The following is a 57671-nucleotide window of genomic DNA, read 5'->3' on the forward strand; positions in this document are numbered from 1 at the left end:
ATTTTTAACTCGCTATCCCAAACTAATCGGGATTACAGCTAGGCGACCAGCGAGAAAAGCCTCTGAGCATAGTCATACTATGTGATGAGGTTTTCGAGCGCCCGTCAACAACGCTGTAATACTGAGTAGGCAGGGATCAGCAGTAACCGTAATTCATAAGACGTTGATAACGGCGCGCCATCAGCGCTTCATCATCAAACTGCTCAAGCTCATCAAGCTGACGAAGCAGTGTTTGCTTCATGTTTGCTGCCATTTGCTTGTGGTTACGATGCGCGCCACCTAGTGGCTCTTCGATGATCTCATCGATTAGCTCTAGCTCTTTTAGACGCGGAGCGATTAGACCCATTGCTTCTGCGGCTTGCGGCGCTTTATCTGAATCACGCCATAGGATTGATGCACAACCTTCTGGTGAAATAACTGAGTAGGTTGAGTATTGCAGCATGTTTACGTAGTCACCGACACCAATCGCTAGTGCACCACCTGAACCACCTTCACCAACCACGTTACAGATCACTGGCACTTTAAGACCAGCCATCACTTTAAGGTTTGTTGCGATTGCTTCAGATTGACCACGCTCTTCGGCACCAACACCTGGGTATGCACCGGCCGTGTCGATAAAGGTAATGATAGGCATGTTAAAACGCTCTGCCATTTGCATTAGACGCAGCGCTTTGCGGTAACCTTCTGGCTTTGGCATACCAAAGTTACGTTTCACTTTCTCTTTGGTTTCACGACCTTTTTGGTGACCAATGATCATCACTGGACGACCTTCTAGACGCGCCATACCGCCCACGATCGCTTTGTCGTCTGCGTAGTGACGGTCACCGGCTAATTCATCAAACTCTGTAAAAATATGGTCGATGTAATCTAGTGTGTAAGGACGCTGTGGGTGACGAGCTAATTGAGCCGTTTCCCAAGCACCTAAATCACTGAACGTTTTCTTTTTAAGTTCTAGGCTTTTCTTCTCTAGTTGCTCAATCTCTTTGTCGAGATCGACACCAGCCTCGCCACCATGACGTGATACGTCGCGTAGAGCTTCAATCTTAGCTTCAAGTTCTGCGATAGGCTTTTCAAATTCTAGAAAGTTTAGGCTCATCTATCGATCCTTTTTGATTCGGCAACGTGTACCAAATTTAGTTAAATTCGAGTTCTACTTGGTCAGAACCAAGCAACTGTTTTAAATCATCTAATAGAGCATCACTTGGCGTTACTCGCCACTCTGTACCCATAGTCAAACGCGCTCTGGCATCTTGACGTTGGTAATAAACGTGAACAGGAATTGTTCCTGCTCGATGAGGCTCTAGTATCGAACTAAAGCGCTCAAAAAATTGGCTGTCGATTTGCGATTCGCTTATCGAAACAGAGAGACCGCGTGCGTATTTTTCACGCGCAGCGCCAAGGTCCATTACCTCGCGCGCGGTCATTTTAAGGCCACCATTAAAATCATCAAAGCTGACCTGTCCAGAAACTACCAGAATTTTATCGTTTTCAAGCAGTTCTGCATACCTTTCTAGCGCATCCGAGAACAACATCACTTCCATGCGACCACTACGATCATCAAGCGTCATAATACCGATACGTGTACCACGTTTGGTCGTCATCACTCGCGAAGCGATTACCAGCCCCGAAATCGTCACCGACTGATCACGTCGGGTTGGAGTCGCATCTTTTAGTCGACAACTGGTGTACTTGCCCAGTTCCTTGATATAGGCGTTAATTGGGTGACCCGTCAGATAAAGACCAAGCGTTTCTCGCTCACCCTCTAGCCATACTTTTTCTGGCCATGGTGGCACTTTGGTGTATTTGTGCTCAACCTCTTCTGGCGCTTCGGTCAACACGCCAAACAAATCAGACTGACCAAATGCTTCAGCTTGGTGATGTTGGCTCGCCGCTTTAACTGCATCATTAAGTGATGCCATTAAAGCCGCTCTATGTGGACCTAGTCTATCGAGTGCACCGGCATAAATCAGCTTTTCGATTACGCGTTTATTGACCTTCTTAAGATCGATACGCGCACAGAAATCGAATAAGTCTTTAAAATGTCCGTCTTTATTACGTGCCGCTAAGATCGCTTCAATCGGACCTTCACCGACGCCTTTTATCGCCCCAATACCGTATACAATTGCACCGTCATCATCAACGTTAAAACGGTATAGACCTGAGTTAATATCCGGTGGCAATACTTTGAGCTTCATGCGAAGGCATTCGTCGACCAGACCAACGACTTTCTCGGTGTTATCCATATCGGCAGTCATTACTGCCGCCATAAATTCTGCTGGATAATGGGTCTTAAGCCATAACGTTTGGTAAGACACCAGCGCGTAAGCGGCTGAGTGCGATTTGTTAAAGCCGTAGCCAGCGAACTTCTCTACCAAGTCGAAGATCTTCATCGCCAACTCGCCGTCGACGCCATTTTTCACCGCACCCTCTTCAAAGGTGGCACGTTGTTTGGCCATTTCTTCCGGCTTTTTCTTACCCATTGCACGACGCAGCATATCTGCCCCACCTAGGGTGTAGCCAGACAGTACCTGGGCGATCTGCATTACCTGTTCTTGGTATAGAATGATGCCATAGGTTGGATCGAGGATCTCTTTCAATGACTCGTGTTGCCACTTTTCATCAGGATAAGAGATCGCTTCGCGTCCGTGCTTACGGTCGATAAAGTTATCCACCATGCCCGATTGTAGTGGGCCCGGACGGAAAAGCGCTACCAGTGCGATAATATCTTCAAAACAGTCTGGTTGCAGACGTTTGATCAGCTCCTTCATGCCGCGCGATTCAAGCTGGAATACCGCAGTAGTTTCCGAGTTTTGCAGCACGCGGAATGAAGCTTCATCTTGCAACGGAATCGACTCAATACGTACGGGGGCTTCACCGTTACGCTCAAGACGCGGGTTAATCAAACCCAATGCCCAGTCAATGATGGTTAAGGTACGCAGACCTAAGAAGTCAAACTTAACCAGACCCGCCGTTTCGACGTCATTTTTATCAAACTGAGTAACAGGGAAATGGCCTTCTGCATCGGCATAAATAGGCGCAAAATCTGTAATGGTCGTTGGCGAGATAACCACACCACCAGCGTGTTTACCCGCGTTTCGCGTACAGCCTTCAAGGATACGACACATGTCGATCAGCTCTTTGACTTCCTCATCAGCGGCATAAAGATCCGGAAGAGCAGGCTCGGCTGCAAACGCTTTCTCTAGCGTCATACCAGGATCAGGCGGCACGAGTTTTGAAATTCGGTCAACGAAGCCAAATGGGTGACCTAGTACACGACCCACATCACGAATAACCGCTTTAGCCGCCATGGTACCAAAAGTAATGATCTGCGATACCGCATCACGACCGTACATTTCAGCGACGTGATCAATCACTTTGTCACGTTTATCCATACAGAAGTCGACGTCGAAATCGGGCATGGATACACGTTCTGGGTTCAAGAAACGTTCGAATAGTAAGTCGTATTCAAGTGGATCCAAATCTGTGATTTTAAGGGCATACGCCACCAACGAACCCGCACCCGAACCACGACCAGGGCCAACCGGAATGTCATTATCTTTTGACCACTGGATAAATTCCATTACGATCAAGAAGTAACCCGGGAAGCCCATGTTATTGATTACTTCCAGTTCAATTTCGAGACGCTCATCGTACTCGGGGCGACGCTGTAGGCGCACTTCTTCATCAGGAAACAAAAATTCAAGACGATCTTCCAGACCCTCTCGTGATTTCATCACCAAGAATTCGGTCTCTTCCATGCCTTCAGTAGGGAAGGCAGGAAGGAAGTATTCGCCAAGGCGAACCGTGACATTACAACGCTTAGCAATCTCAACACTGTTTTCTAATGCTTCTGGAATGTCGGCAAACAGCTCACACATTTCCTCTTCACTACGCAGATATTGCTGAGGGCTGTAGTTCTTCGGACGACGGGGGTCTTCCAGTGTGTAACCATCGTGAATTGCCACACGGATTTCATGGGCATCAAACAGCTCTTCATTGAGAAAAACCACATCGTTTGTCGCCACGACAGGGAGATCTTTTTCCAGAGCCAGTTCCAACGCAAAGTGCAGATAACTCTCTTCGTCAGCACGTCCCGTGCGGGTCAGTTCAAGGTAGTAGCGATCAGCAAAATGTTGCTGATAGAAATCGACACATTGATCCACCAACTTTTTGTTGCCTTTCAACAAGGCTTTGCCCACATCACCGCTCTTACCACCGGAGATCAAGATCAAGCCTTCAGCCAGATCGACCAACCACTCGCGGTCGATAACCGGTTGATGTTGCACGTGGCCACGCAGATAAGCTTTAGAGATCAGTAAAGTAAGATTCTTATAGCCGACATTATCAGCCGCCAATACCGTCAGTTTGACCAACTCATCGCCAAACTCAGGAATTTGCATAGCAAAGTCAGCGCCAATAATTGGCTTTACGCCGCAACCATGGGCTGTGCCATAGAACTTCACCAAGCCACACAAGTTAGTGAAATCGGTTAATGCCATGGCAGGCATGCCCATTTCGGCAACTTTCTTCACAAGCGGTGGCACTTTGGATAGGCCATCCACCATGGAGAAATCACTGTGAACACGAAGGTGAATAAACTTTGGATCTGACATTAATACTTTCCGGCTTTGACGCTTAACTGACTATTCTACGCGATTACTCTTCGAGTCCGAGTGCTTTTTTTACTGGTTTAAAGCTTTTACGATGCTGTTCTATCACACCATGTTGCTCAATGGCTTCAAAGTGCGCTTTGGTTGGATAACCTTTATGCTTGGCAAAGCCAAACTGAGGATATTGCTTATCCAATTCTTCCATCTCTTGGTCACGCACAACCTTGGCAATAATCGAGGCAGCACTGATTTCAGCCACGCGTAAATCGCCTTTCACGACCGCAAGAGAATCCATTGGCAACTGTGGGCAGCGATTGCCATCAATCAGGGCCAAATCCGGTTGCACGTGCAGACCTGCAATCGCGCGCTGCATCGCCACCATAGTGGCTTGTAAAATATTCAGCTCGTCGATCTCTTCTGGAGAACAGCGACCAACAGACCAAGCCAGCGCCTTGTCTTTAATTTCAGGCAATAGTGCTAAACGCTTTTTCTCGCTGAGCTTCTTAGAGTCGTTCAACCCTTCAATTGGGTTATTAGGGTCAAGGATTACTGCGGCAGTCACCACATCGCCGACCAGAGGCCCACGGCCCACTTCATCAACACCAGCAATCAATTGATAGCCCTGCGGGTACTCAAATGGTGGTAATTCTTTTTTTTCTTTCGTCATACTGCTTTATTCATTTCAATTAGGTTTAATACCGCTTTGGCCGCTTGCTGATCCGCATCTTTACGGATCCAATGGTGCATCTCGGTAAATTTACTCACCATAGCTTCGCCATGTGCGCCGAGTAAACGCTCCACCTCTGCCGCTAAATTGTCTGGGGTGCACTCTTCCAGCAAGTACTCTTTAACCAACTCTTGATCGGCCAGAATATTAGGCAAAGAGACGTATTTGGTTTTGACAAGGCGACGAGCAATAAAGGCAGTGATCGCATTGACGCGATAGCCAACCACCATTGGTCGCTTAATTAACATACATTCTAACGCGACAGTGCCAGAGGCCAGCATAACCGCATCAGAAGCAGTAATGACATTCTTAGCCGTATCGTCAATCAGCTTAAACTCCAGCTCTGGAGCAAACTCTTGCCACGCAGCTTCAAACTGCTCACGACGCTTTTGATTGACTAATGCAACGACAAAACCAAGCTCTGGATCTTTAGCGTGCAATAATTTACACGCTTGAATAAATGGCTCAGCCAACATTTTAAGCTCACCACCCCGACTGCCGGGCAGCACTGCTAACCAACGTTTATCTTGCTCTAAGCCAAGCAGTTCACGGGCGGGGGCTTTAGCGGATTCCAAAGGAATCGCATCAGCCAAGGTGTGACCTATAAACTCACACGGTACATCGAACTTATCGTAGAACGCTTTTTCAAATGGCAAAAACGCCAAAACTAAGTTGGTTGCCTTGGCAATACCAAAAATGCGCTTTTGACGCCATGCCCATACTGATGGACTCACGTAATGAACGGTTTTAATACCCGCATTTTTTAGATCGAGCTCTAGGCGAAGATTAAAATCTGGAGCGTCAATTCCGACAAAGACATCTGGTGGATTGGTGGTGAAGTATTTGACCAATTCAGCTTTGACTTTTAGTAAGCGTGGTAAGCGACCAAGCACTTCCACCAAGCCCATTACAGACAACTCTTCCATATCGAACAGAGATTCGCAGCCTTGAGCAATCATTTTTGGACCACCGATGCCAACAAATTCTGCGTCAGGGTATTGCTGTTTAATGGCTTTGATAAACCCTTCACCTAAGGTATCACCGGATAATTCACCAGCGACGATACCAATTCTCAGCGGTCTTTCCATCGTAAATTTTCCCCAGCTTAAAAACACAAAAAGATCGCAGTTCATCACTGCGATCTTTTGATACTAATTAGAGCTCAATCGCTTAGCGAATAATGCCACGTTCTGTGGATTCAAGCATCTTCAACATTGGCTCGATTGATGCCCATTCTTGCGCCATCTCCGCCAAAACTGGTTTTACTTCTTCTAGAGTCTTACCTGAACGGTAAATCTCTTTGTACACTTTTTGCAGTGCACGCAACTCTGGTTTCTCAAAACCGTTACGTTTTAGCCCCACTAGGTTTAGACCAAATGGTGAAGCGTGGTTACCTTGAGCCAGTACATACGGTAATACATCTTGCACAACTGCAGAGCAACCACCAATGTAGGCATAAGCACCAACAGTACAGAATGGGTGAATTGCAGACAGTGCCATAACACCCGCGTAATCACCGACTGTCACGTGACCACCAAGAATCGCATTGTTACCAATGTGAGTATGGTTACCAACAATAACATCGTGCGCAACGTGTGCGTTCACACACAGCAGGTTATCATTGCCAATCACAGTGGTCGCTTTGTCTTGTACCGTACCACGGTGGATCTGTACCGCTTCACGAATCACATTACGATCGCCAATCACAACCGTGGTGTCTTCACCGCCGTATTTCTTGTCTTGGTTCTCTTCGCCAATCACTGCGTGTGGGAAGATACGATTATCTTTACCAATCGTCGTGTGACCTTTGATCACAACGTGCGACATGATTTCAGTGCCTTCACCAATTTCTACATTAGAAGTGATGTAAGTGAATGGGCCAACGGTAACGTTAGCACCGATTTTTGCACCTTCTTCAACCACCGCCATCGGGTGGATTTGAGCAGTTTCATGAATCATAAATTAAAACTCTCGACGAGCACACTTAAGGTCAGCAGAACATACTACGTCGCCATCCACTTTCGCTGAGCATGAGAACGCAGCGATACCACGACGCTCCTTCACAAACTCAACTTCAATCACTAACTGATCGCCAGGCGTGACTGGCTTGCGGAATTTTGCGTTATCTACGCTAGCAAAGTAGTAAAGCTCGTTACCTGACGGTGCACCAAATGATTTGAATGCCAACAAACCTGTTGCTTGAGCCATCGCTTCAAGGATCAATACACCAGGAAATACAGGAAGTTGTGGGAAATGACCAGTAAATTGAGGTTCATTTACAGAAACGTTCTTGATCGCGGTTAAGTATTTCGCTTCTTGGAAATCTGTTACGCGATCAATTAATAAGAATGGGTAGCGATGAGGTAGCAATTCCTGAATCTCAGTAATATTCATCGTTTTCTTTTCTGTATTCAAAGTCATATTCCTATTTTGAATGCTAAATTCATTTTTCTGGCAGGCATTATACCCAAGTATGCGACTGTTGCTATGTAGATCAAGCCGCATAGAAGTATATAGACAAAAAAGACCCGCCCTTTGCGAGTCTTTTTTTAGAAACGGAATTAAGATTCCGTTTTCTCTTCTAACTGTTTTTCAACAGCCTTGAGACGTTTGTTCATTTCATCAATGCGGTGTACGCGTGTTGCAGTTTTGCGCCACTCTTTATTTGTTTGAAGTGGGATACCTGATGAGTACATACCTTTTTCGTCGATACCACGCATCACCATACCCATACCAGTAATGGTTACACCATCAACGATTTCAATATGGCCATTAATTACGCTCGCGCCACCGATAATGCAGTACTTACCTATTTTGGTACTACCAGCGACAATTGTACCACCAGCCATCGCTGTACCATATCCGATCTCTACGTTATGAGCGATTTGGATTTGGTTATCAATAATCACGTTATCCGCAATCACAGTGTCATCTAACGCACCACGGTCAATTGTGGTACACGCACCAATTTCGACACGGTTACCAATGCGAACAGTGCCAAGCTGAGGGATTTTAATCCACTCGCCTTTTTCATTCGCGTAGCCAAAGCCATCACTGCCGATCACTGTGTTAGATTGAACTAGACAGTCGCTGCCCATCTCAACCTGATGATAAATACTAACATTGGCCCAAAGCTGAGTATTGTTGCCGATCTTAGCATGTTTGCCAATAAAACAACCCGCGCCAATCACAACATTGTCACCAAGCTCGACACCCTCTTCGATTACCGCATTCGCACCAACCGACACATTAGCACCAATTGTCGCTGTTACAGCGATGACCGCTGAAGGCGCAATAGTTGATGCCGCTTTCGGTGTCGAGTCTAACGCTTGCGCCACTTTAGCAAAAGCGACATATGGGTCATCGACAACCAAAGCATTGCCTTGACACTGCTCTAATTGAGCGCCTTTCACCATAACTATTGTTGCTTGACACTCAGCTAAGTGCTTTGCGTACTTTGGATTAGACAGGAAGGTTACGTGACCTTGCTGTGCTTTATCCATTGGCGCAACCATGGTTACAGTCGCTGCGGCGTCACCATGTAGCTCGCCCCCGGTAATTGTTGCCAATTCGGCTAATGTCAGTGTCTTCATAAACGTCTATTTTAGTGATTTGATTACGTCTTCAGAGATGTTGTACTCAGGTTTTGAGTATTGAAGAGCTGTGATATCGATAACTATATCGTAGCCTTTCTTCTCTGCTACTTCTTTTACTGCTTTTTGAATCAGTTGGAAAAGCTTCGCTTTTTCTTGTGCTTCACGACGAGCAGACGCTTGCTCTAGGGCTTGCGCTTTTACTTTGTATTTGCTGTCAAGTTGACCAATCTCAATACGGATTTTTTCAACTTCATCTTGACCAAGTAGCTCGCCATCACGCTTCAGCTTTTCAATCTTAGTTCTTGCTTCCGCTTGAATCGCTTTTAATTCATCGGCTTTGTCTTTGAACTCTTTCTGCATTTGTTGCAGCACCGCTTCACGTTGAGGAAGCTCTTGGAATACTTGTGCTGTATTAACGTACGCAATTTTCTGTGCAGCTTCTGCCGCGTGAGCGAACAGAGAAGATGTCATTACCAAAAGGCCAAGACCAGCCGCTTTAATTGTTTTATTCACTTTAAAGTCCTTTAATTAGAAGGTTCTACCGATAGTGAAAGTGAAGAATTCTTCGTCGTCACCTTCATAAATTTCAATTGGTTTCGCAACCGAGAATACCAGTGGTCCCATTGGCGACATCCACTGCAGTGCTACACCGTAAGAGGCGCGATAGTTCATTGGATCAGAATAGTCATAGTAGTACTTTTCATCCACACCATCACGGAATACGAATTCCGTATCCCAAACACTCGCAGCATCAACAAAGGCACTGGTTCGAATTTGACTACGAACCTCTTCAGAAGCGAATGGCGTTGGGAAAATCAACTCTAGGCTCGCAAGCGCCACCGCGTTACCACCTACTGAGTCATCTGTTGCAGTCGTACAACCATTGTTACCACAACTGCCACTGCGATCGGTGTATACCGCACGAGGGCCTACACTATTCGAGCCAAAACCACGCAATGAGGTAAAGCCACCCGCATAGTAGTTTTCGTAGAATGGGAACAAGTTATCGTTGCCATCCGTCTTACCATAACCGTTACCATACCCCAAACGACCACGCATCAACAACGAGAAGTCATGCTTCTTAGTCAGCGGAATGTAATTTCTTACATCATACTGAAGCTTAAAGTACTTCGCGTCAGAGCCTGGTACGGTCATCATGTAAGAGGCACGTTGGTAGTTACCTGCCGTTGGGAAGTAACCACGGTTTAGGTTATTGCGTGTCCATGATAGATTGATATCAAAATCATTGGTTACAATATCGCCTTCCGCCTGACCAATACTCTCTGCGAATAATGCAGCTTGATCGTAGGTCGGTACATTACCAATCTTGTTATGAGTATAGCCAATACCAAATTCGAAACGATTTAACTCATCAAATGGGAAACCCCAAGTTAAGTTGGCGCCATAACTTTCGTTGGTGTAGTCGACAATACCCGCTTCAGACGCTTCAAAGGTGTTGTAGAAAACTTTACCGCCAAGGCTTACACCATCAAGGTTCCAATATGGGTCGCGATACTCTAACGTTAGGTTTTTCGAGTAATCGTTCATCATCGCACTGATACCAACGCGATTACCAGTACCAGCAAAGTTATCTTGTTGCAGACCAACTTGGAAACTGATTCCCGACTCTGTACCGTAGCCAACACCAAAGTTAATGCTGCCAGAGTTCGCCTCTTTCACCTTGTAAACAAGATCAACTTGATCGTCACTACCAGGCACACGAACCGTTTGTACATCAACAGTTTCAAAGAAGCCAAGACGATTTAAGCGCCCTTTACTGGTTTCGATCGCTTTAGAGTTAAGCCAGCTGCCTTCCATTTGGCGCATTTCACGGCGCAATACTTCATCTTTGGTTGCATTGTTGCCAACAAAGCGGATATCACGCACGTAAACACGTTGGCCAGGGTCAACGTTAACAACTAATGAAACTTGCTTGGTTTCTTCATTAAACTCAGGAATAGTGCGAACTTGAGGATAGGCATACCCCGCCTCGCCTAAGACGCGTTTCACACCTTCTTCTAATGAAGTAACCGCTGAACCTTTATAAACCTCACCAGGTTCAAATGTTACCAAGCGTTCAAATTCAGCTTCTTTACCAATAAGGTCACCGCGGAACTTAACGCCCTCAACCGTGTACTGTTCACCTTCGTCGATAATCAAAGTGATATAAACACCTTTTTTATCTGGTGAAATAGAAACTTGCGTTGAAACAACTTGGAATTTTAAATAACCACGCTCAAGGTAGTAGGTACGCAACGCTTCAATATCGCCGGCCAATACTTGTTTTTGGTATTTATCATCTGAAAGGAAATTCCACCAAGATACGTTCGCATTAAGATTGAAGCGCGACATCAGCTCATCATCAGTAAATACCTTATTACCGATAAAGTTGATTTGTTGAATCTTAGCCGATACACCTTCAGTAAAAACAAACTTCAAGTCAGTACGGTTGCGTGGTAAAGGCGTAATTACGGCCTGTACTGTTGCATTGTATTTACCCACACTGTAGTAAAAGTCTTCTAAGCCTTTCTCGATGTTTGACAAGGTCGTACGATCGAGCGCTTCACCAACTCGAATACCTGACGCATCCAAGTTCTGTTGTAACTGCTCATCTTTTATCGCACTGTTGCCTGAGAACGAAATCGTCGAGATTGTTGGTCGTTCAGTGACTTGAACCATTAAAACGTTGTTATCTCGAGACACCTTAATGTCTTCAAAGTTACCGGTTGAATAAAGAGCTCGGATAATTTCCGCCACGTCTTGATTACTAACGGTGTCACCGATACGAATAGGCATTTTCAATAGTGCCGCACCAAGCGTTACACGTTGTAAGCCATCGATTTGGATATCTTGCACTACAAAACTTTCTGCTGCGTTTGCTGAAACGCTGGTTGCCAAAAGTGTTGCCAACAGAATTTTTTTCATCGCCATATTTGTTTTAGTTATTCCTTACTACAACCTTCATCCACGTTATAAGCGCGCAAAGTCGTTAAAAATCGCCACGGCCATTAGGGCAAATACAATTGCACCACCGAATCGGTAGCCCATCTCCTGCACTTTTTCTGGTACAGGACGTCGAATAATTGCTTCAATCGCAAAGAACAATAAGTGTCCGCCATCTAGCATCGGTAATGGAACCAAGTTAATGATGCCTAAATTGACACTGATTAAAGCTAAAAAGCCCAAAAAGTACACTAACCCATAATCAGCAGTCGTACCGGCGCCCTTAGCAATCGTAATCGGTCCACTTAAGTTATTTAATCCCACATCGCCCACTACTAGTTTTTTCAACATAGTAATGGTCAGTTCAATCACTTGCCCCGTTTTATCTATCGCTTTGCCGATAGACTCAAATACACCAAATTGTAAGTCGAAGCGATAATTTTCAGGCCATTCTGCGACTTCAGGAGCGATTCCAGCAAAGCCAATCGTTGTGCCATCTTTGAGTGCTTTACTTTGGGGAACTAAGTTCAGACTCAATCGTTGCTCGCCACGCATCACTTCAACATCGAGCGGATTATTCGGATTACCTCTAACGACTTCAACCAACTGTTGCCACTGATTGATTGCTTGTCCATTAATCGCAACGATTTTATCACCAGACATTAAACCCGCAGTCTCACCTGCACCGCCCTCAGAAATACTTGCGAGTGTGGTTGAGATTTCTGGGGTATAAGGCCTAAAACCAAGGGCAGACATTGCCGACTGACTGTCTGGATCAAATTTCCAACCGTCAAGCGCTAAAGTAACCTGCTGTTCCATGCCGATACTGTCGCTTGGGACAACGGTCATCGTCAGTGTCTCTTCACCAATGTGCGACACTAACTGCATGTTCACCGATTCCCAATCCGCGGTTTTGACGCCGGAAATCGCTTTTAGTTCCATTCCAGACTCTAAACCTGCCTGAGCGGCTATCGATTGAGGTTGAATGTCACCCACAACCGGCTTAACGGCTGGCACGCCAATAAGAAAAACCAACCAATAAGCAAAAATCGCAAACAAGAAGTTAAATACTGGACCTGCCGCGACAATCGCGGAACGTTTCCATAGAGACTTTTTATCAAACGCAAATTGCTGCATCTCTTGTGGTACGTCGTCAACACGGCTATCCAGCATCTTAACGTAGCCACCAAGTGGGATCATCGAGATGGTGTACTCCGTTCCGTCTTTACCCACTTTACGCCAAATTGATTTACCAAAACCAATCGAGAAACGCTCAACCTTCACGCCACAGCGTCGTGCAACCCAGAAGTGCCCAAACTCATGTACCGCAACCAAAATACCTAGGGCAACGATAAACGAGATAAAGTTCCATAAGATGCCAGTCATGCTCTGCGTCCACTAATAAAGTTCGTTGCAAGAGATCGCGCTATTCTATCAACCTCTAAGATGCTCTCCAAGCTATCACAATTTAGCTGAGCATTCATCGAACAAATCCTTTCGGTTACCCAATTATTGACGCGCGCAATATGGGTAAACGGGATCTTGCAATTTAAAAAGGCCTCGACCGCGATTTCATTTGCGGCATTTAGCGCCGTCGTTGCATGCTGGCCAATGTAACAAGCATCAATCGCCAACTTCAAACAAGGGTAGCGCTTAAAGTCAGGCTCAAGGAAGGTCAACTCACCCACTTTGGTAAAATCGAGAGGTTTCACGCCAGCTGTAACACGCTCAGGGTATGACAGAGTTAGCGCGATAGGCGTCGCCATATCGGGTTCCCCCAACTGCGCTAATGTGGAACCATCTTTGTACTGCACCATTGAATGAATGACTGATTGAGGATGAATCACCACCTTCATCTGCTCACGGCTGGCGTTAAACAACCACTTCGCTTCGATGTATTCCAAACCTTTGTTCATCATGGTGGCCGAATCTACCGAGATTTTTGGCCCCATCGACCAGTTGGGATGGGCTATCGCCTGCTCTGGAGTCACATGCTCAAGATCATCAAGATTAGAGTAACGGAAAGGGCCACCTGAACCCGTCAACAAAATATGCTCAATGCCGTATTCGGCAAGATCACAATGGCCAAGGTTAGTTTGAATCTCGCTTGGTAAGCACTGGAAAATCGCATTATGCTCGCTATCAACAGGAAGCAGCTCAGCCCCACTTTGCTTAACCGCATCAACAAAAAGCTGGCCAGACATCACCAAGGCTTCTTTGTTTGCCAACAATACACGTTTCCCCGCTTGAACCGCAGCCATGGTTGGCATGAGGCCAGCAGCACCGACAATCGCGGCCATTACCGTATCAATCTCACTCATCGACGACACATGACACATCGCCTCAACGCCCGCAGAAACCTCGATCTTTAAACCCGAAGAGCTAAGGATGTTGGCCAATGCCTTAGCGGATTGCTCATCAGCCATCACCGCATATTTAGGCTGCCATTTAACACACAGCTGAGCCATTTTTTCGACGTTTTGACCAGCAACTAAGGCTACGAGTCGAAAGTGTTCAGGATTGTTTTCAATAACCTTCAATGTGCTAGCACCAATGGAGCCGGTTGCACCAAGAATTGTTAAATTACGCATAGCGAAGAACCGATAGTTAAGAGAGCGAGACAAGCCTCGCCCTTCTTAAGAGAATAAGAAATAAAGGAGCGCAAATACAGGGAATGCAGCGGTTAAGCTGTCTACGCGGTCGAGCACGCCACCATGCCCTGGAATAATATTGCTGCTGTCTTTAATGCCAGATACGCGTTTAAACATACTTTCGACTAAATCGCCCAATACAGAAATAACCACAGTAACTAATGTAATTCCGATAAAAGCAGCAACACTTGCAAACTCGATATCAAACCATTCAGCAGTAGCCCAACCGACCAGCAGTGAAGTAATTAAACCGCCAATCAGACCTTCAATGGTTTTATTTGGACTTACGTGAGGCGCCATCTTACGTTTACCTAGACTCTTCCCTGCAAAGTAAGCACCGCTATCTGCAGCCCAAACAATAAAGCAAACATAGAGCACTAATTTTGCGCCATGATATGGGTCGGTAAGTACCCCTTCAGCGCGCAACATCACGATACTCCATAAAAATGGCAGCATAGTAAGGATGCCAAATAGATGACGAAGTAGTTTAGAGCCTTGCCATAGAGAGGCAGATTTAGGGTAAGTAACTGCTAGAGCACTTGAGAATAGCCACCAGATAAAGCCCGCGCTAAGCACGGCATAATGACTAATAGAGAGATGATTCAAACTGTATGCATCAAAAGGAATTAATGCGAAGCTCAACCCCGTCACCACCAAACTAGGCAATAGAGCGAGAATACGGTTATTGGTTTCGACAAACTGGGTCCATTCCCAAAAACCAATCAGAGTAACACCAGCAATTAGAGCGATAAAAAGAGGTAGAGAAAGCTTAAAAATCGCCAAAATCACTAATGGAGCCAGGATAAGCGCGGTGATAATTCGTTGTTTCAAACTTGAGTCCTTATTGGCATTCCATCAGTGCTCTAACTTGCTCGCCAGTGCACCCGAAACGACGTTCACGTTCGATAAACCAAGTAACAGCTTCAATTAAGCTATCCTCGTTAAATTCAGGCCAATAAATAGGGGTGAAATACATTTCAGCGTAAGCAAGTTGCCAAAGCATGAAATTACTAATGCGACATTCGCCACTGGTGCGAATAAGTAAGTCAACTTCTGGCAGATCTGACATCGTCAGATGCTGAGTAATAAGAGATTCGTTAATTTGGTCTACGTTTAGCTCACCTTGCTGCACTTGTCGTGCAATCTGTTTGGTCGCTTCAGTAATATCCCATTTACCGCCATAGTTGGCAGCAATATTAATGACCATACCGCTATTGCCAGCGGTTAACTCTTCAGCCTGAGCAATTTTTTGCTGTAAACGTTGATTAAAACGGCTGGTATCGCCAATAACGCGAAGACGAAGACCATTTTTATGCAGTCGTTTTACTTCGGTAGATAGAACGGTAATAAACAGTTCCATCAATACACCCACCTCTTCTTCTGGGCGACGCCAGTTTTCGCTGCTGAATGCGAATAAGGTAACGGCTTTAATACCCAATCGAGCGGCAGTAGAAATGGTTTTGCGTACCGCAGAAACACCATTTTTATGACCAAATACGCGAGGTTTGCCTTGCGCTTTAGCCCAGCGGCCATTGCCATCCATAATGATAGCGATATGTTTGGGAAGCAGTTCAGGTGAGAGTTGTGAATTTTGCATAGAGATATCTAGGTAACTAGCAGGGGTCAAAGAGTAGCATAAAAAAGCACTGCGCGCAGAGCGCAGTGCTTTTTTTTGAAGGAGGTTGAAGAATTAAACTTCCATCAACTCTTTTTCTTTTGCCGCTAGTACGTCATCCACATTCTTAACAGCAACGTCTGTTAGTTTTTGGATTTCGTCTTGGCCTTTACGCTCTTCGTCTTCAGAGATTTCTTTATCTTTTAGAAGCGCTTTAAGATCGCTGTTTGCATCACGACGAATGTTACGTACTGCAACACGCGCGCCTTCTGCTTCACCACGTACGATCTTAACTAGATCTTTACGGCGTTCTTCCGTTAGTGGTGGAAGTGGAACGCGGATGATAGTACCTGCAGACATAGGGTTTAAGCCTAGGTCTGATTGCATGATCGCTTTTTCAACTTTTTGCGTTAGTTCGCGGTCGAAAACAGTGATTGCTAGAGTACGAGCATCTTCCGCTACTACGTTAGCCACTTGGTTAAGAGGCGTTGGTGCACCGTAATACTCTACAGATAGACCAGATAGTAGGCTTGGGTGTGCGCGACCCGTACGAACTTTAGAAAGGTTGTTCTTTAGAGCTTCAACACTCTTTTCCATGCGCTCTTGCGCGTCTTTTTTGATTTCGTTAATCACGGTTTCACCTTAATAATTCTTCTTTCTCAAAGAAATTTTAACAGGGCTATTCGATAAGTCGCTACCTTTCTAAATAGCGACTTTACAGATTAAGCTTTATCGGTAATCAAAGTACCTTCAGCCTCACCCATAACCACGCGACGTAGCGCACCTGGTTTGTTCATATTGAATACGCGGATTGGCATTTTGTGGTCGCGAGCAAGTGTAAATGCTGCTAAATCCATCACTTTTAGTTCTTTATCAAGAATTTCAGCGTAGCTAAGCGTATCATACAGCTCTGCGTCTGGGTTTGCTACTGGGTCAGCAGTAAATACGCCATCAACTTTCGTCGCTTTTAGAACTACGTCAGCTTCGATTTCGATACCGCGTAGGCACGCAGCTGAGTCAGTTGTAAAGAATGGGTTACCAGTACCTGCTGAGAAGATAACAACGCGACCTTGACGTAGTTCGCGAATTGCATCAGCCCAGTTGTAATCGTCACACACACCTTTTAGTGGAATCGCAGACATTACACGTGCATTTACGTAAGCGCGGTGTAGCGCGTCACGCATTGCTAGGCCATTCATTACAGTAGCTAGCATACCCATGTGGTCACCCACTACACGGTTCATGCCTGCTTCAGCAAGACCTGCACCACGGAATAGGTTACCGCCGCCAATTACCACACCAACTTGAACACCTAGTTCTACCAGCTCTTTTACTTCCTGCGCCATACGGTCAAGAATTGCAGGATCAATACCAAAACCTTCTGAGCCTTGAAGTGCTTCACCACTCAGTTTTAATAAGATACGTTGATATGCTGGTTTAGGGTTCGTAGTCATGGATTTTACCTTCCAAAAAGAGAGTTATTAATTAACAGTCATGAATGAATACTAAATAAATGATTTGCCATCTATCAATACCAATTCATCACGATTAAAAATCGCTGGCTGATCATAAAAAGACCGCAGCCATGGCTACGGTCTAGATATCTCAGCGTCTCTAAGGATTAACCTTTTTGAGCTAGAGCTACTTCTTCAGCGAAGCTTAGGCCTTCAGCTTTCTCGATACCTTCACCTACTTCTAGGCGAACGAAGTTAGAAACTGATGCACCGCGCTCTTTTAGGATTTCGCCAACAGACTTCTTAGGTTCCATAACGAAAGGCTGACCAGTTAGTGAAACTTCGCCAGTGAATTTCTTCATGCGACCTTCAACCATCTTCTCAGCGATTTCTTTAGGCTTACCTTCGTTCATCGCGATTTCAACTTGAACTTCACGCTCTTTAGCAACTACGTCAGCTGGTACGTCAGTTGGGTTAACGTATTCTGGACGTGATGCAGCAACGTGCATTGCAACGTGCTTAAGAGTTTCTGCGTCGCCTTCACCAGCAACAACTACACCGATTTTCTCACCGTGACGGTAAGTAGCGATAGCAGCGCCTTCAAGGTACTGTACGCGACGGATAGCAACGTTTTCGCCGATCTTAGCAACTAGAGCTACACGCTCTTCTTCAAACTTAGCAATTAGCTCTTCAACTGAAGCTTTAGAAGCTAGTGCTTCTTCTGCTACTTTCTCTGCGAATGCAGTGAAGTTGCCGTCTTTAGCAACGAAGTCAGTTTGACAGTTAACTTCAAGAAGAACAGCTACGCCGTCTGCGTCTTTGATGATGATCGCGCCTTCAGCAGCTACGTTACCTGCTTTCTTAGCAGCTTTAGCAGCACCTGATTTACGCATGTTTTCGATTGCTAGTTCGATGTCGCCGTTAGTTTCAACAAGCGCCTTCTTACATTCCATCATACCTGCGCCAGTACGTTCGCGCAGTTCTTTTACTTGAGCAGCAGTAACAGCCATTCTGTATTCCTCGGTTGATTCTCGATAGGGTAAAAATCAGGGGCCTACATTGTCGGCCCCTGATGATAACTATAACTCAGCGAATGCAACAATTAAGTTACACATGAGCTAAGTAAGACTCGGAGCCGCTATTATTCAGCTTCTACGAAACCGTCTTTTTCAGCTACAACAGCAACGTCTTTGTTGCGACCTTCAGTTACTGCAGAAGCTACAGCATTTAGGTATAGTTGTACTGCGCGGATTGCGTCGTCGTTACCTGGGATGATGTAGTCTACGCCGTCTGGGTTAGAGTTAGTATCTACTACAGCGTATACTGGAATACCTAGGTTGTTAGCTTCTTTAATCGCAATGTGCTCGTGGTCAGCGTCGATTACGAATAGAGCGTCAGGTAGACCACCCATATCTTTGATACCACCAAGAGATTTCTCTAGCTTCTCCATTTCACGAGTGCGCATTAGAGCTTCTTTCTTAGTTAGTTTATCAAAAGTACCGTCTTGAGACTGTGCTTCAAGATCTTTTAGACGCTTGATAGACTGACGAACAGTTTTGTAGTTCGTTAGCATACCGCCTAACCAGCGGTTGTTAACGTAGTACTGGTTGCTTGCGATAGCAGCTTCTTTAACAGCTTCAGATGCAGCGCGTTTAGTACCTACGAATAGAACTTTACCTTTCTTCTCGCCAACTTTAGCTAGTTCAGCTAGAGCTTCGTTGAACATTGGTACAGTTTTTTCTAGGTTGATGATGTGAACGCGGTTACGAGCACCAAAGATGAATGGCTTCATTTTTGGGTTCCAGTAACGAGTTTGGTGACCGAAGTGAACACCAGCTTTCAGCATATCGCGCATTGATACAGTTGCCATTTTAAAATCCTCTATGGGGTTAGGCCTCCACATCCCCCATGATTCCGACTAAGCTTTTGCTCAGCACCCCGGAATATGTGTCGGAATGTGTGTGATTTAAAGATAAATGTTTAGTGGAATTTGTCAGCTTCGCCGAACATCTAATTGAGTCGAAGAGAACAGACAATGTTTCCGGCGCGCTTTATATCACATTTAGCCCCTAATTGGCTAGTAAAAAATCCCAACGCCACTATTGCTATTTCGCATGATTCTCGCCCTGAAGAGCCTGACTTCATTACTTAATGGTTTAGAAATTGAGTTAAACCCTCGCCATAATAGCAAAGTCAATTCACCGATAGAGCCATCCCCGCGCAAGCTACTTGGGTATAACGCCTCTTCCTGTTAAAATGCGTTAATTCGCACATTTATGTGCTGTAGAGAAAGTAGAGAAAAGCCAATGTCAATCAAGATTAAAACGGCTGAAGAAGTCGAACGTATGCGCCTAGCAGGTAGCTTAGCTGCCGAAGTTCTAGAAATGATCGAACCTCACATTAAAGCTGGGGTAACGACAGATGAACTAAACCAAATTTGTCACGATTTTGCTCTAGAGAAAGGCGCTTACTCAGCTCCACTCGATTACCATGGTTTTCCTAAATCAATTTGTACTTCGATCAACCATATCGTTTGTCACGGCATTCCTGCGACACAAGATGAAATGGGCGCTAATGGTCAAATGAAGCCAGCGGTACTGAAAGACGGTGACATTATCAACGTAGATATCACTGTAATTGTCCCTGACGATGAAAACGCAGACCTAAGTGTTCGACCTGCTGGTTATCACGGCGATACATCTAAAATGTTCTTTGTTGGCGATGTTTCACCAGAAGACAAACGCCTATGCATGGTCACGCAAGAAGCCCTATACGTAGGTATGCGTCAAGTTAAGCCAGGCGCAACAGTCGGTGATATCGGTACAGCAATAGAGAAATACATCAAGACCAATAACAAGAACAACCCTCGCAATAAGTTTTCAATTGTGAAGGACTTCTGTGGTCACGGTATTGGTAACGAGTTCCACGAGGAACCACAAGTGGTTCATTACCGTAACAGCGACCGCCGCCAATTCAAAGAAGGCATGTGCTTCACTATCGAACCAATGATCAACGCAGGTAAGTTTGGTTGTACAGTCGACGCTGAAGATGACTGGACGGTCTACACTGGTGACGGTAAGAAGTCAGCGCAATACGAGCACACCATTGTTGTCACTAAAGATGGCTGTGAAGTGTTAACACTGCGTAGCGATGACACGATTCCTCGTTTTATGAAAAACGCCTAATTATCTTATCCCCGCTTCTGCGGGGATATTTTTATGTGCCATATGATTTGATAAAGTGGAACCAGTCAATCTTTTATCTAGCGGTTAAAATTAACTAGCCCCACAAAGCACGGATAGCCCTATGCCTTTTCAATCGCCACTCACCTTCAGTGACGAGCAAATTAATGTTAGCGAACTCAAATCGCAGTTAGAACAATTTGCCGACTATCAAAAGCAAGAGTTTAAGAACCATCATCCAGTCAGTGACTTAGTACTCGGCCGCTCTGATTACACCGACCTACTGCTCACCCGACTATGGCAATACTATGGATTTTCGCAACTGCCGCACATTAGCTTAGTGGCAGTCGGTGGTTATGGCCGAGGGGAACTTCACCCTCTTTCAGACATTGATATCTTAGTGCTATCGAAAAAGACACTGCCTGATGCACTGGGCGCCAAAGTGAGTGAGTTCATCACTTTACTGTGGGACTTGCGCTTAGAAATCGGTCATGCGGTGCGCACCGTCGATGAGTGTGGGGAGATTGGTAGTAAAGATCTGACCGTTGCGACTAACCTGCAAGAGTCGCGATTGCTCACAGGGTGTGAAGAGACCTTCCACCAACTCAAAATGATTGTACATTCCGAGTCGTTCTGGCCTAGTGAGGTCTTTTACAAAGCCAAAGTTCAAGAGCAAACTCAGCGCCACGCGCGTTATCACGATACCACCTACAATCTAGAACCAGACATCAAATCTACCCCTGGAGGTCTACGCGATATTCATACCTTGAGCTGGGTCGCTCGTCGTCACTTTGGTGCCACGTCGTTGTTCGAGATGAGCCGCTACGGTTTTTTAACGGATGCCGAATATCGAGAGCTCGTTGAGTGCCAAGAGTTTCTTTGGCGAGTACGATTTGCTTTGCACATTGAACTGCGTCGCTATGACAACCGTCTCACCTTTGCCCATCAGCCCCCTGTCGCTGAAACACTGGGTTTTGTCGGTGAAGGCAATCGCGGTGTCGAAATGATGATGAAAGAGTTCTATCGCACCTTACGACGTGTAGCAGAACTCAACAAAATGCTGCTTAAGCTATTTGGGCAAGTGATCTTAAATCGTGGCGTAGAAAGCTCAGTGCAAGTCATCAGTGAGGACTTCCAGCGCAGAGGCAGCTTGATAGAAGCACGCAAACCTGCATTGTTCCAAGCACGCCCAGAAACGATTTTAGATATGTTCTTACATATCGCTAATGATTCCACCATCGAAGGCGTCTCACCGCCCACACTACGCCAACTGCGTACCGCGCGTCGCCGTTTTAATAGATTTCTGCATACCATCCCTGAAGCGCGTGAAAAATTCTTAGAGCTTTGCCGCCACCCAAATGCACTGCACAATGCCTTTGGTTTAATGCATAAGCTCGGAGTATTAGCGGCCTACCTGCCGCAGTGGAGCCAAATCGTCGGGCAAATGCAGTTCGACCTATTCCACGTCTATACCGTGGACGAGCATAGCGTACGATTGCTTAAACACATCAATACGTTTAGCTATGCGAAGAACCACAACAAGCACCCGATCTGCTGTGAAGTGTATCCCCGTATTCAGAAAAAAGAGCTGCTGATCATTGCGGCTATTTTCCATGACATTGGCAAAGGTCGTGGTGGCGACCACTCAGTGATTGGGGCCGAAGAAGCCTATGCGTTCTGCCGTGAACATGGTTTATCAACGCCAGAATCCAACTTAGTTTCTTGGTTGGTGCGCAATCACCTCTTGATGTCAGTCACTGCTCAACGCCGCGATATTTATGACCCAGATGTGATTGCCGAATTTGCTAAACAGGTACGCGATGAAGAGTACCTGGAATACTTGGTCTGCTTAACCGTGGCCGATATTTGTGCGACTAACCCAGAGCTGTGGAACAGCTGGAAACGCACCCTACTCGCTGAACTGTTTTACTCCACGCAAAGAGCGCTACGTCGCGGTTTAGAGAACCCGGTTGATGTACGCGAGCGTATTCGTCATAACCAACAAATGGCGTCGGCTCAGCTGCGTAAAGAAGGATTTAGTAGCCGTGAGATTGAGCTGATTTGGCAACGCTTTAAAGCCGACTATTTCTTACGTCACACCCATAAACAGATCGCTTGGCATTGTAGTAACTTACTGCGTCATGATGATCCAACCCAACCTTTGGTACTGATCAGTAAAAAACCGACCCGCGGTGGCACCGAAGTGTTTGTTTACACCAAAGACCAAAAAGGAATATTCGCCACGGTCGTTGCCGAGCTAGACCGACGCAACTTTAACGTCCATGACGCTCAGGTCATGACCAGTAAAGATGGCTATGTACTCGATACCTTTATGGTGCTCGACCAACATGGCAACCCAGTTGAAGAAGGTCGCCATAAAGCCGTAGAGAAACATCTTGTACATGTGTTAGCCGATGGGCGCCCAACCAAGATCCGCACTCGACGTGCTCCACGCAACTTACAGCACTTTAAGGTCAAAACCACCGTCGACTTTCTACCAAGTAAGAGTAAAAAGCGCACTACCTTGGAGTTTGTTGCCCTCGATACCCCCGGACTGCTTGCGACCGTCGGGGCAACCTTTGCCGATTTAAACATTAACCTTCATGCGGCGAAAATCACCACGATTGGTGAGCGTGCAGAAGACTTTTTTATCATTACCGGTGCAGAGGGCGGAAAACTGAGTGAAGAAGAAGAGTTGGCACTGCGCGAGTGTTTGATCGCCAATGTTGCCGAACTGGCTCCAAACTGATCTTATCCGCAAATTGATAAAAATATAGACAGTTCAACTATATCGGGCTCAAATAGGCTGCTACATTAAAAGTGTTCAATTTCACCTAAGCCAAGCTTAGGTCGCCAAACTCACGATTAATGAGGTAGCCTATGTTTCCACACTTAACGGGTCTAGGCATACAAGATCCCAAACAGATTGAGCGCTATTCTTTGCGTCAAGAAGCCCACAAAGACGTACTCAAAATCTATTTCCGCAAACAAAAAGGCGAGCTCTTCGCCAAAAGCGTTAAATACAAATACCCGCGCCAAATTAAAAACGTACTGGTTGACAGTGGCAGTCACAAGTATAAAGAAGTCACCGAAATCAACCGCAATCTCACCCTAGTGATTGATGAACTCAATAAACTCACGAAACCAGAAAAAAGCGCCGAAGTGGACGTAAAACAGAAAATTCTGTCTGACTTACGTCATTTAGAAAAGGTGGTGTCGAGCAAAATTGCCGAGATAGAGGCAGATTTGGAGAAGCTGAAGTAAGTCTGGGAACACAAAGCGATGACATCGCTTTGTTACGGATGAGGGAACGCTGCGCTACGGAGTTGAAGCCATTCCATAAGCGTTAGCGTTCCGTAAGCGAAGCGCATTATGCTGAGCGCTCCCGAAGCATGGCAATGCCATGCGTTCCAAAATCCATGAGATTACATCCAACCCGCGTATTTGCCGACTAAGTAAAGCGCAACACCCGCCATCACACCCGCTACGATGTCGTCAATCATAATGCCTAGGCCGCCGTGGATACGTTTATCTAACCACCCAATTGGCCACGGTTTTACCATGTCGAAAAAGCGAAACAAGATAAAGCCTGTTAGTAGCCATTTCCAATCTGTCGCGGAAAGTTGGAACATCGGCACGACTGCCATGGTGATCCAAAAGCCAGCAAACTCATCCCAAACAATCGAGCCGTGGTCATGCACGCCCATATCATCAGAAGTGACTTGGCAGATCTTCACACCAACCACACACGCCACCAGCACCGCCAGCAAATAACCACTTAATGGCAATTGAACCAACAACAAATAGAAAGGAATCGCAGCCAAAGTCCCCATGGTGCCCGGTACGACAGGAGAAAGGCCACTACCAAAACCAGTAGCAAGTAAATGCCAAGGGTTCTTTAAAGAGATCAGAGAAAGAGGGTTTGTCATAATTCGCTCTTAATTGGTTTTGAAATGATCGTAGCCATGGAGTTGCCACGTAAGCTCTTGACCATGTTGAGTCAAAGTTAACTCACCGCTATCGTTAATTGTGCCGATACGCGTGATCAAACAATCTATATCACTCAATGCACGCCACATCGTCTGCTGCTGGTCTTCCGGGGCAGTAAAACAGAGCTCATACTCTTCGCCACTTGAGAGTGCGTATTGCTGCGCTTGTTGCTCACTCCCCACAAACGCCAATAGCTGCGGCGAGAGCGGTAGTTGTTCCACTTGTAATTGAGCCCCAACACCAGAGCGCTTAAGTATATGACCTAAATCGGAAATAACACCATCAGAAATATCAATTGCCGCACTAGCGATGCCTCTTAGTGCCTCACCAACTTGGATTCTAGGCGTCGATAAATAGTGACGTTGTTGCAGCTCATTAGCACAAGGTTGAGTTAAATGTACCGGCTCCAGTACCACATCCAGCCCCGCTTTACTGTCGCCAAGCCACCCCGTGACATAGACACCATCGCCCGGCTTCGCACCACTACGTTGCAACGCAGCGCCTTGTGGGATCAAACCTTGCACCGTTAAAGTCAAACTGAGCGGTCCTTTGGTGGTATCCCCCCCAATAAGCTGAATACCATATTGGTCAGCAAGTGCGAAAAAGCTATCACAGAAAGGGGCAAGCCAAGCTTCGTCCACATCAGGCATGGTTAAAGCAAAAGAGACCCATGCAGGCGTCGCTCCCATTGCGGCCAAATCACTGATATTAGATGCTAGCGCCTTGTGCGCAACCCAAGCCGGATTAGCCGAAGATAAGAAATGCGTTCCCGCAACAAGCGTATCGGTACTAATTGCAATTAAGGAACCTGTCGGAGCGCTGACTAATGCGCAGTCATCACCGGCCGCCAACACCACATCGCTGCGTTGTGTTTGTCGACCAACAAAATATTTTTCGATCAGATTGAATTCGCCAGACATAGGATAGAGAAATGATGGAGTTAGGCTGTAGTATATAAAAAAGGTCAGCGAATGCTGACCTTTTTAGTTTTAAATCGATTATTTCTTACGTACGTGCGGTGCTGCTTTATCTAGTACACCGTTCACGAATTTGTGGCTGTCTTCCGCAGCGAACACTTTAGCAAGTTCGATCGCTTCGTTGATAACCACTTTGTAAGGAACGTCTTCACGACGAGTCATCTCATACATAGCAAGACGCAGCAGCGCAAGCTCCATCAAATCCAAATCTTGCATTGGACGTGAAGTGTATGGACGAATCTTACAATCTAGCTCTGTGTGACTTAGCACAACACCTGTTAGAAGGTCACGGAAGTAAGCAACGTCAGTGTCTGGCGCAGTTAGTGCAGGTTCTGATGCGTGATGCTCTTCCTCATCATACTTACCACCTGATAAAAACTGCTCTTCAATTGTGGCAACATTGTCTTTAGTAATTTGCCAAGAGTAGATCGCTTGTAGAGCGAATCGACGTGCATTACGACGTGCGGCTGGTTTCACACTGGCCCCCATTAGGAATCAATTTCTGAAAGAACGTTAATCATCTCAAGTGCGCTTAGTGCAGCCTCTGCACCTTTATTACCAGCCTTGGTTCCTGCGCGCTCAATTGCTTGGTCAATCGTATCAACGGTCAATACGCCAAATGCTACTGGAAGGCTAAACTCCAGAGAAACTTGTGCAAGACCTTTGTTACATTCACTACAAACATAGTCAAAGTGTGGAGTACCGCCACGAATAACTGTACCTAGAGATACAATCGCGTCGTACTTACCTGTTTTCGCTACACGTTGAGCTACAAGAGGCAGTTCAACCGCACCAGGACAACGAACAACAGTGATGTTGTCTTCGCTTACTTGTCCATGACGCTTTAAAGTATCGATTGCACCAGACAATAGACTTTCGTTAATAAAACTGTTGAAACGAGAAATAACGATAGCAATTTTTGCGTTTGGCGCTGGGAAGCCACCCTCGATCACTTTCATAAGCCTTCCTTTAACTATGTTCATCAAGTGAGAATCGCCGGATTCTAGCACAAAACTGTGAGCAATATCTAATAGGTTTTTACATATAGAAAACGAAAAAGCGAGACGCCATCGACACCTCGCTTAATTAGTTGATAAATAACAGACTCGATTACTCGGTTACATACTCAACGACATTCAAACCAAAACCACCCAGCGCATGGTAGCGCTTGTTGGTAGAGGACAATAGGCGCATATCATGCACACCAAGATCCGCTAAGATTTGTGAGCCAACACCCACTCTGCGTGATGTACCCTGTTTTTTCGCCAATGTTGGAGCGTTGCCTTGATCTTGCGCTTCAAACATTTTGACACGGTGAATCAGTAAGTCTGTCGGCTCTTCATTGCCAAGGATCACTAACACACCACCGTCTTGACCAATGCGCTTCATCGCTTTATCAAGCGTCCAACTGCGCTCAGCATTGCGGTCACTGCGCAGCAAGTCTGTGAAAGTATCTTGCAGGTGCACGCGCACTAATGGCGCTTGTTCTGCACTCTCTTTACACAGCGCATAATGCACTTGGTTATCGATGGTATCGCGGTAGGTCACCAAATTGAACTCACCAAATTCCGTTGGCAGCTTACACTCTGCCACTCGCTCGATGGTCGTTTCAGTATTGTTGCGGTACTCAATCAAGTCCGCAATGGTGCCCAATTTCAAACCATGTTTTTCGGCAAACACTTCCAGATCAGGGCGACGCGCCATCGTGCCGTCATCGTTAAGAATTTCAACAATCACAGACGCAGGCTCTAAACCCGCTAAACGCGCCAAATCACAACCAGCTTCAGTATGGCCCGCACGGGTTAATACACCACCCTCTTGCGCTGCCAACGGAAAGATATGTCCAGGTTGAACCAAGTCTGCCGCTTTTGCATTTGGAGCGACGGCTGCTTGCACTGTACGAGCACGGTCCGCAGCAGAAATACCAGTGGTCACGCCTTCAGCAGCTTCAATCGACACGGTAAAGTTAGTGGTATATTGCGCATTGTTGTCTTGTACCATTGGCGGTAAACCAAGGTTTTCACAACGTGCTCGCGTCATTGTCAGACAGATCAAACCTCTTCCGTGAGTCGCCATAAAGTTAATCGCTTCTGGCGTAATATGCTCTGCGGCCATAATAAGGTCGCCTTCGTTCTCACGATCTTCGTCATCCATCAGGATAACCATTTTTCCTAAACGAATATCTTCGATAATTTCTTGAGGCGTACTAATTGGCATTTTCCATTCCTATTTCTGACAGGTTTTGTTTCTAGCGAATCAAGGGCATATGTAAGAGCACACTTAAAGGCATTGTGCCTTATTTGCCATCAAGCAAAGCCATTTTGTTGTAAAAATTCCATCGTGATGCGTGACTCTGCCGCTTGGGGTTGCTGACTGGTCAACAGTCGTTCCATATAACGAGCTAAAACATCGACTTCCAAATTCACTTTGCGTCCAACATGGAAGTCAGCAATCGTCGTCTCTTCGCCAGTGTGTGGCACGATGGTGAGTTTAAAAGCATTTTTACGCAATGCGTTCACCGTTAGACTAATACCATCGACGGTAATTGAACCTTTTTCTGCTACGTACTTACTGATCTCTTCTGGCATCTCAACCCAAAATTCAATCGCACGGCCAACTTGATTGCGTTCGACAATCTCACCAACACCATCGACGTGACCTGAAACAATGTGTCCACCAAAACGCGTGGTTGGTAACATCGCTTTTTCAAGATTCACTTTTCCACCAACTTGATATTGGCTAAAACCCGTTTTATTCAATGTTTCTAGCGATAAATCAGCCGTGTAACTATGATCGTTATAAGCCACCACCGTTAGACATACACCATTGGTTGCAATGCTATCGCCAAGCTTAACATCACGCATATCAAGTTTACCGCTATCAACAGTAACGCTAATATCTTCGCCTTTTGGCGTAATGGCAGTTAGCGTACCAACTGCTTCTACTATTCCAGTAAACATAACTATTGTTCTTTATAGATTGGTTTCGCAATGATACGAATATCAGGACCGACTTGAGTAACGTCTTTAATGTCTAAATCGATAACTTGTGACATTGCCGTCAAACCGAGCATTCCGATCAAGCCACGGCCATCACTTCCCATCAGTTTAGGCGCTAAATAGAGGACCAGTTCATCAACTAAGCCAAGCTTAATCATTGAGCTTGCCAACGTTGCTCCAGCCTCGACCCATAAGTGGTTAATATTGTGCTCGCTCGCTAAGGCTGTCACTAAGTGTCGCAGGTCAATTTGCCCCTGTTCATCAAGCTTAGCAATCACGTCACCATGCTCACCAACGCGCAAAATCTCTCCTTCAGAGTGAAACAGTTTAAGCTCAGGATGCAATCGATTTTGGCGGTCTAAAATCACACGCAGTGGTTGGCGTACTGACTCTGGTTGGTAGTTAGCTTGAACCGAAGGCGGTAAGTCATTCCAACGCACATTCAGAGAAGCGTTATCATCAATAACCGTTTTGCTAGTAGAGAGAATAGCCCCAGACTTAGCACGCAGTCGCTGCACATCTTGGCGAGCTTGAGGAGAGGTAATCCATTGACTTTGACCGTTTGCCAAAGCCGTTTGTCCATCGAGACTGGCAGCCATTTTAAGTTGCACAAATGGCTTACCCGTTTCCATACGTTTCAGAAACGCTGGATTTAACGCGCGAGCGTCAGCTTCTAACAAACCGACCTGAACTTCAATGCCGGCGTCACGCAGCATTCCGATACCTCGCCCGGCAACCTGCGGGTTAGGATCTTGCATCGCACAGACTACTCGCGCCACTTTGGCTTTAATTAACCCTTCAGCACAAGGCGGGGTTCGACCATAGTGAGAGCATGGCTCTAAGGTTACATAGGCCGTCGCACCTTGAGCGCGCGCTCCAGCCATACGCAAAGCATGAACTTCGGCATGAGGTTCTCCGGCTTTGGCGTGATAACCCTCACCGACAATCTCATCGCCCTGAGTGATCACGCACCCCACATTAGGGTTCGGTGCGGTGGTATAAGTACCGCGCTGTGCAAGTTTGATTGCGCGCAGCATCATGGCGTGATCTTGAGCACTGAATTCAGCCATAATTACACCTACTTAATCTTCGAGTTTCGCGATTTCTTCGCCAAACTCGCGAATATCTTCAAAACTGCGGTAAACCGAAGCAAAACGGATATAAGCGACTTTATCGAGCTCTTTAAGTTGCTCCATCACTAAGTTGCCGACCATTTCACTTGGAACTTCACGTTCACCTGTCGCACGCAATTTAGATTTGATCATGCTAATTGCAAGCTCAACAGCATCTGCACTAACCGGACGTTTTTCTAACGCACGTTGCAGTCCGCCGACCATTTTATCTTCATTAAATGGTTCGCGATTACCATTGGATTTTATTACGCGAGGCATGACTAGCTCAGCGGTTTCAAATGTCGTAAAACGCTCGCTACACGCCAAGCACTGTCTACGACGGCGCACTTGATGGCCATCAGCCACTAATCGAGAGTCGATAACTTTAGTATCGGTCTCGGAGCAAAAAGGACAATGCATATTACCTCCATATCAATGCCAGTAGTGTAGCGGAATTAGCAACTTGAAGAAAAGAAAAAGGGGCTTGATAGCCCCTTTTCACTGCATATTTCGCATATTACCCCAAATAGTTGCGGCGGCTGCGACAATCTTGCAGCGTCTAATATGAGCCGCGTTTAACTGCGCGCCAAGTAGTTGGCTTTACCCACCCACTTATAGCTGGTCAACTCTTCTAAGCCCATTGGACCACGAGCATGCAATTTTTGCGTCGATACAGCCACTTCAGCACCGAGGCCAAATTGCGCGCCATCGGTAAAACGGGTTGACGCATTTACATACACGGCTGCCGAGCCAACAGAGTTAATAAAGCGCTCTGCATTTTCTAAGCTATTGGTCATAATGGCATCAGAGTGGCTGGCATTGTGCACACGCATATGGTCGATCGCTTCTGCCACATCTGCCACAACTTTCACACCTAAAGTGTAGCTTAACCATTCGGTATCAAAATCACCTTCAACCGCATCACGCAGATCTTGAGCATTGCCCAACAACGCTTTCGCTTTTGGCTCAGCGACTAACGCGACTTTACCGTTTAAACGCTCTGCCAACATAGGTAAGAACTCAGCCGCGACTTTTTCATCCACCAGCAAAGTATCCAAAGCATTACACGCCGAAGGACGTTGCGCCTTCGCGTTTTCAACCACATCAAGTGATTTAACCAGATCAGCTGTTTGATCAACAAAGATATGACTGATACCAAAGCCACCAATAATCACCGGGATGGTGCTGTTCTCTTTACACATTTTGTGCAGGCCAGCACCACCTCGTGGGATGATCATATCCACATAGTCATCGAGTTTAAGTAATTGCGAAACTAATTCACGATCTGGCTTTTCAATGTACTGTACAGACGCTGCAGGTAGGCCTGCTTTATCCAACGCCACTTGAATGACCTTCACCAGCTCCATATTAGAGAAGAAAGTCTCTTTGCCACCACGTAAAATACTCGCATTACCGGTTTTCAAACACAGAGCGGCAATATCAATCGTCACGTTAGGACGCGCTTCGTAGATGACGCCAACCACGCCAAGTGGCACGCGGCGTCGAGACAATGACATGCCGTTTTCCAGCACTTTACTATCGATTTCGCTGCCAACAGGATCATTAAGGCTAATTACATTACGCACATCGTTAGCAATACCCGCTAAACGTGCTTCATTGAGTAGTAAACGATCAAGCAGTGCGTCGGTCAGACCCGCTTGACGGCCTAATTCGATGTCTTTTTCGTTAGCAGCCAAAATCGCTGCTGAATTCGCTTCTAGCTCGTCAGCGATAATTGCTAATGCTTGGTTTTTCTGCGCAGTCGAGGCTGTCGCTAGTACGAAAGCAGCATCCTTTGCTGCTTTACCCATATTAGTTAAATCCACGTCACTTCCTTACTGTCCTTTACCACTTAAAACTCGCGCCGGCGCTCGAACTACCGTCACCATTACTCATTTAAGGTGGTTAGGATGAAAATCTATTATTCTTGAATCACGACCATGTTGTCGCGGTGCATCACTTCTGAGCCATAGTCATAACCTAAAATGGTTAAGATATCTTTACTATGGTGACCAAGGATCTTATCCATATCACTACTTGAATAAGCCGAAATTCCACGGGCAACTAATTTGCCTGCTTGGTCATTAATGCGCACTACATCACCACGACTAAACTCGCCGCTCACTTTAATTACGCCTTTCGCGAGTAAGCTACTGCCTTTACCAATAACCGCATTAACGGCACCTTGGTCGATAATAAACTCACCCGTTGCTGCTGGCCCCGCAAGAATCCAGCGCTTGCGGTTTTCTAACGCTTCTTCACAAGGAAGGAAACGCGTCCCTTGAGGCTCATCACCTAAAGAGTCAAAAATTACGTTTGGCGCGCTACCTGCGGCGATAATGACTTCAATACCAGCTCGGCGTGCAATGTCCGCCGCTTGCAGTTTGGTTGCCATACCGCCGGTGCCTAAAGTCGTGCCACTGCCACCTGCGATTTTACGCAGCGTGTCATCAATGGTTTTGACTTCTTTAATCAGTTCAGCGGTTGGATCTTTACGCGGGTCTGCGGTAAACAAACCTTTTTGGTCCGTTAAAAGCAACAGTTTATCAGCGCCACATAAAATGCCGACCAAAGCGGATAGGTTATCGTTATCGCCGACTTTAATTTCGTTGGTTGCAACGGCATCGTTTTCATTCACGACAGGGATAATTTCATGCTCGATTAGGGCATTAATGGTGTCACGTGCATTAAGAAAACGCTCACGGTCATTCAAATCTGCGCGCGTTAATAGCATTTGACCAATTTTCATGCCGTAAATGGCAAACAGAGATTCCCATGTCTGAATCAACTGACTCTGACCTACAGCGGCAAGCAATTGTTTGCTCGACATCGCGTTGGGCAGTGCGGGGTAGCCAAGGTGCTCACGACCTGCCGCAATAGCGCCAGACGTTACAATAACCACTGAGTGGCCAAGTTTTTTAAGCTCTGCACACTGACGTACCAACTCCACCATATGAGCTCGGTTTAGTTGTAGCGTACCGCCAGTTAGTACACTGGTACCAAGTTTGACAACCACAGTTTGTGGTTGGGCAACTTTTCCGCATTGTTGATTCGTTGTCATGATAAATTGAATTAATAAAAAACAAGAGCTGATGTTTTATCAATCAAAAGCGAATTAAACAAGCAGAAAAGGCGCCAATTGGCGCCTTTTTACTAGTCGATGAAGATTATCAGAAGCAATTAGACAAATTCGACTGACTCTTTGTGCAGTGTTACCTCAATTTCATACTCATTCTTTAGCATTTCCAACAAAGATTGGTGAAAGCTATTTTGAATACGATTCACGTCAGCCACCGCACTTTTCGGCAGTGACTCTTCCACCCACTCACCGAGTTTGTTGTATTTGCCGATTCGATACCGCGCAGCAAAATGATTGTCTTGCTGTTCGAGCTCTAGCCACCACCCCCAAAACTCTCGTTCTTCTGGTGATTTTTTGTCGTTGACACAAACGCCCAAACAATCAAATAGATAAAAACCTTCCTTGCTTTGCGACTCTCTAAGATACGGGCCTAATGCCCTCAGACTGGTTATCAAGCGAAAATGAGTCGGAATCTTGGTCACTTTTGACATGTTGACTCTCCGTAGTTTTAGTTTTTTAGTTAGACACAAACCCTATGCGTCTGATCTTACTGTTAACCAAATTAGTAGAGAAGTCATCTCATTAACTCATCTTCTAGCCATTTAATCGCCAAATCGAGCGCTTGCTCATATCCTTGTGTAATTGTTTTGGAACTGATTTTCTTTGCTCTACCATAATCACTGAAAAGTGCCACTAGTTGATTATCACTCAATGGTGAAACCGGGTCTCCTTCGAGACTCAATGCAAGAATAGGCACTCGTGTTTTACGGCTACCTAGAATGCCCTGCGCTTTTAATGACCATGCTCTCATTTGCGCCGACAAGCTACCAATATCAACCACATCTTTACCAATACGTGTCGCCAAGAGATCTAAGTACATTTTAGACATCTGCTTTAGCTTATCTGGTGAAGAGAGAATATCGTGAATGGGTGCACCAAGTGCAACGCACGCTTTAATCTTAGTTTGCTCCATAAATGACAAACGCACCAAGGCATTACCGCCAAAACGAAAGCCAATCAAACCAACACGGTAATGGTCAACCCAAGGAACCGAAGGCAAATGGTCCAATACCGCCTGATGGATACATGAGGTATCTTCTGTCAAAGGCCAATGGCTAGAATGACCAATCGATGGCATATCGACGGTTAACATTGCAATGCCTTTCGGCGCGAGGTAATCGCGGAATAAACGCCACATATCACTTTGCAATGAATCGAGCCCAGCACTGACCATCACGACAGGTTGAGGCTTTTCGGTACTGGTTAAATGCAAGTGAGCGATGACTTTTTTATTCTTAAATGGCACTTCAAGGCGCTTAACTACAAAACGAGTCTTCTCTGTAGCTTCTTGATAAGCTTTATTGGCAAGCACCTGAGCTTGCAGCGCTAAATTGTCATTTTTTAGATGGGGGTAGCCTGCAATGCTAAAGCACAATGAAGCATTAAACAGTTCATCCGCCACCGCTTCGCCTTGTAAGTCATGAGCACGCTTTTGATGCAGCATACCCAACTTGGTCCACTCATAAGTCCAGTTGCCACTGTGGTAGCCCATCACCGTATCCAGCCACTGATCATGAGTGCGAGAATGGTTAGAGCCAGCAATACGTGCTAACACTTCTTCCATTTCAATCGGATCAATTCCTTGCCAAGTCCACTGCAAGCGATGAAGGTTGCGATACCAACTGCGGTTATCTTTCTCACGCATTTCATCAAGTAAAACACGGTTAGTTGGCATGTAACGAGTAAGTTCGGAAGTCTCTTTCGCCTGCTTGTGCTTAACAAATAGGGTTTCTGAGAGATTCTTATTATCTGTCTCTGACATATGTAGGTACCTAGCTTTGATGTCTGTAACCCCTTAAAGCTATTAGCTCCTAGAAAATAAGGCAATAGCGAGAGCACTTTTTCATCTTATTCTATCAACACAAAGATAAAAAAAATGACCCTTGCGGGTCATTCTTTCTATTATGCAAACACTATTTTTGCTTGCGATTAATTGGCTCAACGTATTGAACGATAGTATCCCATGGCTGCTCAATCCAAGTGTCTTGAGCAATATCGACTACGTAATCGTCAAGCAGCGCTGCACCAGATGGCTTAGCACATACTGCAATGAGTTTTGCTTTCGGGTACATTTCACGTAATTTACGTGCAGTATCACCGCTATCTACTAGGTCTTCTACGATTAGGTAACCTTCACCGTCACCTTCCGGCGCTTTTAGTACGCTCATATCACGCTGATGATCGTGGTCATAGCTAGAGATACAAATTGTATCAACGTAACGAATACCAAGCTCACGAGCAAGAATAGCACCAGGTACTAGACCACCACGACTTACCGCCCAAATACCCTTCCACTGTTCTGCAGGCATTTGTTTTTCAGCAAGTTCACGGCAGAAGTTCTGCATGTTGTCCCAAGTAATAATGAATTTTTTACTCATTGTAATAACCTAATAATTTAAAAGTCTTGCGTCCCCTGTTACGCAAAGAGAGCTCCGATGCAGAAACTAGCAGAGTGCGCACAGTTGAATGGGGACAAGCTGCGCAAACGATTATTCTACCCAAACAAGCATACAATACCAATGGGCAATTAAAAGAAAAGCCATAGCAGTGTGACCGACTATGGCTTTTATAATTATCTAAGATAAAGCACTAACACCCCGACATGCTAGCGCTCAATGATAATTATGCGATTAAGTACTTGATGATGAAGATAGCTGAGAGTACCCATACGCTCATCGACACTTCACGTCCTTTACCACTTAACAGTTTAATAGCCGCGTAAGAAATAAAGCCTAATGCGATACCTTCAGCAATCGAGTAAGTTAAAGGCATCAACAAACATGTCACGACAACTGGCGCCGCTTCGGTAAGGTCACGCCAGTCAACGCTCACCAAGCCAGACATCATGAGAATCGCTACATAGAACAAAGCACCTGCGGTTGCATAAGCAGGAATCATACCGGCAAGAGGGGCAAAAAATAGCGCCAATAAGAACAATAGACCAACCACAACAGCCGTTAGACCAGTACGGCCACCAGCCGCTACGCCAGCAGTTGACTCAACAAATGAAGTGGTGCTTGAAGTACCCAATACTGCACCTACAGACGTTGCAGTAGAGTCAGCTAGCAATGCTTTACTTAAACGAGGAAGCTTGCCATCTTCTTTAATCAGGTTAGCCTTTGTAGCCACACCAACTAGCGTACCGGCGGTATCAAAGAGATCAACAAATAGGAAGGCAAATACAACCGAGATCATACCGACTTCAAACACATCCGCGATGTTCATTTGCATCAATGTCGGCGCAATACTTGGTGGCGCAGACATTAAACCACCCCATTGCACGTCACCTACTACAATACCGATTGCGGTAATGATTAGGATAGCGATCATAACCGCACCGCGAACACCGCGATAAACCAAACCAATTGTAAGGAAGAAGCCAAGGGCTGCGAGCGCTGGTTTAAGGCTAGTAATATCACCACGGCTAACGAGCGTCGCTGGGTTATCAACCACAATACCTGCATTTTGCAAACCAATAAATGCGAGGAAAAGACCGATACCCGCAGAAATGCCGGTACGTAAAGAAAGTGGGATAGAGTTGATAATCCATTCACGCACTTTGAAAATACTCAAAGCCATGAACAAGATACCAGAGACAAATACAGCACCTAGAGCAACTTGCCACGTATGGCCCATACCTAGCACAACACCGTAAGTGAAGAACGCATTCAAACCCATGCCTGGTGCAAGTGCGATTGGATAGTTAGCGACTAGACCCATTATAAAACAGCCAATAGCAGCCGCTAGACAGGTCGCGACAAATACCGCACCTTTGTCCATACCCGCATCTGCGAGCATCGCTGGGTTGACAAAGATGATATAAGCCATCGTTAAGAAGGTGGTTAAACCTGCGATAATTTCCGTTTTGACAGTGGTGCCATTTTCACTGAGCTTAAACAGTTTCTCGAACATGGTCGAATCCTATAAGTTTTTAAGTAAACGTTTGCGTAATCGATTGGCTGGGATTATAAAGTTATCAAATAATAAATTCCAGATAGAATTATCACTCTAATTAATATTTTTCTTCCAAGCAAAGACGATGCCTTAGACACTTCCTCTACAAATGAAAGATTTGGTCATATTTTTCAACAACTAACAAGGATGAACCAGTGACGGTTAATTGATGAAAAATCACACCATGTAGCAAACTTTCAAATAGAAAAGGGCGACATAAGAGCTCGGTTGATGAGCATTCTCTATGATGAAACCAGAATTTGTACACTACTCGGGGATTTGAAGAGAAATTGAAACAGAGTTAAAGATTGAGAGGATAAAAAAACGCCACTCAAATTGAGTGGCGGTTGAATCATGTCCAGCTAAAAACTGCAGCTGTAAAAAAATTCCAATAATAGGGGTGAACAAACTGTTCAGAAACAAGCTAAAAACTAGTAGCCAAAGCTTGTTGGGTATACAAAGTTACTTGTATAAACAGAGCTGTTTATCCAGAACATTGCACTTGGTAAACCTTTCATGCTATCACCTTTAAATCAATGCAAATAAAACAAAACGTTGATTTCTCGGTTCCTTGGAGGCGATAAATCGGACTCATCCTTTGAGCGTTTTTTCTTCAACTCGTGAAGTTGGTAGTAAATATACCCTAAAGAAAAAAAATTACAACACTTAACGTGACAAATGTCGCATAAAAATCAAAATTTAATCAATTTCAAACTTTTTCTGTAATTTAATTACAGCTTTATCAGCGTTTACTCAGCATTATTTTCACTCAGATGAAAACGATTGCTTATTAGAAATAGTGATAAACTCGCGTTATTAATCGCTAAATGATAAATACTCTCACCCCTCTACTCTCTTTGTTACGAGAGTGATATGCTAGCTTCCTCTATTTTGTAGGTCAGCTTTAGTGTTTCGTTCCAATTGAGAACAGAAGCAGTGCAAAGCCAGATTTGACCTTAAGTAACATAAGGAGTTATCCGTGTCTGAGTTCCATTCTGAAATCAGCAAGTTATCACCTGCTCCACTTTGGCAGTTCTTTGATAAAATCTGTTCTATTCCTCACCCTTCAAAACATGAAGAAGCGTTAGCACAATACATTGTAAGCTGGGCACAAGAGCAAGGTTTAGACGTACGCCGCGATCCAACCGGTAACGTATTTATCAAAAAACCAGCAACGCCAGACATGGAAAACAAAAAAGGCGTGGTTCTGCAAGCCCACATCGATATGGTGCCGCAGAAAAACGAAGATACTCAACACGACTTTACAACGGATGCGATTCAGCCTTACGTTGATGGTGAATGGGTAACAGCTAAAGGCACGACACTTGGCGCTGACAACGGTATCGGTATGGCATCATGCCTGGCTGTTCTTGCCTCAACGGATATTAAGCACGGTCCAATTGAAGTTCTGCTCACCATTGATGAAGAAGCAGGCATGACTGGTGCATTCGGCCTAGAAGCTGGTTGGCTAGAAGGTGATATCCTCCTTAATACCGACTCAGAGCAAGAAGGCGAAGTTTACATGGGCTGTGCTGGCGGTATCGATGGTGAGTTAACGCTGACTGTCGAACGTGAAGCAATCCCTGCGGGTTACACTACCCGTCAGCTCGTACTGAAAGGTCTTAAAGGCGGTCACTCTGGTTGTGATATTCACACAGGTCGCGGTAACGCCAACAAACTACTGGGGCGCTTCCTAGCGGGTCATGCGCAAGAACTAGACCTACGTCTGGTTGAATTCCGCGGTGGTAGCCTACGTAATGCCATTCCTCGTGAAGCATTTGTAACGGTTGCACTGCCTGCTGAAAACGAAGCGAAGCTGGCAGAGCTTTTTGAGTTCTATACAGAGCTTCTTCACGCAGAGTTAGGTCGTGTGGAAACAGACATCGTAACTTTCAATCAGTCTGCTGAAGCTGAAGAAATCTTTACCGTGGCGACTCAGCAACGCTTTATTGCAACACTCAACGCTCTTCCAAATGGCGTAGTGCGCATGAGTGATGACATTGAAGGCGTAGTAGAGACATCACTAAACGTTGGTGTGATTACGACTGATGCCGATAAAGTGACTGTACTTTGTTTGATTCGCTCTTTAATTGACTCTGGCCGCTCTCAAGTAGAAAGCACGTTAACTTCTATCGCTGAACTCGCTGGCGCAAATATTGCGTTTAGTGGCGCATACCCAGGTTGGAAACCAGACGCAGATTCAGAAATCATGCAGGTCTTCCGTGATCTGTATGAAAACATCTACGGTCACAAGCCAAACATTATGGTGATCCACGCCGGTCTAGAGTGCGGTCTATTTAAAGAACCATACCCAACTATGGACATGCTTTCATTTGGCCCTACGATTAAATTCCCACACTCTCCGGATGAAAAAGTCGAGATCAGTACTGTGGCTCTTTTCTGGGAACAAATGGTAGCACTATTGGAAAATATTCCAGCTAAAGCATAATTACCTACCATTAGTATTACTAATCCAAAAAGCCAGCTTGCATTAGCTGGCTTTTTATCAAATTACGATAAATTTATTTTATCGTTACGAATAGACATTTTCGTTAGTCACGAAGAAATCAGGTTGTTACAGTCCCCTCCTTGAAGCGTCTTTGGGCAAACCATCTTGCCTTCTTCAAGCCATAACACCGTGTTGTTATGCTGGGAGCACTCCATCCTGGGGTGTCTTATTTCTCTCATGTACTAATCTGTAATAGGTAGTCGCTCTCAAGCGCACATTTCGAGATATGAGTGATTGGCTTTGATGATAAATCGAGCTAATTATAACTAGGCTCTCATTGTGCATGTCTGGTATTCAGACATAGGGCGGCAATGTCACTTTTTAGTATCAACAAATAACTGAATGACTGCGATGAAGAAAGAAAAACTACTTGTAGGTTGGTGTGAAACACTAAGCCTACCAGGACTTGGTATTGATAAAATTAACGCGAAAGTTGATACCGGTGCTAGAACATCTTGCTTACACGCGTTTAAAGTAGAGAGCTTCTCAAAGGAAGAGACACAATGGGTGCGTTTTTGGTTACATCCAATCCAGCACAACACGGAAGTAGAAATCGTATGTGAAGCAAAAGTGGTCGATGCTCGCGTAGTTCGCGACTCTGGCGGCCATGAAGAAAAACGCTATGTAATTGAGACGGAAATGAGCTTAGGTGGTCAAACTTGGCCAATCGAGATCACTCTAAATAACCGCGAAAACATGGCATTTCGTATGCTACTAGGTCGTACTGCTATGCATGACCGTATTCAAGTAGATCCTGTGGAATCTTTTTTAGTCCCGTTTGAGGAAAACAAATAATGAAAATTGGTATTCTGTCTCGCAACGCGAATCTGTACTCTACTCGTCGTCTGATCGAAGCGTGTGAAGTTCGAGGCCATGAAGTGAAAGTGGTTGATGCTCTGCGCTGTTACATGAATATCAATTCTCAAAAGCCCGAAATCCACTTTAAAGGTGAAGAACTTTCTGGCTACGATGCGATTATTCCTCGCATCGGCGCATCGGTGACCTTTTACGGCACTGCGGTATTGCGTCAATTTGAGATGATGGGCGTTTACCCAGTCAACGAATCAGTGGCGATCACTCGCTCACGCGACAAACTGCGCTCAATGCAATTACTGTCGCGCAAAGGCATTGGCATGCCGATCACTGGCTTTGCAAGCAAACCAGATGATGTAAAAGACCTACTAGAAATGGTTGGTGGTGCACCAGTCGTTATCAAACTACTTGAAGGTACTCAAGGTATCGGTGTTGTTCTTGCGGAAACTCGCAAAGCAGCAGAAAGTGTTGTTGAAGCTTTCATGGGTCTGAAAGCGAACATTATGGTACAAGAATTCATTAAAGAAGCGGGCGGTGCGGATATCCGTTGTTTCGTAATTGGTGACAAAGTGATTGCGGCGATGAAACGCCAAGGTGCAGAAGGCGAATTCCGCTCGAATCTACACCGCGGTGGTAGCGCTTCACTGATTAAAATTACGCCAGAAGAACGCCGTACTGCGGTAGCTGCTGCGAAAATAATGGGTCTAAATGTGGCTGGGGTCGATCTACTTCGTTCAGACCGCGGTCCATTAGTCATGGAAGTAAACTCATCTCCGGGTCTTGAAGGTATTGAGGCCGCAACTGGTAAAGACATTGCTGGAATGATTGTCGAATTTATTGAGAAAAACGCGGCAAGTAAAAGGACTAAAACTCGTGGCAAAGGCTAAAAAGAATCGTGCTTTTGAATTTCTCGGCGAATCAGTTGCGCCGGGGGAACGTAAGGTAATTGAGTTAGAAGCGGCCAAGCTTTACACTCATTCACCTTTATCGATTCCAGTCGAAATCATCAACGGTAAATTGGCGGGTCCAATTTTGATGGTAAACGCTGCAATCCATGGCGATGAATTGAATGGCGTAGAAATCGTGCGCCAGCTAATCAATACCATTGATGCTAGCAAACTGAGAGGCACGCTTATCGCGGTGCCGATCGTTAACGTATTTGGTTTTATTCACAAGTCACGCTACCTGCCTGACCGTCGTGATTTAAACCGTTGCTTCCCGGGTAGTGAAAAAGGCTCGCTTGCTTCACGTATGGCGCACACCTTCTTCTCGCAAGTAGCAACGCAATGTGATTACATTCTTGACCTGCACACAGGTGCAATTCACCGTACCAACTTGCCTCAAATTCGTGCGGATTTGAGCAATGCTGAAACACTGCGAATTGCTCAAGCGTTTGGTACGCCAGTAACGATTGATGCACCGCTACGCGATGGTTCACTTCGTAGTGAAGCAGAACGTTTGGGTATCCCTGTACTGACTTACGAAGCGGGTGAAGCACTGCGCTTCGAACCAATCTGTATTAGTGCGGGTTACTTAGGTGTGCAACGCGTGATGCAGGCAATTGGCATGCTTCGTACTAGCCGTAAGAAGATCCCAAATACTGTGATTGCAAAATCGACTAGTTGGTTACGTGCAGAGAGCGACGGTATTTTACGTACGGTTGTGACGCTGGGTGATCGTGTCGAGAAAGGCCAAGTGCTTGCTTATATCAGTGCGCCTCTTGGTCACAGTGAGATTGAACTGGTTGCGCGCAAAGGCGGCATCGTTATCGGTCAGCAAACTCTACCTTTGGTTAACGAAGGTGATGCAATCTTCCACCTTGCTTACTTTGAAGGTGACGACGAAGAAGCAGAACTGCTCGTGGAAGAGTTTATTGAAGATATCATCGATGCGGATCTTGAACCTCTGACGACAGGTCAAATCAATACACCATCTTAATCACTGCGATTTCGATCTAAAAATGCCCGCTATAGCGGGCATTTTTGTCTCTGCTAATCCATTATCCGAATGAAGCCCAGATAACCGTCGCCACTAGAATTGGGCAGACAAACTTGACGTACGCAGGCCACAATTTACCAAACCAACCTTGAGTAAATTCAGGGTAACCTTGCTCAAGCTCCTTAATTTTCGTGTGTCGGCTCCACACCCAGCCACCAAATAGACAGAACAACAATGCTGCCATTGGTTGCAAGTACTGAGTTGCCACGGTCGCTACTAAGCCAAACATATCAGCAAAGTTGTACACAATCACTACGCTAAATAGCGCAATCAGGCCACCTAGTACCCAGCTTGTTGGACCGCGTTTGGTATTGAAGCGCTCGCCCACCAGTGATACTGGACACTCAAGCATCGAGATTGATGAGGTTAATGCAGCAATAGTCAGCAGTAAAAAGAACACTCCTGCAAACACTTGACCAAGTAACCCTAAACTGTCGAACATCAGCGGTAATACAGTAAATACTAGAGTGTCAGAGCTCAAAAGTGAGCCATCATCAGCGTAGATCTGTACCCCTTTTTGCATCGCAACATACATCGCGGGCATGACAACTAAACCTGCGATAAACGCCACTGCAGTGTCAACTAAGGTTACATTCATTGCCATTTTAGGCAGGTTTTCTTTTTTGCTTAAGTACGAACCATAGATCAGCATTGAACAGCCACCAATGGTCAAAGAGAAGAAGCCCTGCCCCATTGCCGCTAGAATCAACTTACGGTCAAATACTTTTTCAAAGTCAGGCACGAGGTAGTGCTTAAGCCCCTCAACCGCCCCTGCTTGAGTCATGATGTAAACAAACAGTAAGCCAAACAGCACAAAGAGTGCCGGCATCAATCGTGTTGACCACTTTTCAATGCCTTGCTTAACGCCACCTTGCACAATCAGGATAGTAAGAACATAAAAAACAAGCGTACCAAAAAGGTTGCGTTCTACACTGAATCCTTTAAACCATGCCGTTGCCGATTCAAAACCAAAAATGTCTGTGACCGCACCAAATAAGAAGCAAATCAACCAGCCGCCGACAATACTGTAAAAGGCGAGAACTGCGCATGGTACGCTAAGACCAATCCAGCCAACCATACTGCCAAGATTTTTACCTAAAGGATTAGTGGTCAGTGAACGCATGCTATCTACTGGGTTAGCTTGCCCATATCGGCCAATCGCCATTTCCACCACCAACATAGGAAATGCGACCACTAAGATCATTACCAAGTAAACCAATAAGAAAGCGCCGCCACCATTGCTAGCCGCTTGCGTAGGAAAACCCCAAATATTGCCTAGACCGACAGCTGCGCCTGCCGCGGCTAATACAAAGCCCAAACGGGAGCCGAAATGTTCACGGCTAGAAGAAGTTGCTTGTGTCATACCACTCACACAAATATCAATGAACTAGTGAGCTAGTACACTATATCAATTACCATCATCAATCAATACGCTATAGTGATTTATTCTGATTTTTTATTCGATTAACCCTCGATAAATCTACAGCCATAAAAACCTATATCTGGCGATAAAAACAACAAAGGCGCCTATTGGCGCCTTTTAAAAATGCAATCAACTTAAATTGAGAAGACTTGATAATCTTTCAATTCAGGTATTTTTTTCAGAACATCCTGTTCTTGCTCTGCCATTTGATCCAATGAGTCACAAAATTCTCGTGACTGCTGTTCGGCTTGTTTGGCATGTTCCTTCATGCGCTGTTCGATACGCGCTTTCAACTCATACATACTTTCAGAAAGCTCTGTTAAGTTAAGGCCACCATCTTGCTGCATCTTTTCAGACAACACATTCATTGCATCGCCCATAAACTCTGAGGTGAAGATCTCTTTTGCTTTGGCAAAGTCTTCCGTCCAAGACTCTGTCATCTCACTGAAGCTTTGTGCTGGTAAGATCAAATCACCATCTTTGTAGTAACGCGCTTCAACGTCAGCGTAGAACTCTTTTACGGCTGTTTTAACGTCATCAAACGCATCTGGCGCACCTAGACTCTTAGCGACATCATCAATCAGATCATTGGCTAACGCGACACTCTCATCCGCCATTTTCTTCGCTTGCGGAATGTAGGCATTCATCTTCTCGCGGTAAGCTTTGATCGCTTGCTCTTGCTCTGCGGTCAGCGCAATTTTTTTACCATCAATAAAAAGATTATTGTCACTGTCTAATTGGGCGTTGTCACCATTCGCTTGAGTGATTTCAAGCTGTTCACCATCCAACGAGATTTGGTTTTGCAAATCAACACGGCATTGGGCCGCATAACTACTGCTGCAAAATAAGACTAAGGATAGGGTAACTAAATGCTTCATGACCTTCTCTCAATTAGTTGTGGAATATTTATTTACTATATCATCGATACTGACAATAGATGTTAACGTACTGTCACGATAGCGTAGGCGGTCGATTTACCACCAATGCTCAGTTCCACTTCATCATCTTGATACTTACCTTTGAGTAACTTACCCATCGGTGATTGAGTGGTGAGTAAGTAGATGCTCACTTGTTGATGCTGCACTGCTAACCCACCAGCACATGGCGCAATAAAAAAGCGCTTAACTGCACCCTGTTCATCCTCAAGCTCGACATAGGCTCCCACCGCGATCGCTTGCTGCTCAAAATCTCGTAGTTGAAGTTGGCGCATCAGGTTGAGTTCATTCTCACACTCTTGAACTCGCATAGCTTGCCCATGAGCAAGGTAAGAGGCTTCTAAAGCTAACGTATCATATTTATGCTCAGGCACTGTCTCTTCATCGGTCGCGGCATCAATTGCACGCTGAGTAGAAGAACGCGCTATCTCCAACTTGTCTTCCAAAGCGACTACAATAGCGTCAAGGATTGTTTGTTTGTCCATATCTAACGAAATTAATAAAATAACGGCTTGCAGAATAGCATGTTCATTTAAAAGAAACTCAACTGCTTACTTCTATCTTCCGGCTTTAACATCACACTTAAACCGAGTAAGCGGATCTCCCGCCCATTCTGTCTTTGCAAGACATCGCGTAACAACTGACGAAAATCGTCAAGATCAAGTTGCGGATGAATATGTTCTATGGTGGTGAGCTGAAAATCGGCGAATTTAACCTTAATACCTTGCTTAATAATAGCTTTATCAGGACTCGCTTTAGCTAAGCGAACTTCCAACTCTGGATACAGCTTTTGTTCGATCACCTGCCAACACTCATCATAGGAGCGAATGTTATGGCTAAAAGTACGCTCAACGCCAACAGATTTACGTTCTCGCTCAGTCACCACTTCACGCTCATCAATGCCATGACTGCGTTTCCACAACGACTCACCTTGACGCCCAAACTTATGCAATAACTCGCGATAGTCCGCTTGTTTAATGTCTTCGCAGAGATAAAAGCCCGCTTGATGGAGTTTTTCTAAGCTAACTTTTCCAACACCCGGTATTTTCTCGAGCGGCAATTTATCCACCACCTGCTGAACTTGATTGGGCGGAATAACAAATTGCCCATTGGGCTTATTAATATCAGACGCAACTTTAGCGAGAAACTTGATCGGCGCCACACCAGCAGAAGCGGTCAGATGAAGCTCATTAAAGATATCGCTGCGAATTGCTTCAGCGATCAGGGTTGCGGAACCACGATAAAGTGTCGCATCGGTAACATCAAGATAAGCTTCATCGAGCGACAATGGTTCGATAATAGCGGTATAACGCTCAAAGATAGCTCGGATTTGACCAGAGACTTGTTTATACACGTTCATCCGTCCTGGTACGACTAGCAAATTAGGGCAGAGTTGAATCGCGCGACCTGTCGGCATGGCACTCCGGACACCAAACTTACGCGCTTCATAGTTGCAAGTACTAATCACGCCTCGCTGCTTCTCACTGCCGCCAACAGCAAGAGGTCTCCCTCGATACTCTGGAAAGTCGCGCATCTCCACCGCAGCAAAAAAACAATCCATATCAACATGGATAATCTTTCTAATTCGCTCCGACATTTTTGCACCAAAACTACACTGTTTAAAAAAACAGTATAATTAATATTATCTGTAAATAAAACCGTTTATCACTACCCAAGTATCATTTATGAGCCTTACTGATAGCTTGCATTATTACAACTATTTAATATTACCTTGGTTACAATAAATAGAATGGATTCACTGTGAGTAAGAAGATTTTGGTTGTTGAGGATAGTCTGACGTTTCGTAACTATCTCGAGCAGTTACTAACGCAAGCTGGCTATCAAGTTTTCAGCGCTGAGAATATGGTTCAGGCTCAGGCGATTTTGGCAGTAGAGCCTGAGTTTCTTTGCTGCATTCTCGACTACTGCCTACCCGATAGTAGTGATGGTGAGATGATCGAGTTAGCACTTACTTACCAACATAAAGCCATTGTCCTAACCGCACTTATCAACCCCGAACTGCGTGAGGAGCTCCTCACTAAAGGGGTGGTCGATTACTTAGTCAAAGACAGCACAGCATCTGTCGCTTACCTGCTACCGCTAGTACAACGTCTAGAGAAAAACCAGCGCCACAAGTGTCTTGTTGTGGATGATTCACAAACGGTGCGCAATCACGTCGTACAACTGCTCGACCGTCAGTACATTCCTGCGGTTCAAGCTGAAAATGGTAAGCAAGCGCTTACCTTATTGGAAAATAATCCAAGCATTACCTTTGTCATCACTGATCATGATATGCCCGAGAAAGATGGAATTACTATGACCCGAGAAATTCGCCAGTCATGGAATAAAAACCAACTCGCGATTTTAGGCTTATCGGCTTCTGAAGATCCGACACTTACTGCATTGTTTCTCAAAGCCGGTGCCAATGATTTTCTCAATAAGCCTTTCCACCCTGAAGAGTTTTATTGCCGCGTGCATCAGATCCTTGATATGAAAGAAACCAGCAACAAACTCTATCGAATGGCTAACCAAGATGCATTAACTGGCTTGTGGAATCGTCGCTACCTGTTCAATCAAGCCTGTAATGGTTGCCAAGAGCGAAATATCGCGATGTTGGATATCGATCACTTTAAGCAAGTTAACGATAACTATGGTCACGATGGCGGCGATGCCGCACTGGTTACCATCGCTAAGATATTACAGCTCTATTTCCCGAATGATCTCGTGGCCCGCTTTGGTGGGGAAGAATTCTGTATTCAAACTTGCTCTGATTTCGTTGCCTTTGCCGAGCAGTTGGAAAAGTTACGTCGACGAATAGAGAAAACCACAATTTATCACAATGATATCGAGATTAAGGTAACCATTAGTATTGGCGTTGCCAGTGCGCAAACCACTCTTGATGAGCAAATTAAACTGGCTGATGATCGTCTCTACCTAGCCAAAGAAAATGGACGTAACCTCGTCGTCACGCAATAATCTTTCATCATAATAAAACCGGCTAGCAAGCCGGTTTTATTTTTTCAGTGTCGATATCAATCACACACGTTAAGCGGTGCGATTTTTCCCTACCCTATAAAAATTCTGGTAATGAGCGTAAAAGTGTATCTCTGGTGATAAAAATGCAAATTCCTCTTAGAAGAATTCTCGCTCTGTTGCAGTTATTCGTTACTCGCCTTGTATTTCAATATAGCAACTGATACTGATATGCAACTCTTATTATTATCATTAGAACAATGCAAAGGAATGATGCCATGATGTTCGCCCCACCAAAGCGTTTACTAGCGCTCTCACCCATCGCTTTACTTACCGCTTGTGCGGCACCAGTCAAGGATACAACTCCAACCAATCCAACCGTTGTCGTCAAAGCAAAGTACTCAATGGAAGGACTCTTCCTACCGGATGGTAAAGGGCAAGCAAATACTTACACTCGTAGCGACCGCCGTCATTTACATCGAGATTTCGAAAGTGATAGCTTCTTGAGTTCATTCACCAATTCTGATATCAGCAATATCTATCGCCTTGACCGCAACTTACTTTGGGAACTGAATCATAGTAGTGAAACTTACCGTGAATGCGCCATATCTGGATGTACTACGTTTGCATTCCCAGAGCAGCAGGAAGAAGAGGAAGAGCTCCAATCCTACGAGGAAATTGACTGTAATGTCGCTCTCAAAAAGAACGAATTCAAAGTGGAGTCGACTGGGCAACAGCGTGTTATTTCTGGTATGAAGGCGAATGAATACGCCGTCACATGGCATATCATTCAAGAAGACAAAAATAAGCAACAAGATCAAACGCTATTTAAAATCAACGTTTGGACAACAGCGCCCAACAGTGAAATAAATCAGGCTTGGGCCGTACATGAAGAAGCAACAGATCGTTACTTAAATGCCGTCGGTGAAAATAACCCCCTCGTACGCCTATTGGGCCGTGATGGTTATAAAGCGATCAGCGCTTTCACTGGTGACATAGAGCAGAGCGAGCAGAAATCGAGTAATGCGATTCTTGCCAAACTGCAGAACATTAAAGGCTACCCACTCAGCTCAAAAATGGAGATCTTTGCTCAGTTCAAAGCCTGTAAAGAAGAGCGCCGCCAAGCTTCTCGCACCCAATTAGATTTTAGCAACGGGCTTGATGGGCTCACCGACTCAGCCACATCTCTACTCGGAGATTTGGTCAACGAAAAAGTGGAAGACCAAGTTCAAGAGTGGCAAAAAGATGCATTAGTACGCCATATCTATGAAGTAACTTCAGTAAGCGAGGAAGGTGTGCGTGATAGCAAGTTTGAGGTTCCAGCGAATTACCGATTATCGGATCGTCAGTAATCACTAAATTCTGGCCATCAGAAAAGAGTTTGGCCATTCTTATTAATTAAAGTCGCCGATAACGTCGTTACTAATTGGAATAGCTCGTTACAAGCGTTTTTGATTACGTAATTCTCTAAACTCTCACTTACCCTGACGAGTATTCACCGCTAAAGGTGTATATCCTTAGCATGGATAAAAAAAGACCCCGAATGAATTCGGGGTCTTTCTTTATTAAACAGATCATGCGATGCGATCTTTTTCCCACGCCGCGAGTTTCTCAGCTCTTGCCGCTGCACGCGCTTCGCGTTTTTTACGCGCGTCACATGGCTCAGGACAATTGCACACTTTTTCAATGCCCACGGCACCTAAACCACCACAACTGCCTTTCACGACTTTCTTCTGGAAAATATAACCAACCGCCATAGCAGCAATTACCGCCATGAAAACACCAAAAGTAATTAAAAATGTACTCATATTGATACGCCCACTTAGCTCATTATTTATTGATAAATGGTTTGTAAGCTTCTGAAGCCAGTTCTTTAAAACCATCTTTAGTTTTCACAATCATGAAAACTGGAATGTTGTTGTCGTTAGCGATTTGCATACCACGCTCTTCACCCAGCACCATTAAGCCAGTCGCTAACCCGTCAGCCGTCATAGAAGACTTGTCGAGTACTGTCACCGACACCACTTTGTGATTAATTGGCTTACCAGTTTGCGGGTCGATAATATGTGAGTATCGCACACCATCACTTTCAAAGTAATTACGGTAATCGCCACTGGTTGCAACCGCCATATCACCGGGCTCGATAATCTCTTGAATACCACGAGAATCAACCGTTGGTTTCTCAATCGCGATACGCCAAGCAACTCCCTCACGATTTAGCCCTTTAAGGCGCATCTCACCGCCCACTTCAACCATGTAGTTTTGAATACCTTCCGCTTGTAGATAGTTTGCAACGACATCCACACCCCAGCCTTTGGCAATGGTGGAAAGATCCACATAGAGGTTCGGGATATCTTTCGTTAGCTGGGTACCATCGACAGAAAGATGCTCAATACCAATATTGGCGCGACGCGCAGCCAGCTCTTCATCACTAGGTACGACATCAGGGCGCGCTTCTGGACCAAAGCCCCATAAGTTCACTAAAGGACCAACCGTAACATCCAGTGCACCAAGAGTAAGACCGTTCAAGCGAATCGCTTCTTTCACTACCGTCGCGGTTTGCGGCGAAACCGTAAACGGTTCAGCGGATTGATGCTGATTAAAACGGCTAAGCTCAGAGTCTTGGCGGTAAGTTGACATCTGGTCGTTTACTTCTTCAAGTAAACGGTCAACTTCAGTCTGGATCGCTTCTGGAGCAGGCAGACCATCTTGCTCAATGTATTTGATGTTGTAAGTGGTCCCCATGGTTGGACCGCTTAAATGAATCTGCTCAACTGGTTTCTCGCAACCAGCTAAAACGAATAGGGAAGCAAATGCAACAAGCCACTTTTTCACTTGTTTACTCCTATCTCAATAAAGAAAACATAAGAAAGCTATGACTGAAAAAACACTGAAAACACCAGTTGCTATTCATCAGCTCTCTTATATTCACTAGAACCATAAAATTATGGCTGACAAAAACGTCAGCCATCTTATACATCTTTGGTGAATCACCCATTTCAAATGATTTGTCGTTGTGGCTAGGCAGTAGTGCCGACTTATCGCTATGAGCATAGATAACTATGTGATTAGCGTAAGTTGACACTACTAACAACGCCACGGCGTCAAATCAGAAGAAATTAGCCACCGAAGTCATCTAGAAGAATGTTCTCATCCTCTACACCTAGATCTTTCAGCATGCCGATAACCGCTGCGTTCATCATAGGTGGACCACACATGTAGTATTCACAATCTTCTGGCGCTTCGTGATCACGTAGGTAGTTTTCATAAAGCACGTTATGGATGAAGCCTGTGTAACCATCCCAGTTATCTTCTGGTAGTGGATCAGACAGTGCACAGTGCCATACGAAGTTATCGTTCTCTGCCGCTAGGCCATCGAAATCTTCTACGTAGAACATTTCACGCTTAGAACGCGCACCGTACCAGAAAGACATCTTACGCTTAGAGTGTAGACGTTTTAGCTGGTCGAAAATGTGCGAACGCATTGGCGCCATACCTGCACCACCACCAACGAATACCATCTCGTTATCCGTGTCTTTGGCAAAGAACTCACCAAATGGACCAGAAATTGTACACTTGTCGCCTTCTTTAAGAGACCAGATGAACGATGACATGATGCCAGGTGCTACGTCTGGGTTGTTCGGCGGCGGAGTTGCGATACGAACGTTCAGCATGATGATGCCGTGCTCTTCTGGGTAGTTAGCCATAGAGTATGCACGAATCGTTTCTTCGTTCACTTTAGACTCGTAACGGAACAGGTTGAACTTGTCCCAGTCTTCACGATATTCCTCAGGAACGTCGAAATCTGCGTATTTCACGTGGTGAGCTGGCGCTTCAATCTGGATGTAACCACCAGCACGGAAAGGTACTGATTCGCCATCTGGAATTTGTAGCTTAAGCTCTTTGATGAATGTTGCTTTGTTATCGTTAGAGATAACTGTACATTCCCACTTCTTCACGCCGAAGATTTCTTCAGGAAGCTCGATGTCCATGTCAGTTTTCATTGCAACTTGACATGCTAGACGCTCACCTTCACGCGCTTCACCTTTAGTAATGTGGTCAAGCTCGGTTGGTAGGATGTCGCCACCACCTGATTTAACTTTTACGCGACACTGACCACATGAGCCACCGCCACCACAAGCAGAAGATACGAATACGCCTGCACCCGCGAGTGCAGTCAGTAGCTTGCCGCCTGGTTGTGTAACGATCGCCAGATTAGGATCATCGTTCACAGAAATTGTAATGTCACCTGTTGGTACTAGCTTAGATTTAGCGAAAAGAATCACTAAAACTAGCGCCAGTATAATCAGGGTAAACATCACTACACCAAAAATAATAGTAGACATTAACTATTCCTTATTTGCTGCGGTTTACCCGACTTACAGTTGAACACCAGAGAAAGACATAAAGCCCAACGCCATTAGACCTACAGTAATAAACGTGATACCTAGACCACGCAGACCTGGAGGAACGTCAGAGTACTTCATTTTCTCACGGATACCTGCAAGAGCTACGATAGCGAGCATCCAACCCACACCTGAACCGAAACCGTAAACAACAGATTCAGCAAAGTTGTAGTCACGTTGTACCATGAAAGATACACCACCGAAGATTGCACAGTTTACTGTGATCAGCGGTAGGAAGATGCCTAGCGCGTTGTACAGAGGTGGGAAGAAACGGTCTAGAACCATCTCTAGGATCTGTACAAGTGCAGCGATTACACCGATAAAGGTGATGAAGTTTAGGAAGCTAAGGTCTACGCCCTCAACTAACGCATTCTCTTTCAGTACAAGGTTGTACACTAGGTTGTTTACCGGTACAGCGATAGTCAGTACTACCACAACCGCAACACCTAGACCGAAAGAGGTCTTTACTTTCTTAGATACCGCAAGGAATGTACACATACCTAGGAAGAAAGACAGTGCCATGTTTTCGATGAAAATCGATTTAACTAACAGACTGATGTAATGTTCCATGACGCCCTTACTCCTTCGCTTCTACTTGTTCTGGTTTCAGAATGCGGATTACCCAGATTAGGAAGCCGATCAGGAAGAATGCAGATGGTGCTAGTAGCATTAGACCGTTAGGTTGGTACCAACCACCATTGCTCACTAGAGGTAGCACTTCCATACCGAACAATTTGCCTGAGCCGAATAGTTCACGGAAGAAACCAACAGTGATTAGAACGAAACCGTAACCAAGACCGTTACCAAGACCATCGATAAATGATGGGAATGGAGCAGACTTCATCGCGAACGCTTCAGCACGACCCATTACGATACAGTTGGTAATGATAAGGCCAACGAATACAGATAGCTGCTTAGAGATATCGTATAGGTAAGCTTTCAATACTTGGTCTACCACGATTACTAGAGATGCGATGATCGCCATTTGAACGATGATACGCACACTGTTAGGAATGTGGTTACGGATTAGCGAAACAAATAAGTTTGAGAATGCAGTAACGAACATTACCGCAATCGTCATAACGAATGCTGTCTCTAGTTTGGTTGTTACTGCAAGAGCAGAACATACACCAAGAACTTGTAGCGCGATTGGGTTGTTATCCAACACCGGCGCCATAATGCTCTTTTTAATGTTTTGTGCACTAGACATTAGTTCAGACCTCCGTCACGAACTTTTGCTAGGAACGGACCAAAGCCCATATCGCCTAACCAGAAGTCGAATGTACCCTGAACACCGTTACCAGTCAGTGTTGCGCCTGATAGGCCATCAACACCGTGCTCAGAACCTGCTGGTGCGCCACCTTTAACAATCTTAATTGCTGGTTTGTGGTTTTCGTCGAATAGTTTCTTACCAACGAATTGTGCGCGCCAAGATGGGTTCTCAACTTCACCACCAAGTCCAGGAGTTTCACCCTGCTCGTAGTAAGTGATACCGTCAATAGTGTTACCGTCAGTTTGAACAGCCACGAAAGCGTACATCATTGACCATAGACCCGTACCGTGTACTGGGATGATCACTTTAGACACTTCGTCACCTTGTTTAACTAGGTAAACAATACCTACGTCAGCACGACGAAGGATCTTCGCTTTGTCTTGTTCAGCCGTTAACTTGATTGAGTGAGTTGGCTCTTTCGCAGCTTTACGCTGGTCGTAGTTTGCCGCGGTCAAACCATCTTCAGTTTTCTCAACGAAGTTACCAGTTTTAAAGTCTACTAGACGAGGCTCAATGTACTCTGCAAATAGCTCAGGAACTTTCTTGCCATCGGCTTGAATACCTGCAACTTCAACGATTTTCGATTGTTTATCTAGAATCGCGTTTGCTTTTTGTTGGCCACGTAGAGCGACTGCCGCTGTTGATACAACGATTGAGCACACTAAGCTCAATGCGATAACAACAAACAGCGTCTTTTTAATGCTATCGTTATTACTTGCCATAGCGTGCTAGTCTCCGCTTGATGTTCTTCTCGATGACTACATGGTCGAACAAAGGTGCAAATAGGTTCGCGAATAGAATCGCCAGCATCATACCTTCTGGGTACGCTGGGTTAACTACACGGATCATCACACACATTGCACCAATCAAAATACCGTACCACCACTTACCTGAGTTAGTGAATGATGCTGATACTGGGTCGGTTGCCATGAAGAACATACCGAATGCGAAGCCACCTAGAACTAGGTGCCAATGCCAAGGCATGCTAAACATTGCATTTGAATCAGAACCGATAACGTTGAACAGCGTCGCTGTAGCAATCATACCGATCATCACACCCGCAATAATGCGCCATGAAGCGATTCGCATGTAAACGATCATTGCCGCACCAATCATAAGTGCTAGCGTTGATACTTCACCAATTGAACCTGGGATGTTACCGATGAACGCGTCCATCCAAGTAATTGGAGCACCAGTGATGTTGTTGATCAGCGCACCGTTACCACCTTGAGCCCATTGGCTTAGTGCTGTTGCACCAGAGAAGCCATCAGCTGCAGTCCATACTAGGTCACCTGAAATCTGTGCTGGGTAAGCAAAGAATAGGAAAGCACGGCCAGCAAGCGCTGGGTTAAGGAAGTTACGACCTGTACCACCGAAGATCTCTTTAGCAACAACAACACCAAAGGTAATACCTAGTGCTGCTTGCCATAGAGGTAGCGTTGGCGGAACAATCAATGCGAATAGAATCGAAGTAACAAAGAAACCTTCGTTTACTTCGTGCTTACGCACCATACAGAACAGCACTTCCCAGAAACCACCCACAAGGAATACAGTGGCATAAATTGGTAGGAAGTATGTCGCACCAAGAATCATCTTGCTGCCAACACCTGCATCAGCCGCAATCGTGCCGCCTAGCATCTCTGTTAACCAGTAGTGCCAGTTACCTGCTACTACTGCCGCTAGTTGCTCACCAGCGTACATGTGGTTAAGTGCTGCGATAGCTTGGCCACCCGCGTTGTACATACCCCAGAACATTGCTGGGAATACCGCGAACCAAACCATGATCATGATACGTTTTAAGTCAACGCTATCACGAACGTGCGAGCTTTTTTGTGTCACTAGGCCAGGAGTGTAGAAAACTGTTGCTACAGCTTCGTACAGGGCAAACCATTTTTCATGCTTACCGCCTGGCTCAAAGTGATGCTCGATGTCTTCAAGAAACTTTTTAAGAGCCATGAAAATTACCCTTCCTTCTCAATCTTGTCTAAGCACTCACGAAGTAACATGCCGTACTCGTATTTGCCTGGACATACAAAGGTACACAAAGCTAGATCTTCTTCATCCAGTTCTAGAGCACCCAGCGCTTGAGCACTGTCTGTGTCACCAGCACATAGATCGCGAAGTAGCAATGTCGGCTCCATATCTAATGGCATTACACGCTCGTAACTGCCGATTGGAACCATTGAGCGGTCACTACCGTTGGTCGTAGTTGTCATATTGAACAACTGACCTTTAAATAGGTGACCTAGGAAAGATTTCGTAACCGAGAACTTGTTTTTACCAGGCATAGCCCAGCCAAGCAGTTCTTTCTCACGACCTTCACGTAATACCGAAACTTGTTGATGGTAACGACCTAGGTACGCGTGTGGACCAATAGCATGAGTACCAGTTAGTACTGAGCCAGAAATCACACGAACTTCACCAGGCATTAACTCGTTGTCAGTCAACTCTTCCAGGCTCGCACCAATGATTGTGCGAATTAGACGTGGTTTGTTCACCACTGGACCTGCTAGAGAGATAACACGCTCAACAGATAGCTCACCAGTTAGGAACAACTTACCGAACGCAATCACGTCTTGGTAGTTGATGCTCCACGCCACATTGTTTGCATTTACTGGGTATAGGAAATGCATGTGGGTACCAGCAAGACCTGCTGGGTGAGGACCGTCAAACACGTGTTCTTCAACATTTGACTGAGAAGAACGAGGAAGGCTTGAGCCAGATTTACAAACGTAAACCTTGTCTTCCGTTAGGGCTGAAAGGACGTCAAGACCAGCGACAAACGCTTCTTTCTCTTCGTTGATAATCAACTCAGGCTGAGCTGCAAGAGGATTAGTATCCATTGCAGTCACAAAAATAGCCTTAGTAGAAGAAGCAACAGCTGGTACCTTGCTAAACGGACGAGTACGTAAAGCTGTCCAAAGACCTGAATCAATTAGCTGAGTTTTGATCGTTTCACGATCTAGACCTGCTAGTTGACCAGCTTCAAACTTGTCGAAAGTAACCTGTTCGTCACCTGCAGCTTCAATCACTACTGATTGAAGTACACGTTTCGCACCACGGTTAACTTCGATAACTTTACCGCTGATTGGCGAAGTAAATTTAACGCCTGGGTTCTTCTTATCTTCAAAAAGAACTTGAGCTTTCTTTACTTCGTCACCTACGCGGACATGCATAGTAGGACGCATGCCAACGTACTCTTCGCCAAGCAAGGCGACTTTCTTGATGGATTTACCATCATTAATCACCTGGGTAGGAGTTCCTGCGATAGGAAGGTCCAGACCCTTCTTTATTGTAATCATACGCACTTGCACTACTTTATCGGGAAAAAGATTCTTTAATTGCGTAACTTTTAGACACGACATCAGTGTCCGGTTCTGGTGCGTTCGTAGCACCAAAATCGCAACATCCTATTAAAACTCTCGTCACATATAATAAGCGAGATTCATCAGGGGCGATAGTCTATCATCAATTAGGAATATGATGCCATGACCAATGGGGGGGATAGTGCGAATAAATGTTAGGAATTGAGTTTAAAAGGTTAAAGAATAGTCATAACTTTGAAGTGTCGCACATCGTGACAAAACTCTAATCTGCCTGAAAAGTAATGATAATTAACACAATGAAACAAAATGTGTTAATTTGTCGTAATTCTTTTTATGTTTCCACATTGTTAATGGCTTTATAAATCGCCAACAAAAAAAAAGCAGCTTTCGCTGCCTCCTTATACTTACTTATCGCCACCCAAACACATCGGACTATGTGGCGCTTGTTGCACCTCGCTCCATTCTTGCGGCGTGTAAGTATGGATAGCTAGGGCATGGATATGATTGGCTAATTCATTCGCTAATGTTTGATTCACCAAACGATGTCTCGCAATCAAACGTAAGCCTTCAAATTGTTCGCTGACCACTATCACTTTGAAATGACTTTCCGAGCCCGGCGCAACGTTGTGCATAAAGCTTTCATTAATGACATCAAGATGAGTTGGGGTGAGTTGTTGGTGTAGTTTGGTTTTAATCGTCTCTTCCATCATGATAAAACTCCACTTCCTATTAACAGTATGACTATTTATTTATGTTATTTGCGCATCTTAGACTGCGAGTGAGTAAATCTAAAGGTTTTAGTTTCCACTTCCTTCCTCATCTGCGACAATTTCACTTAACTTAACATCCATCAAGCGTTCCATTTATGAAAACTGAGCTTACCCTCTTCGACCGCACTTTCTCTCTTTTTCGTTATCCTGTTAGAAACAATGAAACCCTGCAAGCATGGGACGCTGGCGATGAATACCTGATTTCTCACGTTGAAGAGATGGCGTTGGGTGAACCCAAGAACATTCTGATTTTGAATGACAGCTTCGGTGCACTAAGCTGCTGGTTTTCCACTGAA

General features: G+C 45.3%; 55 protein-coding genes (1 of these 55 running past the window's edge). 10 read left to right on the forward strand and 45 right to left on the reverse strand.

The features are described from left to right. Positions 1-136: 136 nt before the first annotated feature. The 17 genes from accA to rpsB form a co-directional block, all read right to left on the reverse strand. Positions 137-1096, reverse strand: a complete 960-nt coding sequence (accA, locus tag IRQ95_RS13775) for an acetyl-CoA carboxylase carboxyl transferase subunit alpha (protein ID WP_194437473.1) — start codon at positions 1094-1096, stop codon at positions 137-139. 37 nt (positions 1097-1133) lie between these two features. Then, a complete protein-coding gene (gene dnaE, locus IRQ95_RS13780; protein WP_194437474.1) occupies positions 1134-4613 on the reverse strand; it encodes a DNA polymerase III subunit alpha in 3480 nt (1159 codons plus the stop codon). A 43-nt stretch (positions 4614-4656) separates the two neighbouring features. After that, positions 4657-5277, reverse strand: coding sequence for a ribonuclease HII (rnhB, locus tag IRQ95_RS13785; protein ID WP_194437475.1), 621 nt, complete (start codon positions 5275-5277; stop codon positions 4657-4659). Beyond that, positions 5274-6425, reverse strand: a complete 1152-nt coding sequence (gene lpxB / locus IRQ95_RS13790; RefSeq protein ID WP_194437476.1) for a lipid-A-disaccharide synthase — start codon at positions 6423-6425, stop codon at positions 5274-5276. The genes rnhB and lpxB overlap by 4 nt, the downstream gene beginning before the upstream one ends. Positions 6426-6507: 82 nt before the next feature. Continuing rightward, complete coding sequence (lpxA, locus tag IRQ95_RS13795) at positions 6508-7296, reverse strand: acyl-ACP--UDP-N-acetylglucosamine O-acyltransferase (protein ID WP_194437477.1); 789 nt, start codon at positions 7294-7296, stop codon at positions 6508-6510. A 3-nt stretch (positions 7297-7299) separates the two neighbouring features. Then, positions 7300-7752: a 3-hydroxyacyl-ACP dehydratase FabZ gene (fabZ, locus tag IRQ95_RS13800; RefSeq protein ID WP_194437478.1), complete on the reverse strand. Its 453-nt coding sequence runs from the start codon at positions 7750-7752 to the stop codon at positions 7300-7302. Positions 7753-7898: 146 nt separating this feature from the next. Next, positions 7899-8930, reverse strand: coding sequence for a UDP-3-O-(3-hydroxymyristoyl)glucosamine N-acyltransferase (lpxD, locus tag IRQ95_RS13805; protein ID WP_194437479.1), 1032 nt, complete (start codon positions 8928-8930; stop codon positions 7899-7901). Between the two features lie 6 nt (positions 8931-8936). Next, positions 8937-9446, reverse strand: a complete 510-nt coding sequence (locus IRQ95_RS13810; protein WP_194437480.1) for an OmpH family outer membrane protein — start codon at positions 9444-9446, stop codon at positions 8937-8939. Between the two features lie 15 nt (positions 9447-9461). Next, positions 9462-11864, reverse strand: a complete 2403-nt coding sequence (bamA, locus tag IRQ95_RS13815; RefSeq protein WP_194437481.1) for an outer membrane protein assembly factor BamA — start codon at positions 11862-11864, stop codon at positions 9462-9464. 39 nt (positions 11865-11903) lie between these two features. Beyond that, positions 11904-13262 carry a sigma E protease regulator RseP gene (gene rseP / locus IRQ95_RS13820; RefSeq protein ID WP_194437482.1) on the reverse strand — a complete coding sequence of 453 codons (1359 nt, stop codon included), beginning with the start codon at positions 13260-13262 and terminating at the stop codon, positions 11904-11906. Next, on the reverse strand, positions 13259-14467 hold the full coding sequence (gene ispC / locus IRQ95_RS13825; protein ID WP_194437483.1) for a 1-deoxy-D-xylulose-5-phosphate reductoisomerase: 1209 nt from the start codon (positions 14465-14467) through the stop codon (positions 13259-13261). Before ispC ends, rseP begins: the two co-directional genes overlap by 4 nt. 45 nt (positions 14468-14512) lie before the next feature. Next, positions 14513-15358, reverse strand: coding sequence for a phosphatidate cytidylyltransferase (locus tag IRQ95_RS13830; RefSeq protein WP_194437484.1), 846 nt, complete (start codon positions 15356-15358; stop codon positions 14513-14515). Between the two features lie 10 nt (positions 15359-15368). Beyond that, a complete protein-coding gene (gene uppS, locus IRQ95_RS13835; protein ID WP_194437485.1) occupies positions 15369-16124 on the reverse strand; it encodes a polyprenyl diphosphate synthase in 756 nt (251 codons plus the stop codon). Between the two features lie 93 nt (positions 16125-16217). Further along, a complete protein-coding gene (frr, locus tag IRQ95_RS13840) occupies positions 16218-16775 on the reverse strand; it encodes a ribosome recycling factor (protein ID WP_075649513.1) in 558 nt (185 codons plus the stop codon). An 89-nt stretch (positions 16776-16864) separates the two neighbouring features. After that, positions 16865-17596: a UMP kinase gene (gene pyrH / locus IRQ95_RS13845; RefSeq protein WP_194437486.1), complete on the reverse strand. Its 732-nt coding sequence runs from the start codon at positions 17594-17596 to the stop codon at positions 16865-16867. Between the two features lie 167 nt (positions 17597-17763). Further along, positions 17764-18606 carry a translation elongation factor Ts gene (gene tsf, locus IRQ95_RS13850; RefSeq protein WP_194437487.1) on the reverse strand — a complete coding sequence of 281 codons (843 nt, stop codon included), beginning with the start codon at positions 18604-18606 and terminating at the stop codon, positions 17764-17766. Positions 18607-18737: 131 nt separating this feature from the next. Then, on the reverse strand, positions 18738-19466 hold the full coding sequence (gene rpsB, locus IRQ95_RS13855) for a 30S ribosomal protein S2 (RefSeq protein WP_194437488.1): 729 nt from the start codon (positions 19464-19466) through the stop codon (positions 18738-18740). A gap of 436 nt (positions 19467-19902) precedes the next feature. On the opposite strand from rpsB, the gene map reads away from it, so the two are divergent. The 3 genes from map to IRQ95_RS13870 all read left to right on the forward strand — a co-directional run bounded on the left by map (position 19903) and on the right by IRQ95_RS13870 (position 24042). Beyond that, positions 19903-20781: a type I methionyl aminopeptidase gene (gene map / locus IRQ95_RS13860; RefSeq protein ID WP_194437489.1), complete on the forward strand. Its 879-nt coding sequence runs from the start codon at positions 19903-19905 to the stop codon at positions 20779-20781. Positions 20782-20902: 121 nt separating this feature from the next. Continuing rightward, positions 20903-23527: a bifunctional uridylyltransferase/uridylyl-removing protein GlnD gene (gene glnD / locus IRQ95_RS13865; protein WP_194437490.1), complete on the forward strand. Its 2625-nt coding sequence runs from the start codon at positions 20903-20905 to the stop codon at positions 23525-23527. A gap of 131 nt (positions 23528-23658) precedes the next feature. After that, entirely contained in the window at positions 23659-24042 is a 384-nt protein-coding gene (locus IRQ95_RS13870; RefSeq protein WP_075649519.1) for a DUF3461 family protein, read from the forward strand. Between the two features lie 161 nt (positions 24043-24203). Here IRQ95_RS13870 and pgpA read toward each other — a convergent pair whose 3' ends face one another. The 15 genes from pgpA to vcdP form a co-directional block, all read right to left on the reverse strand. Further along, positions 24204-24707 carry a phosphatidylglycerophosphatase A gene (gene pgpA, locus IRQ95_RS13875; RefSeq protein ID WP_194437491.1) on the reverse strand — a complete coding sequence of 168 codons (504 nt, stop codon included), beginning with the start codon at positions 24705-24707 and terminating at the stop codon, positions 24204-24206. A 9-nt stretch (positions 24708-24716) separates the two neighbouring features. Continuing rightward, complete coding sequence (gene thiL / locus IRQ95_RS13880; RefSeq protein ID WP_194437492.1) at positions 24717-25688, reverse strand: thiamine-phosphate kinase; 972 nt, start codon at positions 25686-25688, stop codon at positions 24717-24719. A 78-nt stretch (positions 25689-25766) separates the two neighbouring features. After that, positions 25767-26234 carry a transcription antitermination factor NusB gene (nusB, locus tag IRQ95_RS13885; protein ID WP_194437493.1) on the reverse strand — a complete coding sequence of 156 codons (468 nt, stop codon included), beginning with the start codon at positions 26232-26234 and terminating at the stop codon, positions 25767-25769. Next, on the reverse strand, positions 26234-26704 hold the full coding sequence (gene ribH, locus IRQ95_RS13890; protein WP_005592769.1) for a 6,7-dimethyl-8-ribityllumazine synthase: 471 nt from the start codon (positions 26702-26704) through the stop codon (positions 26234-26236). Before ribH ends, nusB begins: the two co-directional genes overlap by 1 nt. Before the next feature lie 151 nt (positions 26705-26855). Beyond that, positions 26856-27962: a bifunctional 3,4-dihydroxy-2-butanone-4-phosphate synthase/GTP cyclohydrolase II gene (gene ribBA, locus IRQ95_RS13895; protein WP_194437494.1), complete on the reverse strand. Its 1107-nt coding sequence runs from the start codon at positions 27960-27962 to the stop codon at positions 26856-26858. Positions 27963-28051: 89 nt separating this feature from the next. After that, complete coding sequence (locus IRQ95_RS13900) at positions 28052-28705, reverse strand: riboflavin synthase (RefSeq protein WP_194437495.1); 654 nt, start codon at positions 28703-28705, stop codon at positions 28052-28054. A 2-nt stretch (positions 28706-28707) separates the two neighbouring features. Continuing rightward, positions 28708-29814, reverse strand: a complete 1107-nt coding sequence (gene ribD / locus IRQ95_RS13905; RefSeq protein WP_194437496.1) for a bifunctional diaminohydroxyphosphoribosylaminopyrimidine deaminase/5-amino-6-(5-phosphoribosylamino)uracil reductase RibD — start codon at positions 29812-29814, stop codon at positions 28708-28710. A 12-nt stretch (positions 29815-29826) separates the two neighbouring features. Continuing rightward, positions 29827-30276 (reverse strand): transcriptional regulator NrdR, encoded by a 450-nt coding sequence (nrdR, locus tag IRQ95_RS13910; RefSeq protein WP_075649526.1) that lies wholly within the window; start codon positions 30274-30276, stop codon positions 29827-29829. A 155-nt stretch (positions 30277-30431) separates the two neighbouring features. Beyond that, a complete protein-coding gene (locus IRQ95_RS13915) occupies positions 30432-31682 on the reverse strand; it encodes a glutamate-5-semialdehyde dehydrogenase (RefSeq protein WP_194437497.1) in 1251 nt (416 codons plus the stop codon). Between the two features lie 95 nt (positions 31683-31777). Beyond that, positions 31778-32917 carry a glutamate 5-kinase gene (gene proB / locus IRQ95_RS13920; protein ID WP_194437498.1) on the reverse strand — a complete coding sequence of 380 codons (1140 nt, stop codon included), beginning with the start codon at positions 32915-32917 and terminating at the stop codon, positions 31778-31780. Positions 32918-33036: 119 nt separating this feature from the next. Beyond that, a complete protein-coding gene (gene crl / locus IRQ95_RS13925; RefSeq protein WP_194437499.1) occupies positions 33037-33426 on the reverse strand; it encodes a sigma factor-binding protein Crl in 390 nt (129 codons plus the stop codon). Between the two features lie 83 nt (positions 33427-33509). Next, a complete protein-coding gene (frsA, locus tag IRQ95_RS13930; RefSeq protein WP_194437500.1) occupies positions 33510-34757 on the reverse strand; it encodes an esterase FrsA in 1248 nt (415 codons plus the stop codon). A 151-nt stretch (positions 34758-34908) separates the two neighbouring features. Beyond that, a complete protein-coding gene (gene gpt / locus IRQ95_RS13935) occupies positions 34909-35373 on the reverse strand; it encodes a xanthine phosphoribosyltransferase Tet(34) (RefSeq protein WP_194437501.1) in 465 nt (154 codons plus the stop codon). A gap of 244 nt (positions 35374-35617) precedes the next feature. Next, positions 35618-36907, reverse strand: a complete 1290-nt coding sequence (locus tag IRQ95_RS13940; protein WP_194437502.1) for an NCS2 family permease — start codon at positions 36905-36907, stop codon at positions 35618-35620. A 473-nt stretch (positions 36908-37380) separates the two neighbouring features. After that, complete coding sequence (gene vcdP / locus IRQ95_RS22475; RefSeq protein WP_483409760.1) at positions 37381-37467, reverse strand: small protein VcdP; 87 nt, start codon at positions 37465-37467, stop codon at positions 37381-37383. Between the two features lie 461 nt (positions 37468-37928). On the opposite strand from vcdP, the gene IRQ95_RS13945 reads away from it, so the two are divergent. The 4 genes from IRQ95_RS13945 to IRQ95_RS13960 all read left to right on the forward strand — a co-directional run bounded on the left by IRQ95_RS13945 (position 37929) and on the right by IRQ95_RS13960 (position 42209). Next, positions 37929-39398 (forward strand): beta-Ala-His dipeptidase, encoded by a 1470-nt coding sequence (locus IRQ95_RS13945; RefSeq protein ID WP_194437503.1) that lies wholly within the window; start codon positions 37929-37931, stop codon positions 39396-39398. A 411-nt stretch (positions 39399-39809) separates the two neighbouring features. Beyond that, the gene (locus tag IRQ95_RS13950; RefSeq protein WP_194437504.1) at positions 39810-40253 is read left to right on the forward strand and encodes an ATP-dependent zinc protease family protein; all 444 of its coding nucleotides are present in this window, start codon (positions 39810-39812) and stop codon (positions 40251-40253) included. Continuing rightward, on the forward strand, positions 40253-41158 hold the full coding sequence (gene rimK, locus IRQ95_RS13955) for a 30S ribosomal protein S6--L-glutamate ligase (RefSeq protein ID WP_114766511.1): 906 nt from the start codon (positions 40253-40255) through the stop codon (positions 41156-41158). Before IRQ95_RS13950 ends, rimK begins: the two co-directional genes overlap by 1 nt. Next, positions 41145-42209 (forward strand): succinylglutamate desuccinylase/aspartoacylase domain-containing protein, encoded by a 1065-nt coding sequence (locus IRQ95_RS13960; protein WP_194437505.1) that lies wholly within the window; start codon positions 41145-41147, stop codon positions 42207-42209. The genes rimK and IRQ95_RS13960 overlap by 14 nt, the downstream gene beginning before the upstream one ends. Before the next feature lie 61 nt (positions 42210-42270). Here the strand turns inward: IRQ95_RS13960 and IRQ95_RS13965 are convergent, their stop codons facing one another. The 4 genes from IRQ95_RS13965 to dinB form a co-directional block, all read right to left on the reverse strand. Beyond that, positions 42271-43632, reverse strand: a complete 1362-nt coding sequence (locus IRQ95_RS13965; RefSeq protein ID WP_194437506.1) for a sodium-dependent transporter — start codon at positions 43630-43632, stop codon at positions 42271-42273. A gap of 194 nt (positions 43633-43826) precedes the next feature. After that, positions 43827-44570: a YggN family protein gene (locus IRQ95_RS13970; RefSeq protein WP_194437507.1), complete on the reverse strand. Its 744-nt coding sequence runs from the start codon at positions 44568-44570 to the stop codon at positions 43827-43829. Positions 44571-44632: 62 nt separating this feature from the next. Further along, positions 44633-45112: a transcription elongation factor gene (locus IRQ95_RS13975; RefSeq protein WP_194437508.1), complete on the reverse strand. Its 480-nt coding sequence runs from the start codon at positions 45110-45112 to the stop codon at positions 44633-44635. 47 nt (positions 45113-45159) lie between these two features. Further along, a complete protein-coding gene (gene dinB, locus IRQ95_RS13980; RefSeq protein ID WP_194437509.1) occupies positions 45160-46224 on the reverse strand; it encodes a DNA polymerase IV in 1065 nt (354 codons plus the stop codon). 164 nt (positions 46225-46388) lie between these two features. On the opposite strand from dinB, the gene IRQ95_RS13985 reads away from it, so the two are divergent. Then, positions 46389-47603: a diguanylate cyclase gene (locus tag IRQ95_RS13985; protein WP_194437510.1), complete on the forward strand. Its 1215-nt coding sequence runs from the start codon at positions 46389-46391 to the stop codon at positions 47601-47603. Between the two features lie 275 nt (positions 47604-47878). Continuing rightward, entirely contained in the window at positions 47879-48952 is a 1074-nt protein-coding gene (locus IRQ95_RS13990; RefSeq protein WP_194437511.1) for a hypothetical protein, read from the forward strand. 222 nt (positions 48953-49174) lie between these two features. Here IRQ95_RS13990 and nqrM read toward each other — a convergent pair whose 3' ends face one another. From nqrM to IRQ95_RS14035, 9 genes are all read right to left on the reverse strand, one after another. Continuing rightward, positions 49175-49408, reverse strand: coding sequence for a (Na+)-NQR maturation NqrM (nqrM, locus tag IRQ95_RS13995; protein ID WP_005592795.1), 234 nt, complete (start codon positions 49406-49408; stop codon positions 49175-49177). 22 nt (positions 49409-49430) lie between these two features. Further along, the gene (locus tag IRQ95_RS14000; protein ID WP_194437512.1) at positions 49431-50435 is read right to left on the reverse strand and encodes an FAD:protein FMN transferase; all 1005 of its coding nucleotides are present in this window, start codon (positions 50433-50435) and stop codon (positions 49431-49433) included. 284 nt (positions 50436-50719) lie between these two features. Next, a complete protein-coding gene (gene nqrF, locus IRQ95_RS14005) occupies positions 50720-51946 on the reverse strand; it encodes an NADH:ubiquinone reductase (Na(+)-transporting) subunit F (protein ID WP_194437513.1) in 1227 nt (408 codons plus the stop codon). A 33-nt stretch (positions 51947-51979) separates the two neighbouring features. Further along, positions 51980-52576 (reverse strand): NADH:ubiquinone reductase (Na(+)-transporting) subunit E, encoded by a 597-nt coding sequence (gene nqrE, locus IRQ95_RS14010; protein WP_005436652.1) that lies wholly within the window; start codon positions 52574-52576, stop codon positions 51980-51982. Between the two features lie 7 nt (positions 52577-52583). Next, complete coding sequence (locus IRQ95_RS14015; RefSeq protein WP_114766519.1) at positions 52584-53216, reverse strand: NADH:ubiquinone reductase (Na(+)-transporting) subunit D; 633 nt, start codon at positions 53214-53216, stop codon at positions 52584-52586. Continuing rightward, positions 53216-54001: a Na(+)-translocating NADH-quinone reductase subunit C gene (locus tag IRQ95_RS14020; RefSeq protein WP_194437514.1), complete on the reverse strand. Its 786-nt coding sequence runs from the start codon at positions 53999-54001 to the stop codon at positions 53216-53218. Before IRQ95_RS14020 ends, IRQ95_RS14015 begins: the two co-directional genes overlap by 1 nt. Next, entirely contained in the window at positions 53991-55235 is a 1245-nt protein-coding gene (locus tag IRQ95_RS14025; RefSeq protein ID WP_075647661.1) for an NADH:ubiquinone reductase (Na(+)-transporting) subunit B, read from the reverse strand. Before IRQ95_RS14025 ends, IRQ95_RS14020 begins: the two co-directional genes overlap by 11 nt. Positions 55236-55240: 5 nt before the next feature. After that, a complete protein-coding gene (locus IRQ95_RS14030) occupies positions 55241-56581 on the reverse strand; it encodes a Na(+)-translocating NADH-quinone reductase subunit A (RefSeq protein ID WP_194437515.1) in 1341 nt (446 codons plus the stop codon). Between the two features lie 428 nt (positions 56582-57009). Further along, the gene (locus tag IRQ95_RS14035; RefSeq protein ID WP_194437516.1) at positions 57010-57315 is read right to left on the reverse strand and encodes a BolA family protein; all 306 of its coding nucleotides are present in this window, start codon (positions 57313-57315) and stop codon (positions 57010-57012) included. A 155-nt stretch (positions 57316-57470) separates the two neighbouring features. Between IRQ95_RS14035 and IRQ95_RS14040 the strand changes: the two genes are divergently transcribed. Further along, positions 57471-57671, forward strand: the beginning of a protein-coding gene (locus IRQ95_RS14040; protein WP_194437517.1) for a methyltransferase. 930 nt of this gene lie beyond the right edge of the window; the window shows 201 of its 1131 coding nt (coding positions 1-201); it begins with the start codon at positions 57471-57473; the stop codon falls past the right edge of the window.

Origin of the sequence: Vibrio fluminensis, assembly GCF_015278125.1 — a bacterium.
Lineage (GTDB): Bacteria > Pseudomonadota > Gammaproteobacteria > Enterobacterales > Vibrionaceae > Vibrio > Vibrio fluminensis.

Coding starts and splice junctions, on each gene's coding strand:
- lpxA (WP_194437477.1), bottom strand. CDS start 7,296: ATGATTCATGAAACTGCTCAAATCCACCCGATGGCGGTGGTTGAAGAA.
- rpsB (WP_194437488.1), bottom strand. CDS start 19,466: ATGGCAACTGTATCAATGCGCGATATGCTGAAAGCTGGTGTTCACTTC.
- accA (WP_194437473.1), bottom strand. CDS start 1,096: ATGAGCCTAAACTTTCTAGAATTTGAAAAGCCTATCGCAGAACTTGAA.
- nqrM (WP_005592795.1), bottom strand. CDS start 49,408: ATGAGTACATTTTTAATTACTTTTGGTGTTTTCATGGCGGTAATTGCT.
- ribH (WP_005592769.1), bottom strand. CDS start 26,704: ATGAAAGTGATCGAGGGTGGCTTCCCAGCGCCAAACGCAAAAATTGCT.
- IRQ95_RS13900 (WP_194437495.1), bottom strand. CDS start 28,705: ATGTTTACTGGAATAGTAGAAGCAGTTGGTACGCTAACTGCCATTACG.
- nrdR (WP_075649526.1), bottom strand. CDS start 30,276: ATGCATTGTCCTTTTTGCTCCGAGACCGATACTAAAGTTATCGACTCT.
- vcdP (WP_483409760.1), bottom strand. CDS start 37,467: ATGAAAGGTTTACCAAGTGCAATGTTCTGGATAAACAGCTCTGTTTAT.
- uppS (WP_194437485.1), bottom strand. CDS start 16,124: ATGCAAAATTCACAACTCTCACCTGAACTGCTTCCCAAACATATCGCT.
- nqrF (WP_194437513.1), bottom strand. CDS start 51,946: ATGTCTACTATTATTTTTGGTGTAGTGATGTTTACCCTGATTATACTG.
- lpxB (WP_194437476.1), bottom strand. CDS start 6,425: ATGGAAAGACCGCTGAGAATTGGTATCGTCGCTGGTGAATTATCCGGT.
- ribD (WP_194437496.1), bottom strand. CDS start 29,814: ATGGCTGAATTCAGTGCTCAAGATCACGCCATGATGCTGCGCGCAATC.
- IRQ95_RS14035 (WP_194437516.1), bottom strand. CDS start 57,315: ATGATGGAAGAGACGATTAAAACCAAACTACACCAACAACTCACCCCA.
- nusB (WP_194437493.1), bottom strand. CDS start 26,234: ATGGGGGCCAGTGTGAAACCAGCCGCACGTCGTAATGCACGTCGATTC.
- frsA (WP_194437500.1), bottom strand. CDS start 34,757: ATGTCAGAGACAGATAATAAGAATCTCTCAGAAACCCTATTTGTTAAG.
- IRQ95_RS13990 (WP_194437511.1), top strand. CDS start 47,879: ATGATGTTCGCCCCACCAAAGCGTTTACTAGCGCTCTCACCCATCGCT.
- IRQ95_RS13970 (WP_194437507.1), bottom strand. CDS start 44,570: ATGAAGCATTTAGTTACCCTATCCTTAGTCTTATTTTGCAGCAGTAGT.
- IRQ95_RS13965 (WP_194437506.1), bottom strand. CDS start 43,632: ATGACACAAGCAACTTCTTCTAGCCGTGAACATTTCGGCTCCCGTTTG.
- IRQ95_RS13940 (WP_194437502.1), bottom strand. CDS start 36,907: ATGTTCGAGAAACTGTTTAAGCTCAGTGAAAATGGCACCACTGTCAAA.
- dinB (WP_194437509.1), bottom strand. CDS start 46,224: ATGTCGGAGCGAATTAGAAAGATTATCCATGTTGATATGGATTGTTTT.
- IRQ95_RS14025 (WP_075647661.1), bottom strand. CDS start 55,235: ATGGCTCTTAAAAAGTTTCTTGAAGACATCGAGCATCACTTTGAGCCA.
- ispC (WP_194437483.1), bottom strand. CDS start 14,467: ATGCGTAATTTAACAATTCTTGGTGCAACCGGCTCCATTGGTGCTAGC.
- IRQ95_RS14015 (WP_114766519.1), bottom strand. CDS start 53,216: ATGTCTAGTGCACAAAACATTAAAAAGAGCATTATGGCGCCGGTGTTG.
- IRQ95_RS13950 (WP_194437504.1), top strand. CDS start 39,810: ATGAAGAAAGAAAAACTACTTGTAGGTTGGTGTGAAACACTAAGCCTA.
- rseP (WP_194437482.1), bottom strand. CDS start 13,262: ATGACTGGCATCTTATGGAACTTTATCTCGTTTATCGTTGCCCTAGGT.
- dnaE (WP_194437474.1), bottom strand. CDS start 4,613: ATGTCAGATCCAAAGTTTATTCACCTTCGTGTTCACAGTGATTTCTCC.
- pgpA (WP_194437491.1), bottom strand. CDS start 24,707: ATGACAAACCCTCTTTCTCTGATCTCTTTAAAGAACCCTTGGCATTTA.
- rimK (WP_114766511.1), top strand. CDS start 40,253: ATGAAAATTGGTATTCTGTCTCGCAACGCGAATCTGTACTCTACTCGT.
- IRQ95_RS14020 (WP_194437514.1), bottom strand. CDS start 54,001: ATGGCAAGTAATAACGATAGCATTAAAAAGACGCTGTTTGTTGTTATC.
- pyrH (WP_194437486.1), bottom strand. CDS start 17,596: ATGACTACGAACCCTAAACCAGCATATCAACGTATCTTATTAAAACTG.
- lpxD (WP_194437479.1), bottom strand. CDS start 8,930: ATGAAGACACTGACATTAGCCGAATTGGCAACAATTACCGGGGGCGAG.
- nqrE (WP_005436652.1), bottom strand. CDS start 52,576: ATGGAACATTACATCAGTCTGTTAGTTAAATCGATTTTCATCGAAAAC.
- IRQ95_RS13975 (WP_194437508.1), bottom strand. CDS start 45,112: ATGGACAAACAAACAATCCTTGACGCTATTGTAGTCGCTTTGGAAGAC.
- thiL (WP_194437492.1), bottom strand. CDS start 25,688: ATGTCTGGCGAATTCAATCTGATCGAAAAATATTTTGTTGGTCGACAA.
- IRQ95_RS13870 (WP_075649519.1), top strand. CDS start 23,659: ATGTTTCCACACTTAACGGGTCTAGGCATACAAGATCCCAAACAGATT.
- gpt (WP_194437501.1), bottom strand. CDS start 35,373: ATGAGTAAAAAATTCATTATTACTTGGGACAACATGCAGAACTTCTGC.
- crl (WP_194437499.1), bottom strand. CDS start 33,426: ATGTCAAAAGTGACCAAGATTCCGACTCATTTTCGCTTGATAACCAGT.
- proB (WP_194437498.1), bottom strand. CDS start 32,917: ATGACAACGAATCAACAATGCGGAAAAGTTGCCCAACCACAAACTGTG.
- tsf (WP_194437487.1), bottom strand. CDS start 18,606: ATGGCTGTTACTGCTGCTCAAGTAAAAGAACTGCGCGAACGTACTGGC.
- glnD (WP_194437490.1), top strand. CDS start 20,903: ATGCCTTTTCAATCGCCACTCACCTTCAGTGACGAGCAAATTAATGTT.
- bamA (WP_194437481.1), bottom strand. CDS start 11,864: ATGGCGATGAAAAAAATTCTGTTGGCAACACTTTTGGCAACCAGCGTT.
- ribBA (WP_194437494.1), bottom strand. CDS start 27,962: ATGCCAATTAGTACGCCTCAAGAAATTATCGAAGATATTCGTTTAGGA.
- rnhB (WP_194437475.1), bottom strand. CDS start 5,277: ATGACGAAAGAAAAAAAAGAATTACCACCATTTGAGTACCCGCAGGGC.
- map (WP_194437489.1), top strand. CDS start 19,903: ATGTCAATCAAGATTAAAACGGCTGAAGAAGTCGAACGTATGCGCCTA.
- IRQ95_RS14030 (WP_194437515.1), bottom strand. CDS start 56,581: ATGATTACAATAAAGAAGGGTCTGGACCTTCCTATCGCAGGAACTCCT.